42 protein-coding genes are annotated in these 50,644 nt (G+C 69.3%); 24 read left to right on the top strand and 18 right to left on the bottom strand.

What is annotated here, in order from left to right; translation table 11 throughout:
- Nucleotides 1-96: 96 nt before the first annotated feature.
- The 7 genes from mmsA to H9Y04_RS43180 all read right to left on the bottom strand — a co-directional run bounded on the left by mmsA (nt 97) and on the right by H9Y04_RS43180 (nt 9,543).
- Nucleotides 97-1,641, bottom strand: coding sequence for a multiple monosaccharide ABC transporter ATP-binding protein (gene mmsA / locus H9Y04_RS43150; RefSeq protein ID WP_187819773.1), 1,545 nt, complete (start codon nt 1,639-1,641; stop codon nt 97-99).
- Between the two features lie 47 nt (nt 1,642-1,688).
- Nucleotides 1,689-2,810: a multiple monosaccharide ABC transporter substrate-binding protein gene (chvE, locus tag H9Y04_RS43155; RefSeq protein WP_187819736.1), complete on the bottom strand. Its 1,122-nt coding sequence runs from the start codon at nt 2,808-2,810 to the stop codon at nt 1,689-1,691.
- A gap of 61 nt (nt 2,811-2,871) precedes the next feature.
- A complete protein-coding gene (locus H9Y04_RS43160; protein WP_187819737.1) occupies nt 2,872-3,837 on the bottom strand; it encodes a hypothetical protein in 966 nt (321 codons plus the stop codon).
- Nucleotides 3,838-3,969: 132 nt separating this feature from the next.
- Complete coding sequence (locus tag H9Y04_RS43165; protein WP_308802033.1) at nt 3,970-4,983, bottom strand: zinc-dependent alcohol dehydrogenase; 1,014 nt, start codon at nt 4,981-4,983, stop codon at nt 3,970-3,972.
- Nucleotides 4,980-6,143: a mandelate racemase/muconate lactonizing enzyme family protein gene (locus tag H9Y04_RS43170; protein ID WP_187819739.1), complete on the bottom strand. Its 1,164-nt coding sequence runs from the start codon at nt 6,141-6,143 to the stop codon at nt 4,980-4,982. Before H9Y04_RS43170 ends, H9Y04_RS43165 begins: the two co-directional genes overlap by 4 nt.
- A gap of 194 nt (nt 6,144-6,337) precedes the next feature.
- Nucleotides 6,338-8,278, bottom strand: coding sequence for a rhamnogalacturonan lyase (locus tag H9Y04_RS43175; RefSeq protein WP_187819740.1), 1,941 nt, complete (start codon nt 8,276-8,278; stop codon nt 6,338-6,340).
- 209 nt (nt 8,279-8,487) lie between these two features.
- On the bottom strand, nt 8,488-9,543 hold the full coding sequence (locus H9Y04_RS43180; protein ID WP_187819741.1) for a LacI family DNA-binding transcriptional regulator: 1,056 nt from the start codon (nt 9,541-9,543) through the stop codon (nt 8,488-8,490).
- Between the two features lie 271 nt (nt 9,544-9,814).
- Here H9Y04_RS43180 and H9Y04_RS43185 point away from each other — a divergent pair, with 271 nt between their 5' ends.
- The 5 genes from H9Y04_RS43185 to H9Y04_RS43205 all read left to right on the top strand — a co-directional run bounded on the left by H9Y04_RS43185 (nt 9,815) and on the right by H9Y04_RS43205 (nt 16,910).
- Nucleotides 9,815-11,158 carry an ABC transporter substrate-binding protein gene (locus tag H9Y04_RS43185; protein WP_187819742.1) on the top strand — a complete coding sequence of 448 codons (1,344 nt, stop codon included), beginning with the start codon at nt 9,815-9,817 and terminating at the stop codon, nt 11,156-11,158.
- A gap of 176 nt (nt 11,159-11,334) precedes the next feature.
- Entirely contained in the window at nt 11,335-12,342 is a 1,008-nt protein-coding gene (locus H9Y04_RS43190) for a carbohydrate ABC transporter permease (protein ID WP_187819743.1), read from the top strand.
- Between the two features lie 3 nt (nt 12,343-12,345).
- The gene (locus H9Y04_RS43195; protein ID WP_187819744.1) at nt 12,346-13,263 is read left to right on the top strand and encodes a carbohydrate ABC transporter permease; all 918 of its coding nucleotides are present in this window, start codon (nt 12,346-12,348) and stop codon (nt 13,261-13,263) included.
- Nucleotides 13,264-13,373: 110 nt separating this feature from the next.
- Complete coding sequence (locus H9Y04_RS43200; protein WP_187819745.1) at nt 13,374-14,774, top strand: GH1 family beta-glucosidase; 1,401 nt, start codon at nt 13,374-13,376, stop codon at nt 14,772-14,774.
- A gap of 252 nt (nt 14,775-15,026) precedes the next feature.
- Complete coding sequence (locus H9Y04_RS43205; RefSeq protein ID WP_187819746.1) at nt 15,027-16,910, top strand: rhamnogalacturonan lyase; 1,884 nt, start codon at nt 15,027-15,029, stop codon at nt 16,908-16,910.
- Nucleotides 16,911-16,928: 18 nt separating this feature from the next.
- On the opposite strand, the gene H9Y04_RS43210 is transcribed toward H9Y04_RS43205, so the two are convergent.
- Together H9Y04_RS43210 and H9Y04_RS43215 are read right to left on the bottom strand one after the other, a co-directional pair.
- Nucleotides 16,929-19,577 (bottom strand): cellulose binding domain-containing protein, encoded by a 2,649-nt coding sequence (locus tag H9Y04_RS43210; protein WP_187819747.1) that lies wholly within the window; start codon nt 19,575-19,577, stop codon nt 16,929-16,931.
- 111 nt (nt 19,578-19,688) lie between these two features.
- On the bottom strand, nt 19,689-22,592 hold the full coding sequence (locus H9Y04_RS43215) for a glycoside hydrolase family 48 protein (protein WP_187819748.1): 2,904 nt from the start codon (nt 22,590-22,592) through the stop codon (nt 19,689-19,691).
- A 310-nt stretch (nt 22,593-22,902) separates the two neighbouring features.
- On the opposite strand from H9Y04_RS43215, the gene H9Y04_RS43220 reads away from it, so the two are divergent.
- The 6 genes from H9Y04_RS43220 to H9Y04_RS43245 all read left to right on the top strand — a co-directional run bounded on the left by H9Y04_RS43220 (nt 22,903) and on the right by H9Y04_RS43245 (nt 30,735).
- Entirely contained in the window at nt 22,903-24,369 is a 1,467-nt protein-coding gene (locus tag H9Y04_RS43220; RefSeq protein ID WP_187819749.1) for a cellulose binding domain-containing protein, read from the top strand.
- Nucleotides 24,370-24,459: 90 nt separating this feature from the next.
- Nucleotides 24,460-26,190 (top strand): glycoside hydrolase family 6 protein, encoded by a 1,731-nt coding sequence (locus H9Y04_RS43225; protein WP_187819750.1) that lies wholly within the window; start codon nt 24,460-24,462, stop codon nt 26,188-26,190.
- Between the two features lie 138 nt (nt 26,191-26,328).
- Nucleotides 26,329-27,687: a hypothetical protein gene (locus H9Y04_RS43230; protein ID WP_308802034.1), complete on the top strand. Its 1,359-nt coding sequence runs from the start codon at nt 26,329-26,331 to the stop codon at nt 27,685-27,687.
- Nucleotides 27,684-28,091 carry an SHOCT domain-containing protein gene (locus H9Y04_RS43235; RefSeq protein WP_187819751.1) on the top strand — a complete coding sequence of 136 codons (408 nt, stop codon included), beginning with the start codon at nt 27,684-27,686 and terminating at the stop codon, nt 28,089-28,091. Before H9Y04_RS43230 ends, H9Y04_RS43235 begins: the two co-directional genes overlap by 4 nt.
- 100 nt (nt 28,092-28,191) lie before the next feature.
- A complete protein-coding gene (locus tag H9Y04_RS43240) occupies nt 28,192-29,550 on the top strand; it encodes a chloride channel protein (protein WP_308802035.1) in 1,359 nt (452 codons plus the stop codon).
- Nucleotides 29,551-29,715: 165 nt separating this feature from the next.
- Nucleotides 29,716-30,735 (top strand): TIGR00341 family protein, encoded by a 1,020-nt coding sequence (locus tag H9Y04_RS43245; RefSeq protein WP_187819753.1) that lies wholly within the window; start codon nt 29,716-29,718, stop codon nt 30,733-30,735.
- Between the two features lie 61 nt (nt 30,736-30,796).
- Here H9Y04_RS43245 and H9Y04_RS43250 read toward each other — a convergent pair whose 3' ends face one another.
- Nucleotides 30,797-31,300, bottom strand: coding sequence for a putative immunity protein (locus H9Y04_RS43250; protein WP_187819754.1), 504 nt, complete (start codon nt 31,298-31,300; stop codon nt 30,797-30,799).
- Between the two features lie 99 nt (nt 31,301-31,399).
- Here H9Y04_RS43250 and H9Y04_RS43255 point away from each other — a divergent pair, with 99 nt between their 5' ends.
- Both H9Y04_RS43255 and H9Y04_RS43260 read left to right on the top strand, forming a co-directional pair.
- Nucleotides 31,400-31,747 carry a VOC family protein gene (locus H9Y04_RS43255; protein ID WP_187819755.1) on the top strand — a complete coding sequence of 116 codons (348 nt, stop codon included), beginning with the start codon at nt 31,400-31,402 and terminating at the stop codon, nt 31,745-31,747.
- Nucleotides 31,748-31,793: 46 nt separating this feature from the next.
- The gene (locus tag H9Y04_RS43260; RefSeq protein WP_187819756.1) at nt 31,794-32,624 is read left to right on the top strand and encodes a phosphotransferase; all 831 of its coding nucleotides are present in this window, start codon (nt 31,794-31,796) and stop codon (nt 32,622-32,624) included.
- Between the two features lie 38 nt (nt 32,625-32,662).
- On the opposite strand, the gene H9Y04_RS43265 is transcribed toward H9Y04_RS43260, so the two are convergent.
- Nucleotides 32,663-33,745, bottom strand: a complete 1,083-nt coding sequence (locus H9Y04_RS43265; RefSeq protein WP_187819757.1) for a pyridoxal-phosphate dependent enzyme — start codon at nt 33,743-33,745, stop codon at nt 32,663-32,665.
- 295 nt (nt 33,746-34,040) lie between these two features.
- On the opposite strand from H9Y04_RS43265, the gene H9Y04_RS43270 reads away from it, so the two are divergent.
- Nucleotides 34,041-35,606: a S8 family peptidase gene (locus tag H9Y04_RS43270; RefSeq protein WP_187819758.1), complete on the top strand. Its 1,566-nt coding sequence runs from the start codon at nt 34,041-34,043 to the stop codon at nt 35,604-35,606.
- Nucleotides 35,607-35,684: 78 nt separating this feature from the next.
- Here the strand turns inward: H9Y04_RS43270 and H9Y04_RS43275 are convergent, their stop codons facing one another.
- Together H9Y04_RS43275 and H9Y04_RS43280 are read right to left on the bottom strand one after the other, a co-directional pair.
- Nucleotides 35,685-36,263 carry a CGNR zinc finger domain-containing protein gene (locus H9Y04_RS43275; RefSeq protein ID WP_187819759.1) on the bottom strand — a complete coding sequence of 193 codons (579 nt, stop codon included), beginning with the start codon at nt 36,261-36,263 and terminating at the stop codon, nt 35,685-35,687.
- Nucleotides 36,260-36,919: a pyridoxamine 5'-phosphate oxidase family protein gene (locus H9Y04_RS43280; protein WP_187819760.1), complete on the bottom strand. Its 660-nt coding sequence runs from the start codon at nt 36,917-36,919 to the stop codon at nt 36,260-36,262. The genes H9Y04_RS43275 and H9Y04_RS43280 overlap by 4 nt, the downstream gene beginning before the upstream one ends.
- A 608-nt stretch (nt 36,920-37,527) precedes the next feature.
- Between H9Y04_RS43280 and H9Y04_RS43285 the strand changes: the two genes are divergently transcribed.
- Complete coding sequence (locus tag H9Y04_RS43285; RefSeq protein WP_187819761.1) at nt 37,528-38,286, top strand: DUF6928 family protein; 759 nt, start codon at nt 37,528-37,530, stop codon at nt 38,284-38,286.
- Nucleotides 38,287-38,392: 106 nt separating this feature from the next.
- Here the strand turns inward: H9Y04_RS43285 and H9Y04_RS43290 are convergent, their stop codons facing one another.
- The 3 genes from H9Y04_RS43290 to H9Y04_RS43300 all read right to left on the bottom strand — a co-directional run bounded on the left by H9Y04_RS43290 (nt 38,393) and on the right by H9Y04_RS43300 (nt 40,812).
- Nucleotides 38,393-38,683, bottom strand: a complete 291-nt coding sequence (locus H9Y04_RS43290; protein ID WP_187819762.1) for a CPCC family cysteine-rich protein — start codon at nt 38,681-38,683, stop codon at nt 38,393-38,395.
- Nucleotides 38,684-39,637: 954 nt separating this feature from the next.
- Nucleotides 39,638-40,048, bottom strand: coding sequence for a hypothetical protein (locus H9Y04_RS43295; protein ID WP_187819763.1), 411 nt, complete (start codon nt 40,046-40,048; stop codon nt 39,638-39,640).
- A 485-nt stretch (nt 40,049-40,533) separates the two neighbouring features.
- Nucleotides 40,534-40,812 carry an immunity 49 family protein gene (locus H9Y04_RS43300; RefSeq protein ID WP_187819775.1) on the bottom strand — a complete coding sequence of 93 codons (279 nt, stop codon included), beginning with the start codon at nt 40,810-40,812 and terminating at the stop codon, nt 40,534-40,536.
- Between the two features lie 31 nt (nt 40,813-40,843).
- Between H9Y04_RS43300 and H9Y04_RS43305 the strand changes: the two genes are divergently transcribed.
- The 9 genes from H9Y04_RS43305 (at nt 40,844) to H9Y04_RS43345 (ending at nt 49,086) form a co-directional block, all read left to right on the top strand.
- Nucleotides 40,844-41,812: an FAD-dependent oxidoreductase gene (locus tag H9Y04_RS43305; protein ID WP_187819764.1), complete on the top strand. Its 969-nt coding sequence runs from the start codon at nt 40,844-40,846 to the stop codon at nt 41,810-41,812.
- A gap of 191 nt (nt 41,813-42,003) precedes the next feature.
- Nucleotides 42,004-42,336 carry a hypothetical protein gene (locus tag H9Y04_RS43310; RefSeq protein ID WP_187819765.1) on the top strand — a complete coding sequence of 111 codons (333 nt, stop codon included), beginning with the start codon at nt 42,004-42,006 and terminating at the stop codon, nt 42,334-42,336.
- A gap of 20 nt (nt 42,337-42,356) precedes the next feature.
- On the top strand, nt 42,357-42,668 hold the full coding sequence (locus H9Y04_RS43315; protein WP_187819766.1) for a pore-forming ESAT-6 family protein: 312 nt from the start codon (nt 42,357-42,359) through the stop codon (nt 42,666-42,668).
- A 71-nt stretch (nt 42,669-42,739) separates the two neighbouring features.
- Nucleotides 42,740-43,150, top strand: coding sequence for a DUF6507 family protein (locus H9Y04_RS43320; protein ID WP_187819767.1), 411 nt, complete (start codon nt 42,740-42,742; stop codon nt 43,148-43,150).
- Nucleotides 43,147-45,888, top strand: coding sequence for a hypothetical protein (locus H9Y04_RS43325; RefSeq protein WP_187819768.1), 2,742 nt, complete (start codon nt 43,147-43,149; stop codon nt 45,886-45,888). The genes H9Y04_RS43320 and H9Y04_RS43325 overlap by 4 nt, the downstream gene beginning before the upstream one ends.
- Before the next feature lie 12 nt (nt 45,889-45,900).
- A complete protein-coding gene (locus H9Y04_RS43330) occupies nt 45,901-46,767 on the top strand; it encodes an immunity 49 family protein (RefSeq protein ID WP_187819769.1) in 867 nt (288 codons plus the stop codon).
- A gap of 407 nt (nt 46,768-47,174) precedes the next feature.
- On the top strand, nt 47,175-47,432 hold the full coding sequence (locus tag H9Y04_RS43335; protein ID WP_187819770.1) for a hypothetical protein: 258 nt from the start codon (nt 47,175-47,177) through the stop codon (nt 47,430-47,432).
- Nucleotides 47,429-47,608 (top strand): hypothetical protein, encoded by a 180-nt coding sequence (locus H9Y04_RS43340; RefSeq protein WP_187819771.1) that lies wholly within the window; start codon nt 47,429-47,431, stop codon nt 47,606-47,608. The genes H9Y04_RS43335 and H9Y04_RS43340 overlap by 4 nt, the downstream gene beginning before the upstream one ends.
- Nucleotides 47,609-48,426: 818 nt before the next feature.
- On the top strand, nt 48,427-49,086 hold the full coding sequence (locus tag H9Y04_RS43345) for a DUF2637 domain-containing protein (protein WP_187819776.1): 660 nt from the start codon (nt 48,427-48,429) through the stop codon (nt 49,084-49,086).
- A 45-nt stretch (nt 49,087-49,131) separates the two neighbouring features.
- Here H9Y04_RS43345 and H9Y04_RS43350 read toward each other — a convergent pair whose 3' ends face one another.
- Nucleotides 49,132-49,800, bottom strand: a complete 669-nt coding sequence (locus H9Y04_RS43350) for a nucleotidyl transferase AbiEii/AbiGii toxin family protein (RefSeq protein ID WP_187819777.1) — start codon at nt 49,798-49,800, stop codon at nt 49,132-49,134.
- A 5-nt stretch (nt 49,801-49,805) separates the two neighbouring features.
- Nucleotides 49,806-50,198, bottom strand: a complete 393-nt coding sequence (locus H9Y04_RS43355; protein WP_187819772.1) for a hypothetical protein — start codon at nt 50,196-50,198, stop codon at nt 49,806-49,808.
- Between the last annotated feature and the right edge of the window lie 446 nt (nt 50,199-50,644).

Below are 50,644 nucleotides of genomic sequence, written 5' to 3' on the forward strand. Positions count from 1 at the left end.
AAGACCCCAACGGCGTAGGCCGGGCGGGCAGTCGGCTATGAAGCAGGAAGCTTCCCGGCGCGAGCCGAGAAGCCCCCGCCTTTAGGCGGGGGAGTGTCACGAGTCGTCCCTTACGTTCCTGTTTCCTGCGTTGCCGGCATGCTGGGTCATCTGGCGCATGAGGACTTCCTGGGTGGCATCCGCCCGGGCCACCTCACCGGTGACACGGCCGGCGGCCATGGTGTAGACGCGGTCGCACATGCCGAGCAGTTCGGGCAGCTCGGAGGAGATGAACAGGACCGCCTTGCCGCGCGCCGCGAGCTGGTCGATGACCGTGTAGATCTCGTACTTCGCGCCGACGTCGATGCCTCGGGTCGGCTCGTCGAGGATCAGCACCTCGGGATCCGCGTGGATCCACTTGCCGAGCACGACCTTCTGCTGGTTGCCGCCGCTGAGCCGGCCGACCGTCTCGTACACCGTGGGTGCCTTGATCTTGAGCGAGGTGCGGAAGGATTCGGCGACCCGCCGCTCCGCGTGCTCGTCGACCACTCCGCGCCGGGCCAGTTTCGGCAGCGAGGCGAGCGAGATGTTGCGGTTGATGTCGTCGATCAGGTTCAGGCCGTACGTCTTGCGGTCCTCGGTGACGTACGCGAGCCCGTGCTTGATCGCGTCCGGGACCGTACGGGTGGAGACCTCCTGGCCGTCGACCAGGACGCGGCCCCCGTCGTACACCCCGTAGGAGCGGCCGAACACGCTCATCGCGAGCTCCGTGCGGCCCGCGCCCATCAGGCCCGCGATGCCGACGATCTCGCCGCGCCGCACCTCGATCGAGGCGCCGTCGACCACCTTGCGCTCGTGGTCGATCGGGTGGCGCACCGTCCAGTCCTCGACGGCGAGGGCCACCGAGTGCGGACCCTCGTACGCGGTCCGCTCCGGGAAGCGGTGGTCGAGATCGCGGCCGACCATCCCGCGGATGATCCGGTCCTCGCTCGCCTCGGCCGCGTCGAGCGTCTCGATGGTGCGGCCGTCGCGCAGGATCGTGACGCGGTCGGCGACCCGCTTCACCTCGTTCAGCTTGTGCGAGATGAGGATGCAGGCGATGCCCTGGGCCTTGAACTCCAGGATCAGGTCGAGGAGTTTACGGCTGTCCTCGTCGTTCAGAGCGGCCGTCGGCTCGTCCAGGATCAGGAGCTTGACCTGCTTGGACAGGGCCTTGGCGATCTCCACCAGCTGCTGCTTGCCGACGCCGAGATCGGCGATCCGGGTCTGCGGCTTCTCGGCCCCGAGACCCACCCGCTTGAGCAGGGCCGCCGCGTGCCGCAGCGTCTCGCTCCAGGAGATGATGCCGCGGCTGGCGTGCTCGTTGCCGAGGAAGATGTTCTCCGCGATCGAGAGATACGGGACGAGCGCGAGCTCCTGGTGGATGATCACGATCCCGCGCTGCTCGCTGGCGCCGATGTCCTTGAACGCGCAGCCCTGCCCTTCGAAGAGGATCTCCCCTTCGTAACTCCCGTGCGGATGAACGCCGCTGAGCACCTTCATCAGGGTCGACTTGCCGGCGCCGTTCTCGCCGCAGATCGCGTGGATCTCGCCGGGGGCGACGCTCAGGTCGACCCCCGACAGTGCCTTCACCCCGGGGAAGGTCTTGGTGATGGCCCGCATCTGAAGGACGGGGGCCACCGCGTCGTGCTGTTCGGTGACGGACGTGCTCACTTCAGCTGGCCCTCGGTGTAGTAGCCCTCGTCGACCAGCGTCTGGTAGTTGGTCTTGTCGATGCTGACCGGGTCCAGGAGGTACGCCGGGACGACCTTGTTGCCGTTGTCGTACGACTTGGTGTCATTGGTCTGCGGCGTGCCGCCGGTCAGCATCGCGTCCGCCATCTGCGCGGCCTGCTGGGCGAGCTTGCGGGTGTCCTTGTAGACGGTCTGGGTCTGCTCACCTGCGATGATCGACTTGATCGAGGCCAGCTCGGCGTCCTGACCGGTGACCACCGGCAGCTCCTTGCCGCCACTGCCGTATCCGGCGCCCTTCAGGGCGGACAGGATGCCGATCGAGATGCCGTCGTACGGGGAGAGGACGGCGTCCACGTCGTCGCTGCCGTAGTTCTTGGAGAGCAGGTCGTCCATGCGCTTCTGCGCGGTGCCGCCGTCCCAGCGCAGCGTGGTGACCTGGTTGAGCTCCTTCTGCCCGGACTTGACCACCAACTGGCCCTTGTCCATATAGGGCTTGAGGGTCTCCATCGCGCCGTCGAAGAAGAACTTGGTGTTGTTGTCGTCCGGCGAGCCCGCGAACAGCTCGATGTTGAACTTCTCGCCCGTGTTCTCGTCCAGCTTCAGGGAGTCGACGATGTACTTGGCCTGCAGCTCGCCGACCTTGTGGTTGTCGAAGGTGGCGTAGTAGTCGACGGCCTCCGTGCCGCGGATGAGGCGGTCGTAGGAGATCACCGGGATCCCGGCCTCCTTCGCGCGGCCGAGGACGTCGGTGAGCGAGGAGCCGTCGATGGCCGCGATCACCAGGGCCTTGTGGCCCTTGGCGATCATGTTCTCGATCTGCGCGACCTGGTTCTCGACCTTGTCGTCGCCGTACTGCAGATCGGTCTTGTAGCCCTTGGCCTCGAGCTCCTTCTCCATGTTCTTGCCGTCGGCTATCCACCGCTCGGAGGACTTGGTGGGCATGGCGATGCCGACGGTGCCGCCCTTGGCGTCACCGGACTTCTGCTCCTTGGAGCCGCCCTCGCTGTCCTGGCCGCAGGCGGACAGGGTGGTGAGGGCGGTGAGGGCGGTGAGGGCCACAAGGGAGGTGATGATGCGGGTGCTGCGGTGGTTGCGCATGGTCGGTAGGTCCTCTCGGGGCGTACGGGGGCGGGTGGGGGGTGCGGGTGCCGGTGGCGGATCAGTCCTGGGCCGGGGGGTCCTGCGGCAGCGGGAAGCGCTCCAGGTCACCGGGCAGGCGCGAACCGAGCGGGGACATCCCGGAGTCGGCGCCGAGCCGGGCGAGCAGATCGAGCACGAGCCGGCCGCGGCGGACCCGCTCGCGCGCGGTGGCCAGGGCGGTGTCGCGCATATGGGCGCCGTACGGATAGATCCCGGGCGCCTTGCTCAGGCCGAACTTGAGATAGACCGGCGCGGCCCTGCGGATCAGCTCGGCCACGTCGTACATCCGCACATAGCCGCCGAGGTCGTCGGGTGCCTCGACATAGAGGTCGACGGGGGCGCCGCTGACCCTGCGGATCTCCGTGAACTGCTGGAGCGTGAGGTCCGAGGGCACATTGAGCGAGTCACCGCCGAGGCGCTCCCAGACGCTGTACGAGGCCGGGTTGACCGGACCGACCAGCGCGGAGACCTTGAAGGTGGTGTCGGCGGGCAGCACACCCTGGGCGCGCATCCGGTGCAGGAGCCACAGCACGCCCTCGTCGGCGACGAGCAGGCACTTCACACCCAACTCGGCGGCGCGCAGGGCGTCTTCGACGCAGCCGGCCAGCTGGTCGTGGCCGCGGGCGCGCAGGCCCGCGCCGCCGGACGGGGTGCGGGTAGCGGCGCCCGCGTCCCAGGTGCCGCGCGGGCCGGTGAACAGGCAGAGCTCGATGTTGCGCTCGGCGCAGGCCGCGACCATCTCGGCTATCTCGGCGTCGGTGAGCATCCAGATGCCGCTGCCCTGGCTGATGCGGTGCACCGGCACATCGAGCTGCGCGCTCTCCTTGAGCACGGCGGCGAGCACCTCGGGTCCTTCGACACTCGGTACCTCGGTGCGCCAGCGCCCGCCGTCGGGAAAGGCATACGAGGAGCTGTCGGCCTCGCGCAGCTCTGCGGCGCCGAAGCCGAGACGGCTCAGGGCCGGTTCTCCGGGGGAGTGGGGCACGGCGGTCCTTTCGGTTGTTCGAAATCTCGGACGACGTTTGGAAGTCGGGGTATGGGTGACGACAGGGGCCTTCAGGAAGGAAGCCCGTCCCGTGGTGCGGGAGCGCCCGGCCCGGACGCTCCCGCAGCGGCACTAAGGCCGCAGCAGAACCTTCCCGACCTCCGGATCCCCGCTGCCCACCAGGGATACGGCCTTGTCGTAGGCGTTCAGCGGCAGTTCATGGGTGATCAGCGGCGCGGGGTCGAGGACACCCGAGCCGAAGGCGCGCACGGCATACGACCAGGCCTCGGACGGGGCGCCGAACACCCCGTACACCGTGGTCTGCTGCATGGCCAGCGCGATCGGGTCGATGCCGGCCGCACCGGGGGCCGGGATGCCGGTGAGCGCCACGCGCCCGCCGCGGCGGGCCAGGCTCACGGCGAGCGCGGCCGAGTGCGCGGCCCCCGCGGTCTCGACGACCAGGTCGAATCGGCCGGCCTCGGCCCCCGCATCCGAGGGATGCAGCTGCCGGGTGGCCCCGAACCGCCCGCCCTGCTCGGCCCGTTGCTGCCGCGGCTCGACCAGGACGAGCTCGGCCGGTGAGTATGCGGCGAGCAGCTGTACGGCCAGCAGCCCGAGGGTGCCGCCGCCGACCACCGCGATCCGCTCGGCCGGCCGGGGCGCGCCCTTCAGGACCGCGGAGGCCACGACCGCCGAGGGTTCGAGCAGGGCGGCCGCGCTCAAGTCGGCTTCTTCGTCCAGGAGATGGAGCAGCCGGGCCGGCACCGTCACATACGAGGCGAAGGCGCCGGGCCGCGTGAAGCCCGTCTCGTCGTACGCGGCCGTGCACAGGCTGGTCTCCCCGGCCCGGCACCGCTCGCACCGCTGGCAGTTGCGGAAACCCTCCGCCACCACCTTGCGCCCGGCCAGTGCGGGGTCGACTCCCTCGCCCACCGCCTCGACCGTGCCCGCCCACTCGTGGCCGGGCGTGAGCGGGTAACGGACATAGCCAGCGGGCCGGTTGCCGTCGAACAGCTCGCGGTCGCTGCCGCAGATCCCGGCCGCGTGCACCCGGCAGCGCACCTCGCCGGGCGGTGGCGGCTCGGCGCCCAGCGGCTCGAGCCGCCAGGCGCCGGGCCCGTCGAGGACGACCGCTTCGTACGTCACCGGTCCGTCTTCCCGGTCGGGTCGCGCTTCTCCCAGCCCTCGGCCCACAGGTCGAACCGGGCCTGCTGCTGCGGGAATTCGGCGGCCGCGTCGACATCGAGCTCGACGCCGAGACCGGGGGCGTCGCTGAGGTGGAAGTAGCCGTCGACCACCTCGGGTGCGCCCTTCACGACCTTCTTGATGTCCGCGTCCGCGAAGTCGTTGAAGTGCTCCAGGATCTTGAAGTTCGGCGTGGAGAAACCGACCTGGAGCGAGGCGGAGGTCAGCACCGGACCGCCGACATTGTGCGGCGCGACCAGCATGTAGTGGGTCTCGGCGGTCGCGGCCAGCTTGCGGGTCTCCCAGATGCCGCCGATGTGGCCGACGTCCGGCTGGATGATGTCCACGGCCTGGCTCTCGAACAGCTCGCGGAACTCGATGCGGTCGTGGATCCGCTCGCCCGTGGCCATCGGGATGTCCACCTTCGCGGCCACCTTCTCCAGGGCCTTGAGGTTCTCCGGCGGCACCGGCTCCTCCAGCCACGCCGGCTTGAACGGCGCCAGGTCCTTGGCGAGCCGTACGGCCGTGGCAGGCGAGAACCGGCCGTGCATCTCCAGCATCAGCTCGGCGTCCGGGCCGATCGCGTCCCGTACGGCCTCGATCAGCGAGACCGCGTACAGGCTCTGCTCGTGGTCGAGCTCGAAGTGCCCGGTGCCGAACGGGTCGATCTTGAGCGCCTTGTACCCGCGCGCGATCACCTGCTGCGCGGCCTTGTGGTACGCCTCCGGGGTCCGCTCGGTGGTGTACCAGCCGTTGGCGTAGGCCTTGACCTTGTCGGTGACCTTGCCGCCGAGCAACTGCCACACGGGGACGCCGAGCGCCTTGCCCTTGATGTCCCAGCAGGCCATCTCGATCACGGCGATACCGGACATGACGATCTCGCCGGCCCGCCCGTAGTCGCCGTACTTCATGCGCTTGACGAGGTCCTCGACCGCGAACGGGTCCGAGCCGAGGATGTGGTTGGCCTCCGCCTCGCGCAGATAGCCGACGAGGGCGTCGGTGTGCCCCAGCATCCGGGTCTCACCGATACCGGTGAGACCCTCGTCGGTGTGCACCTGTACATAGGTGAGATTGCGCCAAGGGGTGCCGACCACATGGGTGCTGATGCCGGTGATGCGCACGGCAGTTGACCTTCCCGGTTGTTCGAGATTTCGTCACACGTTCGAAATGCTGGCGTGACAGTAGCCGATGCGCTCGGGGAGGTGTCAATGGTCGCAACGTGGTCCGTTTCCCGGGGACTTGAGGGCAGGGCGAAAGGGGGCGGGTGGAGTGGTCCACCCGCCCCCTTTGTCGCGCTCTCCCGCCGGCCCCGCCGCTACTTCGTGCCGAGGTAGTAGCTCACCTGCGGTGGCTGGTTGTAGCCGGTGTTCTGCCAGGCCACGCCGAGCCGGTACACCGGGTCGTGCATCAGCGTCGGCAGCCGGTACTCGGTCGGGTGCGGGGTCGTGTAGAGCCGCAGCGCGGTGGAGTCGGCGTTGCGCCAGAGCATCTCCTCGCGCCAGTCCCCGAGCAGATCCGCGGTCAGCGCCGGATTGCCCTTCGTCCAGTTGTTGGAGCGGGCCTCGGTGTCGGCCCAGATCCGGGTCAGCTCGGCCGTCCCGTTGTACTTGAGGATCTGCCCGTAGCCGGAACCGGCCGTCCCCGACCAGCGGTGGTCGAGCAGTTCGCGGTGGGGATCACCGTCCCACCAGATCGCGGAGTTGTACGAGGCCGCCCCGCCGAACGCCGGCACCGCGTCACTGATCTTCGTCCCGTTCGCCGCGTACAGACCGCCACCGCTCGACCAGCACTCGGCCCCGGCGTGCTCCCGCGTCAGATCGGCACAGATACCGCGCCCCACGTCCGTCCCCGTCCTGCTGCCCCACAGGACCTGCCCCGTCCGCGCGTCATGCATCTCGAAGCCGTACGCGGAGTCGGTGTGCTCATGCACGTTGAAGGATTCGAGGCCGGGGCGCGCCGGATTCAGATCGCCGACGTGCAGTGCGTCCCCGTGCCCCAGCTTGGTGGTCCACAGCCCGCCGCCGTTGTCGTCCACGGCCATCGCGCCGTACAGGATCTCGTCCTTGCCGTCGCCGTCCACGTCGGCGACGGCGAGATTGTGGTTGCCCTGCTGGTCGTAGCCCTTGCCGTAATTGGTGGAACTGTTCGAGTCGAAGGTCCAGCGGCGGGAGATCTGCGTGCCGTCCCAGTCGTACGCGGCGATCGCGATGCGCTCGTAGATGCCGCGGCTGAAGATCATGCTGGGCTTCGAGCCGCTCACATACGCGGTGGCCGAAAGCAGCCGCCCCTCCCGGTTGCCCCAGGTGTCGCCCCAGTCGGCGACGCTGCCGCGCGCGGGCTGGAAGGGCTCGGAGTCCATGACCCGGCCGGTCCGTCCGTCGAAGACGGACAGATACTCGGGCCCGCTCAACACGGCGCAGTTGTCGGCGAGATGGGAGGCGGTGGCGCTCCCGATGACGGTCCCCGCGCTGTCCCTGGACCCGTCCGAGGTGCGCACGGCCATTTCGGCCCTGCCGTCCCCGTCGTAGTCGTACACCTGGAACGAGTCGTAGTGCGATCCGCTGCGGACATTGGTCCCGAGGTTGATCCGCCACAACCGCTCGCCGCTCAGCTCGTACGCGTCGTAGATCGTCGGACCCGTGCAGGTGCCGGAGTTGGCCACGTCCGTCGCATTCGACGGCACCCACTTCAGGACCAGCTCGTACTGACCGTCGCCGTCGAGGTCGGCGGCCGAGGCGTCATTGGCCGAGTAGGTGTAGGCGACCCCGTCCCGGGTGGTCCCGCCCGCCGGCTTCTGCAGCGGGATGTCCTGCCGCCCCGAGGCCCAGGCCCTGGCCTTCCCGCCGGGCTTCTCGGTCCCGCCGACGACGGCCCGTATCTCATACATGTCGCTCGAACTCCCCGCCGTATCAAGGAAGTTGGTCTTGCTCGTCTCCTCGATCAGTGTGCTTCCGCGATACAGCCGGAACGACACGTCACTGGGGTCGTCGCCGAGCATCCGCCAGCTGACGAGGATCCCGCCGGAGGCCGGCACGGCGACCAGGCCCCGGTCGAGCTTCTCCGCGACGCGGGAGGCGGCGAGGGCCGCGGCCGCGCTGTTGACCGGCGCGGACGGCGCCTCGTCGTCGGCCGCGCCCGCGAACCGGTCGACGGTGAACGTGCCGAGCCCGCCAAGGAGGGCCGTGGCCAGCACGGCGGCGAGCACATGTCTGGGGCGGCGGTGGCGGCTGCGGGCACGTGGAGCTGACTGCACCATGAAGACCTCATCAAGGGGGCGGTGGGTGTGGGGGGCGGGTGCGTCCTGACACCGACCGGTTGCCGCCGAGGGGTCCCTGGGTTGCCGTGGGGGCGGGATTCGCTTCCTGTACCGCGGCGCTGGGAGCCCTGTACCGCGGCGCTTGGAGCCCTGTACCCAATGCGCGCCGGGCCCCGGCCGATTGCGGCTCCGAGCCCTGGCCGACCGCGTCAGGACGAGGCCCGCACCATTAGCTCCGAAGGCAGCACCAGCTGCGGCCGGTCCAGGCGGCGGGCCGCCGCGGGGCGCGGGTCCGCGATGTCGGCGAGAAGGATCTCGGTCATCGCGCGGCCCATCTCCGCGATCGGCTGGCGCACGCTGGTGAGCTGCGGGTCGAGGTGGCGGGCGATGGGGGAGTCGTCGTAGCCGATCAGGGCCACGTCCTCGGGGATGCGGCGGCCGGACTCGCGCAGGACCTGCCGCGCGCCCGCGGCCATCACATCGGAGGCGGCGAAGACCGCGTCCAGATCGGGCCTGCGGGCAAGGAGTGCCTCCATCGCCAGGCGCCCGCTCTCCTCCGAGAAGTCACCCGGTTCGATCAAGGTCTCGTCCACACCGACACCCGCGTCGGCGAGCGTCTCGCGGTAGCCGGCCAGGCGCCGCTGAGCGCCGTACACATCGAGCTTTCCGGTGATCGCCGCGATCTTCGTACGGCCTCGCGCCAGCAAATGCGAGACGGCCAGACGCGCACCGCCCGCATTGTCGGAGTCCACCGATGCGAGGGGTTCGTCCGCGGACCGCGGGCCCGAGACGACGGTGGGAATGGCCAGCTGGTCGAGGAGATCGGGGAGCGGGTCGTCGGCGTGCAGCGAGACGAAGAGGACGCCGTCCACGCGGTGCGCGCCGAAGTAGTCGGCGAGGCCCCGGCGTTCGCGGTCGGAACCGGCCATGGTGAGAAGCAGCTGCAGCGAGGTGTCGGCGAGGGCGGCGCTGACGCCGCGGACGATCTCCGCGAAGTAGGGCTCCGTGAAGACCCGGGGGCCCGGCTCGGGGATCACGAGCGCGATCGCCTCGGTGCGGTTGGCGGCGAGGGCGCGGGCCGCGTTGTTCGGCACGTAGCCGAGCTCGGCGATCGCGCGCTCCACGGCCTCGCGGGTCGCGTCGCTGACGCGCGGCGAGCCGTTGATCACGCGCGAGACGGTGCCGCGCCCGACGCCGGCGCGGGCGGCCACCTCTTCGAGGGTGGGCCGTCCGCCGCTGCGGGCGAAGCCCTGCCGGGTCGCCATGTCTGCCTCCAAGGTCGGGGGTCTGATCACCGTAACGCCGAACGAGTGAGCGGAATCTAACAGGCTGGTAACCGAGGAAAGTCCCACCGTCCGTGCCCTTGACACTTCGCTGCGCTAGCGGCGAACCTTCAACACATCGCCGATGGGAGCGCTCCCACGGTACCTGACAAAACACATCCCGCACGTTCCCCGCCCGGGCCGCACGCCCCAACTCGCCAATCAGGAAGGTGAGTTGGCCGGGGGGTAGACACGTCAGGGCGAGGAGGACGCAATGCGAGCACGTACCCGTACGGCACGTCGGTGGATGGCCTTCGCGGCCGCCGCCACCGTGGTCGCGACCGCCGCCGGCTGCAGCGCGAGCGACAACGACGGCGACAGCGGGGGTGGCAGCGGCTCCGACGGCAAGAAGATCACTTTGACGGTCGGCACCTTCGGCTCCTTCGGCTTCGACAACGAGAACGGCGCGAAGCTCTACGCCGAGTACGAGAAGCTCAACCCCAACATCAAGATCAAAGAGACGAACGTCGCCGACGGGCAGAAGTACTGGGACGCCCTCAAGCTGCGGATGTCCCAGGGCAGCGGTGTGGCCGACGTCCAGGCCATCGAGGTGGGCTACATAGCCGAGGCCACCGGCCCGACCATGGCCGACAAGTGGGTCGACCTGTCCAAGGACCAGGGTGCGAACGTGGCCGGCTTCCCGGAGTGGAAGACGGGCCAGGCCACCACCAAGGACGGGGCCACCATCGCGCTCGGCACCGACATCGGCCCGATGGCCGTCTGCTACAACAAGGACCTCTTCAAGGCGGCCGGGCTGCCCACCGACCGTGAAGAGGTCGGCAAGCTCTGGGCCGGCGACTGGGCGAAGTTCGTCGAGGCCGGCAAGACGTACCAGAAGAAGGCGCCCAAGGACACCTTCTTCCACGACTCCGGCAGCGGCCTGTTCAACGCCGTGCTCTCCAGCCAGCCCCAGCAGTACTCCGACGACAGCGGCAAGCTGGTCTACGACACCAGCCCCGGTGTGAAGAAGGCCTGGGACCTCGCGGTCTCCGCCGTCGACGCCAAGATCACCGCCGGTCTCCGGCAGTTCGACGAGGCGGGCACCTGGAACGCCGCGTACAAGAACTCGAAGTTCGCCACCGTCGCCTGCCCGTCCTGGATGACCGGCATCATCGCCGAGCAGGCCGGACCGGCGAACAAGGGCAAGTGGGACATCGCGGCCCCGCCGCAGAACGGCAACTGGGGCGGCTCCTTCCTGGGCGTCCCCAAGGCCGGCAAGAACGTCGCCGAGGCCACCAAGCTCGCCGCGTGGCTGACCGCGCCCGAGCAGCAGATCAAGGTCTTCGGCGTCAACGGCAACATCCCGTCCCGCACCGACGCCCTGTCCTCGACCGAGGTGCAGAACACCAAGGTCGACTACTTCGGCGACACCCCGGTCGGGCAGATCTACACGACGATCGCCAAGGACGTCACCTCCGCGCCGATCGGCGCCCATGACGGCCAGGTGAAGACCTTCCTCACCGACAACGGCATCCTCGACATCGAGAAGCAGGGCACCGACCCGGCCAAGGCCTGGGACAACGTGAAGAAGCTGGTCGAGGACAAGATCGACCAGTAGTACGGCACCGGCCGCGGCTGCCCGGCAGGCCTCCCCGCCGGGCAGCCGTCCGTACGGCCTGCGGGGCAGTCGCCCGTACGACCCGCTCCCGCCTTGCCCCGGATCCCGCACCCCGCGCTCCGCGCACCCGGGGCGCCATGAACCACCGCCCCCACCCGACCGGAAGGACGCCCCGAGTGGCCACCTCCGCCCGGGCCGCGAACGACTCGCCGCCCATCCCGCCCGCCCCCGCAGGCCGGCCGGTCCGCTCGTCCGCAGGCCCGCCGGAGAAGCAGAGCTGGCGCAGCCGCCTCTACCGCTGGGACCTCAAGGCCACCCCGTACGCCTTCGTCGCCCCGTTCTTCCTCTGCTTCGCCGCCTTCGGCCTCTTCCCGCTGCTCTACACGGGCTGGCTCTCGCTGCACCAGATCTCGCTCGGCGGCGAGGGCGAATGGCGCGGCCTGGACAACTACATACGCCTGTGGGACAGCCAGTTCTTCTGGAACGCGCTGCGCAACACCTTCACCCTCGGCGTGATCTCCACCGTCCCGCAGCTGCTCATGGCCCTGGGCCTGGCCCATCTGCTCAACTACAAGCTCCGCGGCCGCGCCTTCTTCCGCGTCGCCGTGCTCGCCCCGTACGCGACCTCGATCGCCGCCGCCACGCTGGTCTTCACGCAGCTCTTCAACGCCGACTACGGCCTGATCAACTCCGCGCTCGGCTGGGTCGGTTTCGATCCCGTGGACTGGCAGTCCTCCAAGTGGCCCGCGCAGATCGCCATTTCGACGATCGTCATCTGGCGCTGGACCGGCTACAACGCCCTGATCTACCTGGCCGCGATGCAGGCGGTCCCCGGCGAGCTCTACGAGGCCGCGGCCATCGACGGCGCCTCGCGCTGGCGCCAGTTCATCTCGGTGACCATCCCCTCCATCCGCCCCACGATCCTGTTCACCATCGTGGTCTCCACGATCGGCTCCACCCAGCTGTTCGGTGAACCGATGCTGTACGGCGGCTCGATCGGCATCAGCGGAGGCAGCGGCGGCCAGTACCAGACGCTCAGCCTCCTCATGTACGAGAAGGGCTGGGTGACCGGCGCACTCGGCCAGGCCTCCGCCATCGCCTGGGTGATGCTGGCGCTGCTGCTGCTCATCGGCCTCGTACAGGTTCTGTTCAAGCGTCTCAACCGCCGCAAGCTGGAGGGCTGATCCATGGCCGCAGTCACCGAGACCGCCGAGCGCACCGCGCCCGCTTCAGAACCGCCGCAGGGCCGCTTCCGTTTCCGCTTCCGGCAGGGCGCGGGACGCCAGCAGCACGCAGGACCGCTGACGTACGTCTTCCTCGTCCTGGCCGCGCTGGTCTCCCTGTTCCCGCTGTACTGGAACCTGGTGGCCGCCTCGAACGACACCGCCCGCGTGGTGTCGGCGCCCGCCCCGCTGTGGTTCGGCGACGAGCTGATGTCGAACCTCACGCGCGCCTGGAACGACGCCGACATGGGCATCGCCCTGGTCAACACCACTGTGGTGGCAGGCCTGGTGAGCCTGTCCACCGTCCTGTTCGCCACCCTGGCCGGCTTCGCCTTCGCCAAACTGCGCTTCACCGGGCGGGGCGTCCTGCTCGCCCTCGTGGTCGCGACGATGACGATCCCGCCGCAGCTCAGCGTGATCCCGCTGTACCAGATCATCACCGAGCTCGGCTGGTTCGACCAGCTGCAGTCGGTCATCCTGCCCTCCATGGTGGCGGCCTTCGGGGTGTTCTTCATGCGGCAGTTCCTCATCGAGGCGCTGCCCATCGAACTCGTCGAGGCGGCCCGCGTGGACGGGGCCAACAGCCTGAGGGTGATCTGGCACGTGGTCTTCCCGGTGGCCAGGCCCGCGATGGCGGTGCTCGGGATGCTGGTCTTCGTGCAGTCCTGGAACGACTTCTTCTGGCCCTTCATCGCCCTGACCACACAAGGCAGTCCGACCCTCCAGGTCGCCCTGGCCGGACTCGGCGCGGGCAACCACACCATCGACCAGTCCGTCGTGCTGACCGGCGCGCTGATCTCCACGGTTCCGCTCCTGCTCGTCTTCGCCTTCCTCGGCAAGCACGTGGTGGGCGGCATCACCGCCGGAGCGGTCAAGAGCTGACGGTCCCGCGGGCCCGGCACCGACCGGGCCCGCGCATCCCGCTCTCGCTGCTCTCCGCTCTCCCCGCTCGCCCTCCTCCACCCGTACCGACATCATTTGGGAGCGCTCCCATGCCGTTGAGCTTTCCGCCGGAGTTCCTCTGGGGCACCGCCACCGCCGCCTACCAGATCGAGGGAGCCGCCCAGAAGGACGGCCGCACCCCCTCCATCTGGGACACGTTCAGCCACACCCCGGGCAAGGTGCTCGCCGGCGACACCGGCGACATAGCGGTCGACCACTACCACCGCTTCCGCGACGACGTGGCGATGATGGCCGAACTCGGCGTCAAGGCCTACCGGTTCTCGGTCAGCTGGTCCCGTATCCAGCCCACCGGACGCGGGCCCGCCGTCCAGCGCGGACTCGACTTCTACCGCGCGCTCACCGACGAGCTGCTCTCGCACGGCATCACCCCGCTGCTCACGCTCTACCACTGGGACCTCCCGCAGGAGCTCGAGGACGCGGGCGGCTGGCCGGAGCGCGACACCGCGTTCCGCTTCGCCGAGTACGCGGGCCATGTGGCCGAAGCGCTCGGCGACCGCGTGGAGCTGTGGACCACCCTCAACGAGCCCTGGTGCAGCGCCTTCCTCGGCTACGGCTCCGGTGTGCACGCCCCCGGCCGCACCGACGATCTCGCCGCCCTGCGCGCCGCCCACCACCTCAACCTCGGCCACGGGCTCGCCGCGAGCGCGCTGCGCTCCGCCCTGCCGGCCCGCGCCCGCCTGGCGATCTCCCTCAACCCCGCGGTCGTACGGGCGAAGAGCGACGACCCCGCCGACGTGGACGCGGCCCGCCGGATCGACGCGCTGGCCAACCGTGTCTTCAGCGATCCGATCCTGCACGGGCGTTACCCCGAGGACCTGTTCGCCGACACCGCGCGGATCACCGACTGGTCCTTCGTACAGGACGGCGACCTCCAGCGGATCCGCCAGCCGCTCGACGTACTCGGCATCAACTACTACACACCCACCGTCGTCTCGGCGGCCACGGACACCGACGGTCCCCGTCAGGACGGGCACGGCGTCAGCGACTACTCCCCGTGGCCCGGCGCCGACGGTGTGGCCTTCCACCGTGCGCCCGGTGAACTCACCGCCATGGACTGGCCGATCGACGCCTCCGGTCTCTACGACCTCCTGATGCGCTACTCGGCGGAGGCCCCCGGCCTCCCGCTGATGGTCACCGAGAACGGCGCCGCCTACGAGGACAAGCCCGACGACGCCGGTCAGGTCCACGACCCCGAGCGCATCGCCTACGTCCGTGACCACCTCGCCGCCGTGCACCGCGCGATCCGCGCGGGAGCGGACGTGCGCGGCTACTTCCTGTGGTCCCTCCTGGACAACTTCGAGTGGTCCTACGGCTACAGCAAGCGCTTCGGCGCCGTGTACGTGGACTACGAGACCCAGACCCGTACGCCCAAGTCCAGCGCCCGCTGGTACGGAGAGGTGGCCCGCACCGGCCGGCTCGACGTGGAGTAGGGGAGACGGAACGGTCCCGGGGACACCTGGCCTCCCCGGGGGCGCTCAGGGGCTGTATCGGGGGAGGGGGTCGATACAGCCCCTGAGGTGTTCCTTATATATAGGGGGCGCGGCATCTCCTGCCTTGGGCTCGGCAACTGATGCCTTTTGGCTCGGCAACTCCTGCCCTCGGGGCGGCAACTCCACGTCGAACAGCGGCAACTGACGGAACGACAGTGCAGGTCCGTTCCCATCCCCCCCCCAGGAGCCCGCATGCCCCGCACTCACCCCCGCCCCCGTTCTCACCGCAGACGCCACCGCCCCCTCGCGACCGCTGCGGCCGCCGTCCTCGCCGTCACCGGGATCGCCTTCCTGCCCGGCGAGGACGCCGAGGCCGCCACTGCACGCCAGGCCGAGAAGCTCGACCGCGGCCTGGTCAGCGTGCACACCGGCACCGGCAACCTGGTCAGCTGGCGGTGGCTCGGCACCGACCCGGACAGCGTGTCCTTCAACGTCTACCGCGCCGGTACGAAGGTCAACTCCGCACCCGTCACCGGCTCCACGAACTACTTCCACGCCGGCGCGCCCGCCCACGCCGACTACACGGTCCGCGCCGTCGTGAACGGCGCCGAGCAGGCGGACTCACCGCACGCCCTGCAGTTCCGCACCGGCTACAAGGACGTCCCCCTGACCCCGCCCGCCGGCGGCTCCACGCCCGACGGCGTCGCCTACACCTACGAGGCCAACGACGCGTCCGTGGGAGACCTCGACGGCGACGGCGTCCTCGAGTTCGTGCTCAAGTGGCAGCCCACGAACGCCAAGGACAACTCGCAGTCCGGCTACACCGGCAACACGATCGTGGACGCGGTGAGGCTCGACGGCACCCGCATGTGGCGGATCGACCTCGGCCGCAACATCCGCTCGGGGGCGCACTACACCCAGTTCCAGGTGTACGACTACGACGGTGACGGCAAGGCCGAGGTCGCCCTGAAGACGGCGGACGGCACGAAGGACGGCCGGGGCACGGTCATCGGCAACTCGGCCGCGGATCACCGCAATTCATCCGGCTACATCCTCTCCGGTCCCGAGTACCTGACCATGTTCAACGGACAGACCGGCGCCGCGATGGGCACCGTCGACTATGTGCCCGCGCGCGGCACGGTCTCGTCCTGGGGCGACTCGTACGGCAACCGTGTGGACCGCTTCCTGGCCGGCACGGCCTATCTCGACGGCGCCCGCCCGTCCCTGATCATGGCGCGCGGCTACTACACACGCAGCGTCATCGCCGCCTGGGACTGGCGCGACGGCAGGTTCACCCGGCGCTGGACCTTCGACACCAACTCCTCGACGAACACGGGCAAGGGATACGACGGCCAGGGCAACCACCAGCTGTCCGTTGCGGACGTCGACGGCGACGGCAGGGACGAGATCGTCTACGGGGCGATGACCGTGGACGACAACGGGGCGGGCCTGTGGACCACGAAGAACGGGCACGGCGACGCGATGCACGTGGGCGATCTGGACCCGTCGCGCGCGGGTCTGGAGGAGTTCAAGGTCTCCGAGGACAGCTCCAAGCCCTCCTCGTGGATGGCCGACGCGAGGACGGGCACGATCCTGTGGTCGACGCCCGCCAACGGCGACAACGGCCGCGGGGTCTCCGGCGACATCTGGGCCGGCAGCGCGGGCGCCGAGTCCTGGTCATCGGCCGAGTCCGGCATCCGCAACCCCAAGGGCACGGTCGTCGGCTCCCGCAAGCCGTCCTCCACCAACTTCCTGTCCTGGTGGGACGGCGACACCACCCGTGAACTCCTCGACGGCACCCGTATCGACAAGTACGGCACCTCCGGCGACACCCGTCTCCTGACGGGCGCGGGCGTCCACTCCAACAACTCTACGAAGGCCACCCCTTCCCTGTCGGGCGACCTCCTCGGCGACTGGCGCGAGGAGGTCGTCTGGCCGACGAGCGACAACAGGGCGCTGCGCATCTACGCGACCCCGTACGAGACGGGCACCCGCATCACGACGCTCCTGCACGACACGATGTACCGCACGGGCCTCGCCTGGCAGAACACGGCCTACAACCAGCCCCCGCACCCGAGCTTCTTCCTCGGCGACAGGATGGCCACGGCGCCGCGACCGGTGATCACGACGCCGTGAGAACAAGGGAGTTGACGGTCAGCCGGTGGTGCACTTCTTTCCGGCGACCGTGAACTCCGCCGGCTTCCCGTTCGCCGACGTCCAGCTCCCCGTGAAGCCGAACGCGGCACTCGCACCCGGGGCGATCCGCCCGTTCCAGCCGGCGTCCTTCGCGGTGACCGCGGCGCCCGACTGCGTGACCTGCGCGTTCCACGCCTGGGCGACCTTCTGCCCGTCGGGGAACGACCAGCCGAGCGTCCAGCCGTCCCAGGCCGCCGTGCCCGTGTTCCGCACGGTCACGTCGGCCTGGAAGCCGCCGGACCACTGGTTGGTCACCTTGTACGTCACCGCGCACGTGCCCGGTTCCTCCCCGCCCGGGGGAGGGGAGTCCGCCGTGTCGCCGACGATGATGCCGCGCCCGTTCGTCGACACGTACACGCGGCCGTACACCCGCGGATCACCGGTGATCGCCGCGCCCGTCCAACCCCACTGGTGCGCATCGTCGTTGATACGGGTCCAGGACGCCCCGGCGTCGGTCGAGCGGAAGATGCCGCGGACCCCGCCGATCTTCGCGCTGGTGTAGAGCGCCGGATACGTGGTGCCGGGCGCCGCCTTGCCGAACCCGATCGTGTCCGCCTGCTCGACGCCCGCGAGCCGGGTGAAGCTCGCGCCGCCGTCCGTCGAGTGCCACAGCCCGTACGGGCCCTTCGTCGAGCCGCCCGCCAGCCAGATGTCGCCCTTGGCGCCGGGCACGGCCTTGAAGCGGACGTTGCCGTCGGTGGGCAGACCGGAGGAGGCCTTCGCGGTGAAGGTCGCGCCGCCGTCCGAACTCGTATGGAAGACACCGGACTTGAAGGCGTAGAAGGTGGAGGCGTCCACACGGTCGGACTCGACCACCGCACCCGCCGGCACCCCGGCCGAGGCGGTCCACGCCCCGCCCGTGCCCGTCTGCACACCGGCACCGTCCGGGCTCCACACGAAGCGGGCGCCGTCCGCGGACACCGCGACCGTGCCGCCGCCCGTCACGCCCGAGGGCTCGGCGCCCGCCGCCCGCCAGGTCGCGCCGTTGTCGCCGGAGAGCGCGACATGTGCGCCCGACTCGACGTTGCCCGCGCGTGCCACCACATCCGGTTTCGTCTCCGCGAAGTCCAGGGTGGTGAAGGTGGGTGAGGTGAACAGCATCGGGGGCACCGTCGACAGATCCGTATGACGGAAGCCGCCGAGGTCGCCGAGCGCGCTCAGGAGCGGGGCGCCCGACGGGGGAGAGGCCAGGTCGTTGACTGCAGTCTCCTCAAGTCCCTTGACCATGGGGCGGATCGAGAAGGTGCCGCCCGTGTCCCACTTGCCGAGGTCCTCGGTGCCGTAGATCGTCGCGCCCGTCCCGTACATCATCCGGTCCGAGTCGAACGGGTCGATCTCCAGGGCCTCCGTCATCCAGCCGAGCTTCGGCGTCTGCTCGGGCGGCGCGGGGCTGCCGCCCCAGGTCAGCCAGGGCGAGGAGGAGACGTCGATGGTGTAGCGGTTCACGCGGTTCGCGTCCGGGCCGTAGTCCCAGGCCTTCGTCCAGGTGGTGCCGCTGTCCGTGGAGCGGAAGATCATGGTGTCGGGCCACCAGGAGCTGTATCCGGTGACCATGACGGTGCCGGGCTTCTGCCGGTCGAGGGTGAGACCGCTGAACCCGTAGTACGCGTCCGCCTCGGCGACCGGGCTGATGTCCTTCCACTCGCCGGTCTTGGTGGAGTACCGCCACACCTGTCCCTTGCCGCCGTCGTACGGGCCGCCCTTGTCGCTGTACGCCAGGTACAGATGGCCGTTCGCGGCGTCGAGGACGCTCTTGTGCGGCAGGTAGCCGGTGGGCTGGCCGGGCAGCCGCTGCCAGGTGGCACCGGCGTCGGTGGAGCGGTAGACCGCGTTCTCCTTGTCGGCGACGCCCGCGTAGAGGGTCTGCGTACGGCCGGAGCCGGAGCCCGTCGACTCGTCGAAGGTCACCCAGGTGACGCCCAGGAGATCCGAGTTGTAGCCGGAGGTGTCGGAAGGGTCGGGCGCGTACGTACCCGGGTTGGGGAATGCCGTGACCTCGGACCACGTCACGCCCGCGTCTGTGGAGCGCCACAGGCCCTTGCCGCTCGGGGCGCCGAAGTAGAGCACGTCGTTGTCGTGCGGGTCGATCGCGAGCCGCTCGCCCATGCCGCGGCCCGGCATGTTGCCGCCGACCTTGAACGGCAGGTCCGTCTTCTTCCAGGTGGCCCCGCGGTCGGCCGAGCGCAGGATCGCGCCCATGCCGGGATCCCAGTCATTGGTGTACGTGCCGACCGCCGCGTACACCCGGTCCGGATCCACGGCGTCGGTCGCGATCGAGGCGACACCGGTGTGGCCCCAGTCGTCCCAGCCGACCGCGTCGAGCAACGGGATCCAGGACTTGGTGCTCTGCTCCCAGCGGTAGGCGCCGCCGATGTCCGTACGGGCGTAGGCCAGGTTCTTCTCGCTGCGGTTGAACACGATGCCGGGCACGAAGCCGCCGCCGTCGATACGGGCGTTGGTCCAGGTGGAGGAGTCTGCGGCGATACGCGGGGCGGGGGCGGGGGTGGGGGCGCTTGAGGCTTCCGTACTCGTCAACAGCCCTGCCGCCAGGGCGAGTACGGCCGCGACGAGCAGGCGGGGACGCCGGGATCTTCCCAGTCTGGGCATGGGGGTTCCTAGGGTCGGGGAAAGGGGTGGCGCACAGGGGAGCGGGCCGGGCGGACCTCGGGGAGGAGGCCCGCCCGGCCCGTCATGCACGGAGCCGCTTGCCGCGGGGCGTTATTCGAGCAGCTCCGCATAGGACCCCATGGCGAGTGCGATGTCCGCCTGGGCCCAGAACCGGTGGTACGTGAACGTCGGTGCCGCGCCGCCCGCCAAGTAGGTCTCGATCTTCGACCAGTTGGGGTCGTCCTTGTAGAAGGAGCGCAGCGACAGGAAGGTCGACGAGGAGTCGATCGTGTCGCCGTTCGGCATGGTGCCGGTGAAGGTGCTCGGCACGTACACGGCGTCGTCGAACCGGCTGTAGTCGGTGCGCGTCTCGGGCACCGCGACTCCGAGCGAGTCCTGGTGGTGCTCCCACATGCCGTCGAGGAGCGCCTTCGCCGTGGTCTTCGCCTCCGCGTCACCGGACCGGTCGGCGTAGTACGTCAGGGTCTTGGCGTACGCGGCCGCCACACCGACGTCGTTGGTGTAGTCGGCCACCGAGACATGAAGTCCGGCGTTGGCACCGGGACTTGCGGCGTTCCACGTGTCCGGCTTGCCCGACCACTGGAGTGTGGCGGGGATCCGGAACGTGCCGTCGGGGTTCACGGTCGTCTCCGACAGGGCCCAGTCGACCCACTTGTCGAGCACGGCCTTCGCCTCGGCGTCGCCCGTCTGCTGGTAGTACTCGGCGACCCGCTCCATCGACCACGCCTGGAACCCGAACCACTGGTTCGACGGCGGGTCGTGGTAGACCGGCTTCTCGTCGTAGTACATGCCGTAGAAGGTCGGTGTACCGGCCGGCGCCGCACCGTAGGCGCCGCCCCAGCTGTTGGTCGCGCCGCCGGCGATGGCGCCTTCGTCCGACTGCAGCCAGCGGTAGAACTCCATCTGCCGGTCGAGCGACTTGGCCCAGTCCGCCTGCCCTGTCGCCGACTTGGGCTTGAGGTCGGCGTACGAGGAGAGCGCGTACGCGGCGAGCGGGTTCTGGTAGCCGCCGTGTGCGTGGCTGGAGCCGATACGCCAGGACCAGCCCGCCGAGGTGTCGACGGCGCCGCCCCACGCGTAGTACCAGGACATCAGGTAGTGCGAGGAGTCCTTGCCGGTGCCGGCCGGGCAGCTGGGCGAGGTGCAGTTGCCCACCTTCTTGAAGTACTTGTCGTACATCGAGTACCGCAGGTAGTCGCCCATCTTGGCGGCCTTGCCGACGGTCGCCGAGACCGCGGAGCCCTTGCCCTGCTGCTCGGCCCAGATGTCGGCCCAGTACGCGGCCTGCACGGCCCGCGCGTCGGCATCCGGCGCGTTGGTGAACTTCCACTGCTTGGCGTACGAGGAGTCGCCGGTGAACAGGTCCAAGTACCCGTTCTTCCCGCCGTACTTGAAGGCGTCGCAGGTCGGCTGCGGGATGGTCTCCCACACCGACTCCTGCGCACCGCGCTGGAAGGTGTTGATGTACGAGGGCCCGGTGGCGGTCGGTCCCGCCTCGCACTTGCCGGGCTCGTTGCCGTACCCGTAGACGTTGTCCACGTCCTGCAGCCAGTGCATGCCGTAGATGTCGTCGGTGCCGTACGCGCTCTTCAGCTCACCCGCGATCGGATCGCTGCCCACGGACACCGACGGGTCGAGCTTCGCCGGGTACTGGGACGGCAGATCGTGCTCGGGGGCGTACGTGGCCGGCTTGGACGCGTTGTAGGAGGCGTTCGTCGGCTGGTCCGCGTGCGTGGGGATCATGTACTTCTCCATGATCTCCCAGGCCCCGTTGAACTTGGTCCAGTCGCCGGTGACCTTGCCGTACATGGCCTGCAGCCACAGCAGATACGAGTACGCCTCGGAGGTCGTCTCGTGGCCGTGGTCCGGGGCTTCGACGATCAGGGTCTCGACCGAGTGGTACGGGATGCCCTCGGGCGAGAAGTAGCCGTTCGCCGGGTTGGTGATCTTCCCGTAGAGATCCAGGAAGCGGGCGTCGTACGTCGAGGAGCCGGCCAGCTGGGTGACCGTGACCTCGGCCTTCGCATGCCCGGGCGCGGTGGCCGTGAAGGTCGCGGCGCCGGTGCCCGAGGAGTCGGCGGCCACCGTCACCTTCTGGGCCGTGCTCCAGTTCGACGGGGTGAAGGTCAGGCTCGCCCCGGAGGACACGGACAGGCCCGTGTTGCCGGCGGTGCGGGCGGTGGAGACCGTCACGTTCGCCGTGGGCTGCGTGGACAGCTTGACGTCGAAGGTGCCCGACTTGCCCTGCTGGACGGCGAGTTGGGACGGCGTGGCGACCAGGGCGGGACCCGCCGCGACCGTGATGCCGACGGGCGCAGACTCGCCGGACGCGCCCATGCTGTCGTACGCCTTCGCGTACAGGGAGTGCGTACCGGCCGCGAGGTTGCCCGCGGCGAGCTCGAACGGCGCGGTGGTGTCCGTGCCGAGCAGCGTGGTGTCGTCGTAGAACTCGACCTTGCTCACGGTGGCCCCGTCGGCGGCCGCCGCGGTGGCGGCCATCGGCACGGGGTCACCGGCCGAGTAGACCGCGCCGGCCTTCGGGCTGGTGAGCACCGTGACCGGGGGCTGATGGGCGCCCGTACAGGGAGTGCCGTTGATCGCGAAGCTCGTGGGCGCCGCGTTCGCGCCGCTGTAGGCGAACTGCGCGCCGGTGGACGTGGCGGCGCCGGCCGCGATCTTCGCGTTGTACCCGGCGTCCTTCACGGTGATGTTCTTGCCGGACTGCGACCAGGTGCCGTTCCAGCCGCCCGCGAGCTTCTGGTCACCGGTGTACGCGTAGGTGAGGGTCCAGCCGTCGATCGCCTCCGTACCGCGGTTGGTGATCGTCAGATCGGCCGTGAAGCCGGAGCCCCAGTCATTGGTCTTGTAGTCGACGCTGCACGCAACCGCCGCTGCTTCAGCGGTGGTCGGCAGCGTGACGAGGGTGGCGAGCGGGAGCGCGAGTGCGGCCGTGGCGGCGGTCCATAACCGTCTGGCCGGTTTTCTTCTGCGCATGCCCTGGTTCCTCCTTGCGGCTCAGGAAGCGGGGGGTGTCGGCGACGCCGGCGGGGACTTGGGCGGCGCCAACCTGTGAACCAGTGGGAGCGCTCCCATAGTGGGGAAGGGGGAATTGAGGGTCAAGGGGCGTGAAGAGTCGAATAATTTCGACAGTGAGAAATGGCAATGCCTCTGTTGCTTGATGGCAATTCCTTCTCTACAGTCCACCAGCAACCAGTGGGAGCGATTCCATCAGTCGACGCACCGGCACCGTGCACGCACCGTTCGCGCACCGTGCCGACCGCGTCCGAGCTGCAAGGAGTCGCTCATGCGACACCCCCCGCACGGCTCGAAACTCCTGCTCGCGGCCGCCGTCACGGCGGCCACGCTCGTCCCGCTGACACCCTCCGTGTCGGCGGCCGCCGCTCCTGTCTGCACGGTCGAGTACTCCGTCACCTCGCAGTGGGGCGACGGCTTCCAGGGCGCGGTGAAGATCACCAACAACGGTCCTGCGACCAGCAGTTGGGACCTGAAGTTCGACTTCGCTGCCGGTCAGAAGGTGACCCAGGGCTGGTCCGCGAAGTGGACGCAGACCGGTACGTCCGTCACGGCCGCCAACGAGGCGTGGAACGGCTCGCTGGCGACGGGCGCGAGCGTCTCGGCCGGTTTCATCGGCTCGTGGTCCGGCACCAACCCCGTACCCTCCGCGTTCCAGCTGAACGGCGCGACCTGCAACGAGGACTCCGGCGGCCCGACCGATCCACCGGATCCGCCGGCCGGCCACCCGCCGGCGCTCGAAGTGTCCGGAAACAAGCTCGTCGACGCAGCCGGCGCGACCCGCCGCATTCTCGGCGTGAACCGTTCGGGCGCCGAGTTCATGTGCGTCCAGGGATATGGGATCTTCGACGGTCCGGTCGACGACGCCTCCGTGAAGGCGATCGCCGACTGGAAGGCCAATGCTGTCCGGATTCCGCTCAATGAGGAGTGCTGGCTGGGTCTGGACAACATCAAACCCGAGTACGGCGGCGCGCATTACCGCGATGCGATCAAGGAATTGGTCACGCGCGTCAAAACCCACGGAATGACACCGATCCTGGAAATGCACTGGTCGTACGGCCAGTACACGGGCAACAGCGCCGGCTGCTCCGATGTGCACGCCAGCTGCCAGAAACCCATGCCCGACGCGCAGTACGCGCCGGCGTTCTGGACCTCGGTGGCGACCGCGTACAAGGACGACCGGACGGTCGTCTTCGACCTCTTCAACGAGCCGTATCCGGACCGCGCCACCCCCACCCTCCAGCAGGCCTGGGCCTGCTGGAAGGACGGCGGCACGTGCCCCGGCATCGGCTACGAAGTGGCCGGAATGCAGGACCTGGTGGACGCCGTACGGGCCACCGGGGCGCGCAACGTGATCCTCGCGGGCGGCCTTGCCTACTCCAACGACCTCGGCCAGTGGCTCGCCCACAAACCCGTGGACCCGGCCGGAAATCTGGCCGCGGCCTGGCATGTCTACAACTTCAACACCTGTGCGAACGAGGCGTGCTGGGACTCCACGCTCGCACCCGTGGCCGCCGAAGTGCCGCTCGTCGCGGGCGAGATCGGCGAGAACACCTGCGCCCACGGCTTCACCGACAGGGTCATGAACTGGTTCGACGACCGCGCCCTGTCCTACCTCGGCTGGACCTGGAACACGTGGAACTGCTCCTCGGGACCGGCCCTCATCAGCTCGTACGACGGTACGCCGACGGCGTACGGGACCGGGCTGCGCGACCGTCTGCGCGCCCTGAACGGCTGAGCGGTCCCTCGGCCGTTGAGCACCACGCACACCGATCACCCCGCACGAACCCGCACCCATCGCCTTACGAAGAAGGGACACCCCCACACCATGAGCCGTACCGGAAACAGATCCGGTGTCGCGTTACTCGCGGCCCTCACCCTGACCGGCGCCGCCTGCGCCGGCACCGCACTCGCCCTGCCCTCCGGCGCACCCGCCGCCGCGGCCGCCCCCGCCTGCACCGTGGACTACAAGGTGCAGAACCAGTGGGACTCCGGCTTCACCTCGGCCGTGACCGTCACCAACAACGGCGCCGCGGTGAGCAGTTGGAACCTCACCTGGTCCTACGCCGGCAACCAGAAGATCAGCAGCGGCTGGAACGCCGAGCTCACCCAGTCCGGCGCCGCCGTCACCGCCAAGAACATGAGCTACAACGGCTCGCTGCCCACCGGCGGCTCCACCTCCTTCGGATTCAACGCCACCTACAGCGGGACGAACGCCGTGCCCGCGACGTTCAAGCTGAACGGCGTCACCTGCAACGAGGACACCGGCGGTCCCACCGATCCGCCCACCGATCCGCCGGGACCCGGTGAGCGCGTCGACAATCCGTACGCAGGCGCCAAGATGTACGTGAATCCGGAGTGGTCGGCGAAGGCCGCCGCCGAACCGGGCGGCACCGCGATAGCGAACCAGCCCACCGCCGTCTGGCTCGACCGCATCGCCGCGATCAACGGCGTGAACGGCGGGATGAGTCTGCGCGACCACCTGGACAAGGCACTTGAGCAGAAGGGCTCGGGCGAGCTGACCGTCCAGTTCGTCGTCTACAACCTGCCCGGCCGCGACTGCGCGGCCCTCGCCTCCAACGGTGAGCTCGGCCCGACCGAGATCGACAAGTACAAGACCCAGTACATCGACCCGATCGCCGCGACCCTCGGCGACGCGAAGTACGCGGGCCTGCGCATCGTCACCACCATCGAGATCGACTCACTGCCCAACCTCGTCACCAACGTCACGCCGCGCCCGACCGCGACCCCCAACTGCGACGTGATGAAGGAGAACGGCAACTACCAGAAGGGCGTCGGCTACGCCCTCGACAAGCTCGGCGCCATCCCCAACGTCTACAACTACATCGACGCCGGCCACCACGGCTGGCTCGGCTGGGACAGCAACTTCGGCCCCTCCGCCGAGCTGTTCAAGACCACCGCGACCAGCAACGGCGCCCAGCTGTCCGACGTCCACGGCTTCATCGTGAACACGGCCAACTACAGCGCACTCAAGGAGGACCACTTCAAGATCGGGGACTCGGTCAACGGCGTCTCGGTGCGCCAGTCCAAGTGGGTCGACTGGAACCAGTACACCGACGAACTGTCGTACGCGCAGGGCATGCGCGCCAAGCTGGTCTCGCTCGGCTTCGACCCGAACCTCGGCATGCTGATCGACACCTCGCGCAACGGCTGGGGCGGTCCGAACCGGCCCACCGGTCCGGGTGCGCAGACCTCGGTCGACACCTACGTGGACGGCGGGCGCTACGACCGCCGTATCCACCTCGGCAACTGGTGCAACCAGTCCGGCGCCGGCCTCGGCGAGCGTCCGCAGGCCAACCCGGAGCCCGGCATCGACGCCTACGTGTGGATCAAGCCGCCGGGTGAGTCCGACGGTGCGAGCCGCCCGATCGACAACGACGAGGGCAAGGGCTTCGACCGCATGTGCGACCCGACGTACGAGGGCAACCCGCGCAACAACAACCACATGTCCGGTGCACTGCCCGACTCACCGCTTGCCGGGCACTGGTTCCCGGCCCAGTTCCAGGAGCTCCTGAAGAACGCGTACCCGGCGCTGTAACCCGGCGCTGCGGGCGGCCCTGCCCCGTCATCGGGGGCCGGGCCGCCCGTTCCGCGTTCACCCGTTCGGCCGCGCGCCGATCGCCGCCGCCCCACCCCCGGGTTTCGCTGAGCGTCACGGAACCTGGAGGTGGCCGGCGTGCCGGACGACGTGGGAAGGCAGGCTTCGGGCGAGACGCAGGAGCTCGAACGACTGCGTGCCCGCGTGGCCGAGCTGGAGTCCGGCCGGCCCGCGGGGCGGCCGCGCCGCCGGGGCCGCTCGGCGCTCGGAGCCGTGCTCATCGTCCTGGGCTGTGTGCTCGCGCCGCTGGGCGTGGTGGCCGCCTGGGCCTCCGGTGTCGTCGGCGACACCGACCGCTATGTCGCCACCGTGCAGCCGCTCGCCTCCGACCCCGCCGTGCAGGACGCCGTCGCGGCCCGGGTCACCGATGCGGTGATGGACCACATCGACCTGAAGGACCTGCTCTCCTCGGCGGCGAGCGACGAGCGGCCGCTCCTGGAGAAGGCCCTCGGCAGGCTCGGCGACTCCCTCGACGGCGCCGTCCGCAGCTTCGTGGACGACAAGGCGCAGGACGTGGTCGCCTCCGACGCCTTCGAGACGCTGTGGACCGCCGTCAACCGCAAGGCGCACGCCGCCGTGAACAAGGCCCTCACGGGCGACGGCGGCGGCGCGGTGAAACTCGACGGCGACCAGGTCACCCTCGACCTCGCGCCCGTGGTCGAGCTGGTGAAGACGGAGCTCGTGGACTCCGGGCTCACCCTCGCCGAGAAGATCCCCGAGGTGCACACCTCCTTCCCCGTCGCCGAGTCCGAGCAGCTCACCAAGGCCCGTACCGGCTTCCGGCTCCTTCAGCTCGTCGGCAACTGGCTGCCCGTCCTGGCCCTGCTTCTCGTCGCCGCCGGGGTGCTGCTCGCCCGCAACCGCCGCCGCGCCGTGATCACCGCCGCGCTGTGCGTGGCCGTCGCGGTCGCCCTGCTCGGCGCCGCGCTCACCGTCTTCCGGCCCGTCTATCTGGACGCCCTGCCGGCGGGCGTCTCGCAGCCGGCGGCCGGTGCGGTGTACGACGCCTTGGTCCATTTCCTGCGCACGACCGTACGGATGGTCATCGCGCTCGGTGTCGTCGTCGCGCTCGCGGCCTGGCTCACCGGACGGGGCCGCCGGGCCCTGCTCGTACGGAATCTGTGGTCCTCGGGCATCGGCGCCGTACGCGGTGTCGCCGACCGCGCGGGGATGAACCTCGGACCCGTCGGGCCCTGGGTCGCCGGGCACCGCAAGTGGATCGCCTGGGTCCTGATCGCGGCCGCGCTCGTCACCTACGTCCTGTGGAGCTACCCCACGTTCTGGGTCGTCACCGGCCTCGCGCTGGTGCTCCTTCTCGCGCTGGCCGTCGTGGAGTTCCTGGCCGGCCCGCCCTCCAACGAACCGTCCATCGACAGTCCGTCCATCGACAGTCCGTCCACCGACGGTCCGTCCCCCCACAAGGAGAAGACACCATGACCATCGCCGCCGACTACCCGCTCCTGAACCTGTTCTGGACCATGCTCCTGCTGTTCTTCTGGGTCCTCTGGTTCTTCCTGCTCTTCAAGATCATCGGAGACGTCCTGCGGGACGACGGCCTCAGCGGCTGGGGCAAGGCAGGCTGGCTGATCTTCACGATCCTGCTGCCGTTCCTCGGTGTCTTCGTCTACGTGATCGTCCGCGGCCGCTCGATGGGGGAGCGGGACATCGCCCAGGCCAAGAAGGCGGAAGCGGCCTTCAAAGACTACGTACGCGAGGCGGCGGGCACGCCCGGGTCCGGCCCCTCCAAGACCGACGAACTCGCCAAGCTGGCGCAGCTCAAGGAGAGCGGTGCGCTGACCGAGGAGGAGTTCGCCAAGGCCAAGGAGAAGTTCCTGGCCTGACAGCCCGTTTCCGGCAGCCGGGTCCTGATGACCGGCTGCCTCCTGCCGACGGCCGATGTCCGATCACCGGCGGCCGTTGTCCGATCAGGGGAGTGACGACGTGGACAGCAGCACCTCGGAGCAGAGCCCTTCGACCGAGAAGGGCGCGGCCTTGCTGCGCAGCACCCTGCTCAGCCCGGGTTACCTCCGGCTGCTGCTGCTCTGCGCCCTGATCGGCATCCCGGTCGCTCTCGCCTGCTTTCTCTTCCTGACCGCCGAGCACGAACTGCAGCACCTGGTCTGGGAGAAGCTCCCCGAGGAGCTCGGCTACGACCGTGCCCCCTGGTGGTGGGCGCTGCCGACGCTGCTGCTCGCCGGTCTGATCCTCGCGCCGATCATCACGCGCATGCGCGGCCACGGCGGCCACGTTCCCGTCCACGGTCTGGGCGGTGCGCCGATCGGCCCGCTCGACCTGCCCAGCGTCGTCCTCGCCGCGCTCGCCGCCCTGCCGCTCGGTGTCGTCCTCGGCCCCGAGGCGCCCCTGATGGCGATCGGCGGCGGCCTCGCGCTGCTCGCCGTACGGGGAATGAAGCAGCAGGCCGGGCAGGGCCCCGTGGCCGCCAAGGCTCCCATGCTGCTCGCCACGGCGGGCTCGACCGCCGCCATCTCCAGCATCTTCGGCGGCCCCATCATCGCCGCCATCCTCGTGGTCGAGAGCGCGGGCATGGGCGGCGCGGCGCTCGTCATGCTGCTCGTTCCCTGCCTGATCGCCAGTGCCACCGGGGCGCTGGTCTTCACCGGGTTCGGCGACTGGACCGGTCTCTCGATCGGCGCACTGCACCTGCCGAAGGTGCCGCCGGACATGACGCCCGACGCGGGCGACTTCCTGTGGGGCGTACCGATCGCCGCCCTGATCGGCGTGGCCGTCGCCTATCTGCGCGGCCTCGGATACGTGGTCGAGCGCTGGCTCGGCGAGCAGACCGCCTTGCGTATCGTGCTGTGCGCCTTCGGTGCCGGAGTCCTGCTCACGCTGTACGCGCTGCTCACGGACCGCTCACCGGAAGAGGCCGCGCTCTCCGGGCAGTCGGCGCTCGGGGCGCTCGCCGCCGATCCGCACAACTGGTCCGTGGCGGCGCTGCTCGTCCTGTTCCTGTGCAAGGGCCTCGCCTGGAGCCTCTGCCTCGGCAGCCTCCGCGGCGGCCCGATCTTCCCTGCGATCCTGCTCGGCGGCGCCATCGGCATCGCCTGCTCGGGGCTGCCGGGCCTCGGCACCACACCGGGGCTCGCGCTCGGCATGGCGGCCGCGAGCGCGGTCGTCACCGGGCTGCCCCTGAGCGCTTCCGTCCTCACGGTGCTGCTGCTCGGCAGCGACGCCCACAACCAGATGCCGCTCATCGTGATCGCGGTGGTCGTGGCCCTGGTCGCCGCGCAGCTCGTCCCGTCGCGCGACCAGCAGGCCGTACTGCCGAACGCGCCCTGATCGACGGCCCGTCACCGTTCGGCCCGTCACCCCGCCCGGCCCGTCACCCCGCCCGGCCCGTCCCCGCCCGGACCGTCCCCGCCCGGACCACCACCGCCCGGCCCGTCTCGCTTCGTACGGACGGGACCCGCATCACCCCGTACAGCAGAAAGGAGATACCTGGACATGGCGCGAGTCGACGCGGACGCGGCCCGGCGGATGACCGAGGCGCTGTTCATCGAGCCCTCCCTGCGCAGCCCGTCCTCCACCCGCTTCTGGGCGCTGCTCGTGCTCGCCTCTGTGATCGCCGGCGCGGGCGTCATCGGCGACTCCACCGCCACCGTGATCGGCGCGATGATCGTCGCCCCGCTGATGACCCCGATCCTGGGCAGCGCCCTCGCGCTGGTCCTCGCCGACCGCGACCACGTGCTGCGCAGCGTGCTGCTCGTCCTGCTGGGCGCGAGCGCCGTCGTCGTGATCGGCATGCTGCTCGGCTGGATCGTCTCGCCGCCCGACGCCTTCGCCTCCAACAGCCAGGTCTCCTCCCGGATCAGCCCCCGCCTCATCGATCTGCTCGCGGCCCTGGCCACCGGTACGGTCGGGGCGTTCGCCCTGGTCCGCACCGACATCTCGGACACCCTGCCGGGCGTCGCCATCGCGATCTCCCTCGTACCGCCGCTTGTGGTCACCGGCCTGCTGATCACCGCGCACCGCTACCACGACGCGAGTGAGTCGGCGCTGCTCTTCGCCACCAACGTGGCCGCGATCGTCGCCACCGGCACCATCGTCTTCCTCGTGTACGGGGTACGGGACGCCGCCGCCGAAGCGGGGCTGCACGTCGGCGAGTTCAGCGGCCGCACCCTGGCCGTCATCCTCGGCGTGGTGGTCCTGATCGCCGTGCCGCTCACCACGGGTACGGTGAGCGTGGCCCGCGACCGCTCGCTCGTCGCCGAAGCCCGTCCGGTCGCCGAGGCGTGGGCCGCCACTGGCAAGTGGCAGATCGCCTCGGTCGAGGCCCGTAACGGAATCATCGTCATCGGCGTCCTCGGCCTGCCGCCCCAGCCCGCTCCCGCCGCCCTGCGCACCGCACTCGACCGCAAGGGCCTCGGCGACGCCGACCTCGAACTGCATCTCGTGGGCGGCCGCACCCACTGGTGCCCGGCGAACACCGACACCTGCACCGTCAAGGACTCGGCGCGCAGCTGAGGCGGGGCGCCCGGTCGAGGCGGGTCGGCCACTTCGGATCGCCGGCCGGGCCCGCCGTGTCTCAGTCCTCGAACACCGACCAGCAGATGTCGTTGCGCAACCGCTGGTCGTCCAGGACCAGTTCACGGATCGCCGCGGGCAGTCGCTCCCGCTGCCGGCGGCATTCCTCCCGACCGGCCTCCTCTCCGCCGGCGGCCCGTACCGCCTTGATCGCATACGCGGCCGCGCCGAGCTCGTGCGCGGCGACATGCGCGACACACGCGGCCTGCCCCGCGGCATACGCGGCGTGGCGTGCGGCGCCGCGCAACTCCCGTGCCGCGCCCATCGCATGCCCGCCCGCGGCGCGCGCCTCCATCATTTTGACCTCGCCCCGCACCCAGGCCCGCGCGGCCGCGATCGCCGCACGGGGACGCGGGTCCCCGGGCACCTCGGCTTCGAACAGCCCGAGCACATGCTCCGCACACTCGGCCGCCCACAGCGCGAGCAGCCGGTGGTCCTCGTCGGTGAGGCTCCCGCCGCGCCGGACGGTGGTGAACCGGGGGTCCCTGACTTTGGGAAGAATCACGCCGACCTGCTCCTCGTACGTCGAAACCCGCTCCTGTCGGTCCCGCGTGAGGGAGGGTGGGTCGACTGCAGGGGGCGGACTGTTCACGAGGGAGAAGTCATGAACGAGATCCCGACGAACCGGGTGACCTGGTTCCAGCTGCCCGCCGATGACGTCGAGCGGGCCTGGCGATTCTACGGCGAGGTCTTCGGGTGGAGCCAGGAGGAGGTGTACGCCAACGAGGTGCGCCCAGGGGCGATCAACGGGGAGATCGCGGCCCGCGGCGACGCCCTGCGCGAACCCCGCCTCGTCCTGCGGGTGGACGACATCGACGCGGCGCTCCTGAGGATCACCGCGGCCGGAGGTCACGTAGCGGTCGGGCGTACGGAGATCCCGGAGATCGGCATGGTCTACGCCTCGTTCGTCGACACCGAGCGGAACACCGTGAACATCGTCGGTGACCTGTAGCCGCCGATCCGTCACCGGTGACCATCCGATCAAGGGAGGGAGCGGTATGGAGGAGCGCGAGCTCGGGCAGGCGGTCGAGGCGGCGCGGGTGACGGCCACCGGGCTCGGGCTGGGCGTGGACGACGCGGTCGTCCTCCACGACTCCGACCGGATCGCCGTGCGGCTGCTGCCCTGCGATGTGCTCGCTCGGGTCGGGCCGGTGGGGCAGCGGGAGGACTTCGCGTACGAGGTGGAGGTCGCGCGGCAGCTCGCCCAAGTGGGCGCCCCTGTGGGCGAACTCGAGCCGCGGGCCGGTGCGCGGGTGTACGTGCGGGGTGCCTTCGCCGTCTCGCTGTGGCGTCACTACGAGTCCGTGGGGCCGCAGATCCCGCCGGCTGCCTACGCGGACGCGCTCCTGCGCCACCATGCCGCCCTGCGCCACATCGCCCTGGACGCACCGCACTTCACGGAGCGCGTCGACGCCGGGCTGCGGGTGGTGACCGATCCCGAGAGGTCGCCCGAACTGCTGTACACCGAGCGGGAGTTCCTCGCCGGCACGCTCGCCGGGCTCGCCGCCTCGATCGGCAGCGACAAGGACCGCGACCAGCTGCTGCACGGCGAGCCCCATCCGGGCAACCTCCTCCATACGCGCTCGGGCCCGCTCTTCGTGGACCTGGCCACCTGCTGTCGCGGCCCCGTGGAGTTCGACCTCGCGCACGCGCCCGAGGCCGTGGACGCGTATTACCCGGGCGCCGACCCCGACCTGGTACGCAGGTGCCGTGCCCTCAACTGGGCCTTGTTCTCCGCTTGGCGCTGGCGCCGCGAGGACCAGATGCCCGACCGTGCGCACTGGCGGGCGGAGGGCCTGACCCGCGTCCGCACCGCACTCGCGGGCTGAGCGGGCTCACCATGGGTCCGGGTGCTCCTGCCTACCCCTCACCCCGCCCCGCACAGCGGCACCACCACCGACCGCACACCGAGCACCCCCGTCCGTACCGCCGCCCAGCACGCCACTGCCGTCGGCTCCACCGCGAGGCCGCGGTGGGCCAGGTCGCGGCGGGCCGCGTCCAGCTCGGCCTCGTCCACCGTGAGGAATCCGCCGCCGAACTCCCGTACGGCGGACAGGATCTGGCGTGCACGAGGCGGGCGCGGGATCGCGATGCCGGCCGCCGCCGTGTCCCGCAGCGGCGCCGGATCGCCGAGGTCGGCCGCGCCCGAAGCCCACGCACGGGCCAGCGGCGCCACCGCCTCCGCCTGCACCGCGTACAGCGCGGGCAGCCGGTCGATCAGTCCGGCCGCGTGCAGTTCCCGCAGGGCGAGGGCCGCGCCGAGCAGCAGCGTTCCGTTGCCGACGGGGACGACGAGTGCGTCGGGGAGCCGTCCGCCGAGGTCCTCCCAGATCTCGAAGACATACGTCTTGGTGCCGTGCAGGAAGTACGGGTTGTGCACATGCGAGGCGTAGAAGGTGCCGGGTGCCTGCGCCGCCGCACGGGCCGCGACCGCCGTCGCCTCCCGGTCGCCGGGCACCTCCTGCACCTGCGCGCCGAACTGCCGGATCGCGGTGAGCTTCCTGGCCGCGGTACCGGCCGGAACGTACACGGTGCAGGGCAGTTGACCGCGTGCGCAGTAGGCCGCCACCGCACGCCCCGCATTGCCGCTGCTGTCCGCGATGACCTGCTCGGGGCCGAGCCGCGTGGCGAGTTCGGCGAGCATCACCGCGCCGCGGTCCTTGAAGGACAGCGTCGGCATCAGGAAGTCGAGTTTGGCCGAAACCCGTTCGTTCAGCGCGACCAACGGCGTACGGCCCTCGCCCAGGCTCACCGAGGGGTTTGCGAGCGGGAGCGAAGCCCCGTACCGCCAAAGGGAGTTGACCCGTCCGCCCAGGGTCTTCAGATCTCCGGGCGTCGGATGGAAGTCCAGGTCGAGGGGTCCTTCGCAGACGGGGCAGCACCAGGCGAGGGTGCCGCCGGGCACTCGCGTGCCGTCCTTCGGGCAGACGTAATCCGGCAGGGAAGTCATGAGCACAAGCTAATCGCGCCGCGCGGTGCTCCGTGCCGGCGATGTGTCATGTCGGCCGTATGACACTTCTGTTGCGGCAGTGCAGGACTCTTGTGGGATTCCTATGGATCAGCCAACCTTTCGCTCAGCGATCCGGCGGCTACCCACCGACAGCGGATCACCGCGGTTTGGCATGCGCATGGCTGTTACGCACGACGAGGTCCGGTCTGCGCATGACCGGCTCCGGAACGCCCGCTCCACGCACCCCCCGCACCACCCCCCCACCAGTGCACCATCCACGAGGAGGATCCCTCAGATGGCACCGAAGCGTCCCGCACGGCGAAGACTGGCAGGCATAGGCGCGATGGCCGTGGCGGCCCTCGCCCTGGGCGTCGTCTCCGCTCCCCACGCAGGCGCGGCTCCCGTCGGCAAGATCGAGAACGCCGGCGCACCGGGAGCGATAGCGAACAGCTACATCGTCACGCTCGACAAGGACGCCGCGAAGTCGGACTCCGCGCAGGGCAAGGCGCTCGCCAAGGAGTACGGCGCGCAGATCGAGCGCACGTACAAGTCGGCGCTCAACGGCTACGAGATCGAGGCCACGGCGGCCGAGGCGGAACGATTCGCCGCTGACCCGGCGGTCGTCTCGGTCACCCAGAACCGTACGTTCACGATCTCCGCGACCCAGCCCAACCCGCCCTCCTGGGGCCTGGACCGGATCGATCAGAAGACCCTGCCGCTGAACCAGAGCTACACCTACCCGGACAAGGCCGGCGAGGGCGTCAACGTCTACGTCATCGACACCGGCGTCCGCATCACCCACAGCGACTTCGGCGGCCGTGCCTCGTACGGCTACGACGCCATCGACAACGACAACACCGCCCAGGACGGCCACGGCCACGGCACCCACGTCGCCGGCACGGTCGCGGGCGGCTCCTACGGTGTGGCCAAGAAGGCCAAGGTCGTCGGCGTCCGCGTGCTCAACAACTCCGGCTCCGGCACGACCGCGCAGGTCGTCGCGGGCATCGACTGGGTGACGCGCAACGCCGTGAAGCCGGCCGTGGCGAACATGAGCCTGGGCGGCGGCGCCGACTCGGCCATCGACACCGCCGTACGCAACTCGATCGCCGCGGGCATCACCTACGCCGTGGCCGCGGGCAACGAGTCCACGGACGCCTCCACCCGCTCGCCCGCCCGTGTCGCCGAGGCCATCACGGTCGGCGCGACCACGAGCAGCGACGCCAAGGCGAGCTACTCCAACTACGGTTCGGTCCTGGACATCTTCGCCCCCGGCTCCTCGATCACCTCGGCGTGGAACACCTCGGACTCCGCGACCAACTCCATCTCCGGTACGTCGATGGCATCCCCGCACGTGGCGGGCGCGGCCGCGATCTATCAGTCGCTGAACCCGTCGGCCACCCCGTCGCAGGTGCGTGACGCGCTGGTCGCCGCGTCCAGCACGGGAGTGGTCACCAGCCCGGGCACCGGTTCGCCCAACCGCCTCCTCCAGGTCGGCGGCGGCACCACCACCCCGCCCGGCAAGGCCTTCGACAACGCCACGGACTACGCGATCAACGACAATGCCACCGTCGAATCGCCCATCACCGTCAGCGGCGTCACGGGCAACGCCCCGGCCGGCCTCCAGGTCCCGGTGAGCATCGTGCACACCTACATCGGTGACCTCCAGGTCCAGCTGATCGCCCCCGACGGCACCGCCTACACCCTCAAGGGCTACGGCACGGGCGGCAGCAGCGACAACATCAACACCACGTACACCGTGAACGCCTCCTCCGAGGTCGCCAACGGCACATGGAAGCTCCGGGTCAGCGACAACGCGAACTACGACACCGGAAAGATCGACTCGTGGGGCCTGCGCTTCTGACGCACCCCTGAGCGCGAACTGCGCGTGGCCGCCCCGGACTTGGTCCGGGGCGGCCGCCTCTCATACTTCTGCGCGTACTCACCGATCCCGTACGCGGGCGTAGTGACGGGCCGCGCGGGCGCGGTTGCCGCAGCCCGGCGAGCACCATTCGCGGCGCGGATGGTCCTTGACGAAGAAGAGCACGCACCCAGGACCGTGGCAGGCGCGCAGGTCGGCGAGCCGCGGCCCGGCGAACAGGTCCACGGCATCCTGCGCGATCGCACCGAGCACCACGGTCACAGCGGGACCGTCCCCGCGCACCACCGCCCTCGGCGACTCCGCCCAGCGGAGCTCGCGCCGGCAAGGGGCCGCGGCGGCATGCCGGTTGAGCGTCCGCAGCGGGCCGGGGGCCGGCCGCTCCTCCCGTACGGCATGCACCGCGATGTCCCGTACCGCATCCCGGATCTCGCGGGCACGCGCCAGATCGGCCTCGCCGACCGACCGCAGATCGGCCTCGGTGAGCGGGACCGCGAGCCGGTCGTGCACCCCGGCCAGCCACTGCGCCAGCTGCTCCACCGTCCGCAGCCCATCCTGGAGCCGGCCGCGGACGGCGTACGTGGCATTGGCCAGCTCGACGGGCAGGGGATCGCCGAGCTGGGGGCCTGTGGTGACGGTCATCCAGCTGCCTTCTCTTCCGCGTTCTTGTGAGCCTCGTCCGCCAACTCGTCCGGGCCCGCCCGGAGTCCGGCGTTCTCGCGCTCCAGCTCGGCGATGCGGTCGTGCAGCGTGACCAGCGCCTCCTCTACGTCGCGCCGGGGGAGCAGCTGGGGAATGTGCTGGTTGCAGTTCCAGTCGAAGCCCTCGACGTCGATGAGCAGAGCACGCTCGGGCCGCCCGCGATACCCCTCGACGGCCAGCGCGGCCAGCGTGGCGGGGTCGTCCTCCACGACACGGGCACGCCCGAGGATCTTGAGCCTGGCCTGATGGGCGTAGTCCATGAGGAACAGTGCCACGCGGCCGTCGTGATCGAGGTTGCCACGGGTGATGTACTGCCGGTTGCCGCGCAGGTCGGCGAAGCCGAGAGTGTGCTCGTCGAGCACCCGCAGGAAGCCACGCGGCCCCCCTCGGTGCTGGATGTACGGCCAGCCCGTCTCGCTGACGGTCGAGAGATAGAAACTGTCGCGCTGCGCGATGAACGCCGCCTCGTCGACCCCGATCCGATCCCGCTCCTCGGGCCCCGCGGCCATCCGCAGATACGCACGGTCGCTGCCGTGCACCTTCTGGTGGTGCCTGACCGCAGGGGTGAAGGCCAGTTGAGCGAAACGGTTGCTCATGGGGTGCCCTCTCGTCGGGAGCCGGTGCCGGTGAGTTCTAGCGGTTGAGAATCGGTGTAACCGTTAGAAGGCGGGATGTATTCCGGGGCGGAGCACCTCACCGTCCATGCCGGCACGGCACGCATACCGGCTGGATCGGTCTGACCACCCAACAGTGCGCGGAATCAGCGCCGTTGCCGGGGCCGGAGTGGCAGATCGTCGTGGACGTGAGCATCTGCAGCACGAGCGGCGCACTGCACCTGTTCAGGTGGGGCGGCGACCAGGTCGAGGAGGCCGGTTGTTCACCGCGCGGACAATGTGCTCGCTGCCGCGCACCACGACTCTGCCAAGCCGCCGGAGGAGCCGACCATGGGTTCGTACGTTCCCTCGCGGAAGGTGAAGACGCTCACCATCTCTGATGAGGCTGATCCCGTAACCACCGCTTCCCGTCGTCAACGCCTCAACCAGGCGGCTGTCGAGGTCCGGTGGGGACCGTCCGGGACGCCGACCGCGATCGCGCAGAGCGCCAGATCGCAGTGGGGCGGCCAAGCCGGGCAGGCAAGCCGGTCTGTCAGTGCTCGTGGTTAGAGTGCGCCCGTCATCAGACGTGAAGCTCTGGGGGAGGGGCTATGGGAGCCAAAACGGGACTGCTGGTGTACGCGGACGGCAATGCGCCAGGTCTGCTTCGGCAGGTGAATGCCGCGGACCTCGACCGGACGGTCGCCATGATGCGGAGGCTGTACCCCGGTTGGGAGATCGAGCAGTCCGAGGGCTCGAACCTTTGCGACGGCGTCTACCCACCGAACGGGACGGTGTACGCGGCGAGCTGGCCGGGCGTCGAGGTCATCGGCGATCAGGGCGTAATGATCGACGCCCCCTCTCAGCTCCCGGAACACCTCGTAGCGGCAAGCGCCGGCCGACGGCTCGTGCTGCATGCCATGCACAGCGTCGTCGACTGGCTGGCGTTCGCGGTGTGGGAGGACGGCCGCCTCGTCCGCTCGCTGAGCCTGTCGCCGGACAGCGGAATCATCGAGAACATCGGCGAACCGCTCCCCTTCGAACTGCCCTACTGGGCCGGAGACCGCCCCGCGGACATCGTCCCCTGGCCCGGCGAGGAGGAAGAGCCGTATGCCCTCCCCTTTCACCCCTTGGACATGGGAGAGGACGCGCTGCGCGCGCTCTGCGGGTTCATCCAGGAAGGCCGCCCCGAGCCCGACGACCTCGACGCGGACGCCATCGAGCTGTACGGATTCCACGTGCGGGACCCACACGGGCCCGATCCCGCCGCGCGGGAAGCGGAGTTGAGAGGAGTCATGGCGGACATGGATCCGCCCCGCATCTACACACTGGGCGCCGACGGCTCTCTGATCGAGCGTGACGGCCTTTAGGCTGTCGCAACCGCACGTGCAGACGAACTGGTGCTTGCAGGCAGTCGCATACCTCCATATCCCGGAAGCGTCGCGAGAGCATTCTGTCCCGGGCTGTCGAGTGGGCTCAGGTCAGAGGGTGTTCGTGCGGGAGCGGTTCGCGTATGAACTGGGTGCATCGCTCGTTGCAAGCTCCCATGGCGCTGAAATTCCTTCGCGCTTCAGCGAGGCTCAGCCGGCCATTGGGGCCGCCTCTTACGCGGTCGGCATCGTGGTCGTCCTGCCCGTCGTCCTCCCAGAAGCACACCGGACAGATCTCGAAGTTGCTGCGCTCGACGAGCGTCAGGAATCCACAGCAGGGGCAGCGATGCGGGCCGTCCTCGGCCCTGCCCTGGATGTTGACGAACGGAGTGGCCATCACGGCATCCTGCCCGGCATCGCCACCGCTCGCGAGCGGATTGCCAGGGGCTGCCCGGCTCGCGGAGCCATGAGCTTGGGAAGCTGCGACGTTCTACGGCGTATGTGGCGCATACGGCTGCTTTCCTGGCGAAACGGCGGAATCGCGACCTGCATTGATGTACGTCGCAGAACCGCGATTTGCGCGCCGCCAAGCGCGGGCTCTCGATGAGGCAGGAGGATTCCGTCCGCGTTACCGATCTTGTCGATGTGCCGGGAAGCCGGACCGCTCCAGGCGTCGTCGCACCTCACCGCCAGGCGGGATTGTGGCTCGGCATCCAAGGTCCGAACAAGGACCATCGGCCAACGCGTGATCCACAACTCACAGGCGGGCCAATCCATATACGTGTCGCAGCATGAGTACGAGTACTCATGCTGCGTGGGCACTGGGGGTGCAGGCTGCGCCCTATGGACAGTTCGAGATCAATCGACGTCCTCATCGCCCTGGGAGCCATGGCATTGGTGCTCGGGCGCTGATGGCTATGCCTGGCGTCCTCGGTTCCTGCGCCGTCACTGAGTGGGGCAGTGGACTCCCCGCCCCGTCGGGCACGCAACGGGCGGGCGCTCCTGTCGAAGCGGTACGCCTCCGTTCGCGGACCCCGACGACGCGGACTGCCAACGTCGGGCCATTACGATCCCGGCCGATCGCATCACCTTCGAAGACGGGCAACTACTCTGGAACGCGAACCAGTTCATCGATCCGCGGGAGAGTCGGTGTGCCTGGGCAGTACTGATCATGCTGCTCAGGTCGGTCCGAACCTCTGCGGTGACCGCTGCAGGCAGGCTCTCGATTTCCTCGATGGCTGCCGGGGCGTTGGTGCCGGAGGCCGCGGCGTCGTCGGGAGGCCCCCCGCCGTCGCGGGTTGCGTCACTGCGCCCCGGCGTACGACGGGCCGCATGCGCCGGGCGGCTTCCGCTACTTGCGGCTGAGGGTTTGGTACTTCCCGTACGAAGGATCTCCCACCAGGCTCCGCATTTCCGGATGCGCCTTCGAGCCGCCCAACTCCCACGGGTTGCCTTCGCAGACGGTGATCGACAACCGCTTCGCTTCCTTGTCGTCGGGATACAGGCCCCACTCGCCGGTGCCGCTGCACTCCGACACCTTGTCGACGTCGTTGTTGAACACGGCAAGGTTGGTTACGACGACGGTGCCATCGTCCTTGAAGAGCAGGGTCCCGGTATCGCCCTCGGTCCAGGTGCCTACGATCTCGTCCCGAGCCAGAGTCTGCGGCTGCCATATGCACCCCGTGGCCAGCGTCAACACCGCGACCGCCAAGACCACTCCACGCAACCCCGCCGCAGCGACCCGCCCTCGTGCATCACGCATGACTCCCCCTTGCATACGTCAGACCCTGGTTGATTCGCGCACCAGATCGTCAGCACTCACGGTGCCATGAAATTTGAACATGTTCAACTCTGCGCGGGCGGCGGCTCCTTGACGGTGTGGCGCCGGCGAATCTCCGACGCCACACCGTCAAGGAGCCGCCACCCATGGGCAAGCGTGCCTACGACCCCCGGCACACGCGGCTGACGAAGCGGCTCAACGACGGGATCCCGCCGGTTCAGGTTTCGGAGGAGCGGCGGAGCTTGCCCGACCTGCCGGAGCGACACGGATCAGTCCCCCTCGCACAGATCCAGCGAGGCGGTGCCCAACCGCACCCGGTGGGCATTGCCGTGGTGGGTGACCGATTCGGGTGGCGGGGCTGAGTCGCTCATGACGTCCCGTCACTCGCCCTTCTCGCCCGGCCACCTGCCCGTGCCACTCCTGCGCCCTGCCGCAGGAGCGGGTGTTCACCAAGCGACCAACTCGGCTCATGTGGGGAATTCGCCGAGCCATGCGCGGTTGAGCAGTTCGCGCGGAATGTAGGGCGATTCGACGTCGATCGGGAACTGGGCGTCGTAGGCCAGGCATGCCATGGCCAGCGGTCCGAGCGCGAGGTATCCCTCCACGGAACTCGCGCGCTCCTCCGATGCACTCCAGTACGCCCTGTGCTGTTCCAGCGCCTCGATGAGCGTCTGCTGGAATGCTTCCTGGTCCTTGCGGATGAAGCGGTGGAACAGGCTGACCGGTTGGAAGAGGAGTCTGTCCAGCGATTCGCGGTCGGTTAACTACGGTCGGAGCATGACCATCGTCATCGTCGGGGCGGGCGTCTCCGGCCTCACCACCGCCGTCACGTTGCAGGAGGCGGGGTGGACCGTACGCGTGATCGCCGAGGACATCCCCGGCCGAACCTCCCTCGCGGCCGGCGCCATGTGGGGTCCTTATCTGGTCGAACCCTGGCACAAGGTCCGGGAGTGGAGCCTGACTTCGCTGGACGCCTTCCGGACCATTGCCGCCGACCCGAACAGCGGCGTCCGTATGACCAGTGGGATCGAGGCGTCGCGGCATGCGATGCCGGAACCCGAGTGGGGCGAGCTCGTCCCCGGCTTCCGCGCATGCGCTCCGGACGAGCTGCCAGCCGGTTTCGCCACCGGCTACCAATTCGCTGTGCCGCTGATCGACATGCCGGCATATCTGCAACACCTCCGCCGCCGCCTCATCGCCGCGGGAGGAACGCTGGAGGTGCGCAAGGTCGAGTCGCTGGACGCCATCTCGGTGGCGACGGCCATCGTCAACTGTGCCGGGCTCAAGGCCGGGAAGCTCGCCGGACACGACGAGGTCCGGGCGATTCGCGGTCAGCTCGTCGTGGTCGAGAACCCGGGGCTGACTGACTTCTTCTCCGAAGACACCGGCATGTCACCCGACCTCGTGTGCATCTACCCGCACGGTGACACTGTCGTGCTCGGTGGCACCGCCATCGATGGGCGAGATGACCTGGCGGAGGACGCCCAGGCGGCTTCCGCAATCGTGGACCGTTGCGCGAGCATCGAGCCGCGCCTCAAGGGCGCTCGGGTCATCGGACATCGCGTGGGGATCCGCCCGACACGCGACCAAGTGCGAGTCGAGGCGAACACCCGGGAAGACGGAACGCCGGTGGTCCACAACTACGGCCACGGCGGTGCGGGCGTCACGTTGTCGTGGGGCTGTGCGCGGGACGTACAGCGACTTATCGAGATGGCGGCTTGGGCTGGTGGGCCGCGCGGGGTGTGACCAGGCGTTGGGGCCAGTGTTTTCCACCAGCCGCGGTACGCCGGAACTGGCGGGAATCACATTGCGTTCGCAAGGGCTTTCGGGTGAAAATGGCCGGTACTCGTTACCTGTGTGACGCATGCGCAGGGCGGGGTTACGGGGCCGGTTCCGGCTCTGTCCGGGTAGACCGACATCCACGGGGGTGGGTTCGCGTGAAGTTCGACATGGGTGCGTCCGTGTTGTCGAATCTGCGGTCGCAGTCGCAGGGTTCGAGCGATGATCTCGGGTCGCTGATCCGGCAGTTGATCGCCGCGGCGCAGCCGTTGGAGGGCCGGTTCAACGGCAGCGGCAAGGCGGCCTTCGACGCGTTCAAGAACAACTCCGATGAGATCACGGCGGCGTTGAACGGGTCGCTTTCGGCGATCCTCGGCGGACAGGCCGGGATGGACACGGCGTTCGGCACGGGTGATCAGGAGTCGGCGGACAACGCCCGCTCGTCGATGGCCGCCGCGAACTTCGACGCCGCCCGCTTCGGCGGACGCTGAGACACGGGGGATTTGGGGATATGGCAGGCAACGCTGACCGTCGTTCGTACGACATGGCCGCGTCCTCGGACGCGCAGGGCAACATCCAGGGCGTGATCGCACGTCTGGAGCAGGTGATCACGGACCGGGACCGTGCGGTGAAGGCGGCCATGGCCGACTTCCAGGCCGACGGCGTCTCGGACTCGTATCACGACAAGGAACTGCGCTGGAACCGCGCCTCCAACGAGGTCCGCACGATCATCCAGCTCCTGAAGACCACGCTGGAGAAGAACGACGGCACCGCGCAGCAGACCCTGTCGCGCGCGAAGGCCGCCGTCGACGGCATCGGCTGAGCCGGGCTTTCAAAGGCTGCGCGGAATCGTTTATGCAGCCGCCGGGGGCGGCTGACTCACGGGGTGTGTCTATGTCGAAGTGGGATATCAAGCCGCAGGGCGTGCAAGGCCAGCTGACCATGACCGGCGAGGCCGCGAAGGATCTGGCCGACGCGGCGAAGGCGATGGTCAACGATCTGATGAGCGCGGCCGGTTCGGCGGGGACGGCGGTGCCGGGCAGTCAGTACAGCGGGCCCATGATCGGCCCCGTCGTGCCGGGCACGCCTCGCAACCCGGTGGGGCCGGTGGCCGCTGCGCTCTCCAAGTACATGGAGGAGCGGCAGAACCAGCTCCAGTCCATGGCCGAGCGGACCGGAAACTCGATGACGGGTGCCGCGGAGGCCACCAACGCGTATGTGCAAGGCGACTTGGACATGGCCGCCGAGGCGCAGAGTAAGGCGCTCAAGACGCCGAGGGTCGATCTGCCGGGGGCGGGCAAGTGAGCGAGACGGCGCTGAATCCGGAGGAGATCCCGGAGTTCACCGGCAATCTGGAACAGCTGGAACTGGACGCCTCGGCCGTTGCCCTGGACGGGACCGCGATCGCGGAGGCCGCGTCGAAGGTCGACTCGACCTTCCGCGGGCTGTCGTCGTACTACGCGGCGCCCGAAGCGGACCAGCTGTTCGCCTCCACCGCCCCAGTGGCCACCGGCGGCGGCGTGTTCGAGGACGACCTGACCACGATCGGCGGTGCGCTCGCGGCGTACGCCACCGAGATCCGCCCGATCGTCAACCGGTTCAAGCAACTGCGAGCCGAGGCGGAGGCGTTCCGTACGTCCATCGCCGACGACGACAAGTGGCGTGAGGACGGCGACCTGGTCGAGGAGAACAACAACCGGCGCAGCGCGGTCAACCAGGCGTTCGCCGACTTCCAGGCCGCCGAACGCACCTGCCACAACAAGATCGTGGCACTGGTCGGCGGCACGGCGCTGAAGGTCACCGACGGCTCCAAGGACAAGAACCAGTACGGCTTTCGCGCCGAGGACCTGGACGGCGCCAAGGACCTGCCGTGGGGCGATCCGGTCGAGGAGTCCACGCCCTGGTACCACATCCACGAGCATGCCTGGGAGTTCGGCAAGGGCCTCGTCGTCGACGGCGTCTGGGGCACCCTCAAGGGCCTGTGGACACTGGTCAACGTCACCGACTGGGAAGCCTTCTCGCAGGCCTGGACGGGCCTGGCCAAGCTCGCCACCGGCATCGCCATCACAGCCTCCCCGTTCGGCGCGGCGTTCTGGCTCGCCCCCGAGGACAAACTCCCTTCCTGGGTCCGCGATTCGCGCACCGCGATGAAGGAGACCGGCAAGGCACTCGTCGCCTGGGACCAGTGGGGCTCCAACCCCGCACGCGCCGCCGGCGCCACCACCTTCAACGTCCTCACCACCGTCTTCACCGCCGGAGCGGGCGCAGGCGTGGCCGGGGCGGGCAAGGCCGGAGCGATCAGCAAGGCCATCGCCGCGGCGGGCAAGGCGGGCCGGATCATCGACCCGATGACCTACGTCTTCAAAGCCGGCGCCACCACCGGCATCAAGATCGGCGAGGTGGTCGCGGGTCTGCGGATGCTCACCGACGGCACCTACGTACGTCTCGCCGACACCAACTTCCAGATCATCGACCAGCCCGCCAGAGCCGGCGACCTCCCGCCCGGCGTCACCCGCGAGAACTCCGTACCGCTCAAGGACCCGGAGACCGGCGAGATCGTCTACTTCAAGCCCGAGGGTGCGACGATCCACCACCTCGACGGCACGGTCACCCCCGCTGCCAAGGAAGCCTCCGCCGCGGAACGGCTCGCACAAGCCGCAGACCGTCAGGGCGCGCCTCAGATGGTGTCCGTCGGAGTGCGACCGGCGGACGGTATCGCCCAGGTCGGCGACGGGCTGGGCGGCACGGTCCGGACTGGTGACACGCCGGTCGGAGCTGGTGTCCGAGCGGAGTCCGGCACCTCCATCAGCGGGTATGCCGACAACGGCGCCACGGGCGCCCGGATGGACCTTGAGGCCGGTAGCGGCGGCCGCGGCACGAGCGCTGGCGGCCTCGCGGACAACACGACCGGAGGCGGGTCCCGCGACGTCGGCACGGGCGGTACGGAAGACCTGGGCCGCGGTGCCTCAGGAGGGCACGAGCCTCCCGTTGGTGGCCGGGGTTCCGGCTCCGAAGGCGGCCCGCTCGACGACATCGGCCGCGCGGGCGACGAGGGCCTTGATGGCGCAGACGGACCAATCGGGTCGGGCGATGACGCTGCCGGCACAGCACAGCGCGGCGACGGTGGAGATGGCAACGGATTCGGAGCCGCCGAGCGTGAGTTGACCACGGCCGAGCGCCGAGCTCTGCAAGAGGAGCATGTTCGGCTGGCGAACGAAGACCCTGCCTGGTTCAAGAAGCACTACGACATCCTTGGGCGCCGGCGGCCCCATATCGGGCAGGTAGACGGCGTCGATCTGCCTCAGCTGACCAAGGGCCCGGACGGGCGGTGGATCTCTCATCACGACCTCCCGAGCGGCCCTTCCGAAACCAAACTTGCGACCAAGCCTCTGGGTAGGGATACCGCTCCTGGCGAGCATCTGCAGACGCTTGACCGCAGAATGTCTGATCGCGAACTACTGCGGGATCTCCTCAACGCGCAGAGAGAGTTCAAGGAGAGCCCCTCCGCAGGTAACGCGGAGAAACTCGCCAAGGCACAGGAAGAATTTAGTCGACAACTCGGAGACACTCCACCTAACAGCAAGATTTCTGAACGGCTCGGCGACGATGCTGCCGCGCTCCACGGAATTCCGGCAGGCTTCAATGTCGTCGAGGAAATCACCCTCCCCAAGACGCCCAACGGCGCCGACATGTTTGATGGCGCATACCGTCTCGACGAAGACGAAATCCTCCTCACCGAGCACAAATCACCTGGCAATGACCTGGATTGGCGGCAGGGACGCTCCGACCCAGGCGACCCGGACAACCCAGTGCTGGGCGACGACGGCGGCGCCAGTGGCATGCGGGTCAAGCAGGCGACGCTCCCGTACGTGCGCACGATCCTCGCCGAGATGACAAGCCGAGGCGGCAGAGATGCCGAACTGGCCCAGGAGTTCCGACGAGCACTCAGGGCAGGCAAACTACGCTTCGCTGTAGTCAAGGTGAGGGATCCTGACGCATCCAAGTATGCTGGGGTAGACGTGACAGAGATGAAATTGCACTGAGAGAGGGGGCGCATGACAATCCACATCCCTCGCCACGACTTCCCCGTGGAAGACATGGATGAGGCTCTCGCACCGATCCTGCAGAGCGCCGAGGAAGCAATCGCGGAGATTGAGACATCCGAATTCGACCGCTACGACGCGTTGGATTTCTCGCTCACTCTCGCCAAGTGGGCTTGTCTGTCAGACCCGATGGTCGGCGAGCTCGGTACGTGGGAGACATGGGTCACTGCGATGCAGGTCGGTTCCGGCTTGTTCATCTCAGGTGCGGCCGAAGCGGGCACCACGGCCTGCCGCATCGGAACCAAGGGTGAGATCAAGAATCTTCCCGCTACCGGGCCGCAGGAGTATCTGCATGCCGGTAACTGGCTCACCTCGTACTACCTGGCGGTGATCTGCCGGGAGAATGAGCGCCTCGATCAACTGGTGCGCATTCCGGTGTCGTTCCTGCGTGCTTCCGGCATGGAATTCGACGAGTACGTGTACGCCTGGGTGGAGACGCTGCAGAACGCCTGGTTCGGTCGCCGGGAAGCCTGGGACACGCTCGTGACGGCGATCGACGGTACCGATCCGGCTCGCCACAGCATTGCCTCCGCCGACCTCATGCTGAAAGTGCTCTACCCCCCGCTTGAGGTTTTCCATCGGTACCAGCTCCAAGAGCCGGAGCAGTTCAACGCAGCGCTGGAGAAGGCTGTCACGTGGCATCGCGAGTACTGGACCAGTGACGAAGCACGGGCCAAGAGTGGCACAGGCCTCGTCGCGCTGGGCCCGCTGGCCATCGCATGCATGGCGTTCGATGCCGGCATCCCGGTGGACGTCGACTCCGAGTACTTGCCGAAGTACCTCTTGGAGCGAAGGTGGGTCGGCGCCTTCCCCACGTGATGAGCAGACGCAATGCGTCGTCCAGGGCGGCGTCGGCTTCGGCGTTGACGCGGTCGTAGTGCCGGAACACCTGTCGAGCCTGGGACTTGGTGAGGACCGGTACCGGTGCGGGCGCCTTGGCGGTGGAGGTGTCCTCGCCGCTACACGCGGTGGTTGCGGGGATCAGTAGCGCGAGGACGAGGTCGGCGGTTGCCGGCAGGGGGACCGAGATGCCATCGCGTTTCCTCCCCGTCGACCCGCGGGAGGGGTCTCTCACTCAGCGTACGGGTCGGTGATCAACTGGCCAGGGGAGACGGCTCGATGTCATCCGCAGGGGTGATGGGTGCCCGGTTGGTTGCTTCGCCCGGATCCACAGAGTCGGCCGTCTCCACGCACCGCTCCGGGCTGGGATGGTGGCGACAAGAGCAATGCCGACCACCTCTGATCAGGGGCTTCCGCTCTTCGCCGAGCCAGCGGTGTGGTGGACGCGGGAACGAATCCGCGATCACCGGCGGTCCGTCATGGTCTACTCCCTGCCGTTCACCAGCGCGCTGTTGCTGAGCGCGCTGTGCACCATCGCCGTCTCGCTCGTCCCGGGCAAGGTGGTGTGCCTGCGCGCGGGGCGCGGGCGCCACCGCCGTGTCGCTCCGCGTTGGTACGCACTGCGTAGGGGTGTGCTGCGGTGAGCCCCGCGCCTGTGTGGGCCGGAAACGCCGTCGTGTACCGCTGGACGTCCTGCACGCCGAACCCGGCCGCCGCCGCGCGGGCCGTGTTGCGCCGCTCGCTGACGCGGTTGCGTCTTCCCGCTGACGCCGTGAGCGATGCCGTGCTCGTCGTCTCCGAGCAACCACCGATGTCGTGATCACCCCATGAGGGGACTGCCCCGTCAGGTCCATCGCCCGCCACTCCTCGTCATTGCCGTTCTTGATCTTTGATGCTGATCTAACCGCCTGGTGAGCCCGATGCACAGGCTGGCGGAACGGCTTTGGCCGGTGTCCTGCCCGGTTTGGGGTCGGGCATGATCAGGGGGCTTTACGCTCGCCAGCGAAATCGGGCAGGCGAGCCTGCCCCTGTAGTGCCCGATTGACCCCCTGGTCTTGCTCGAGGCGGGACCCGAACCGGGGAGGTGGGTAAAGCCGTGGAGCCGGCCGCCCCCGCCGATGGGCAACGACCATGGAAGCGGGTCCGTCGACATTGCACCGCCGCCGCGATCCGGCCTTAGCCGAAGCACAACGCGTCTTCGACCTGCGCGTATGGCGCCCTCTTGCCCCTGTGGCCATGTGTTTTCGCCCCTCGCGGCAGCCCGGAGCCGCCGCGCTCTGCACGGCCCTCAATCCTTGTGATTGATCCTTCTGGACGTGGATCTACTTCGTTGTCCTGGTGGTTCCTGGGGTTCCGCCTGCACTCTGCTCGGCGAGATCAACTGGCGCTCTTCTTCCCTCACAGTGACAGCCGGACAGCCCCGGACCCACCCCGTGATCATCACGGCAGCGCCCGAGGCTTCTCCACGCCCCGCGAAACGGCCCCTGACCAGCAAAAGGCCCCACCGAAGCGGGGCCGAAAGGTGGCGCCCCCGGCGGGGCGCGGGGCAGAAGGTGGACGGTCTGAGCTGGGAATTTCGGGCGGGAAGCTGGTTGTGGAGGGGAGCTTCTGTCCTACGGCCCGTGGGAGGGCCGGGTGATGGGGCCGCTGGGCTTTCCGCATGGCGACTCTTCTCGGGCGCCCAGGTTCCCGGCGTCGGACGAGTGGCTGCGGCGGCTGTGTGCGCTGTTGGTGGCGGGTGTCGCGGCGTATGCCTCGTACGTGCATCAACGAGAGTTCGCGCTGCAAGGTGGCGCGGACCGGGTGAGCGCCGCGCTGTGGCCGCTGTCGGTCGACGGACTGCTGTTGCTGTCGACGGTCGGTCTGCTCCGGCCGCCGCGCGAGGGCGGGCGGGGCCGGCGCCTGCTCGTCTGGGCCGCCTTCTGCCTGGGCATCGCGGTGTCCCTGGCCGCCAATATTGCCGCGGCCCCCACTTTGGCCTGGCAACCGGTGCTGGTGGCCGGCTGGCCGCCGGTTGCGCTGCTACTCTCCGTCGAGCTGCTGGTGCTTGGCCGTGGGCGTGCTTCCTTGGAGGCTCTGGATGCAGTGGAGGAAGAGCACGGAGAGCCCGGACCGGAAGGCGAGTTGCTGACCTCAGCGCTGGCTGCCGATGCCCGGCATCGTTCCCTTCACCAGCGGCCCATCTCTGCGGAGACGCTGCGCAAGGAGCTGCGGGTCGGTGCCAAACGCGCCCGGCAGCTGGTGATGCAGGTCCGCGCCCGAAGCGACGGCGAGGGGCGAGTGCCACCATCTGCCTGAGCGCGGTGCGCGTTCCGCAGGAGCGACGGCCCTGTCCGGATGCGATCAGTCGCTGTCCGGATCGTCGGGCTCTTCGAGGAGTCGGGCCGCGAGGTCGTCGGCCCATTCCACAGCCCACATGCGCAGCGCGCCGATCGTGGCGTCGTCCAGGCCGTAGGCGGCGAAGGCTTCGTCGTCGGTCCACTCGGCGCCTGTGAGGTTTGCCTGTAGGTCCTCGCGCTCGAAGCGGCCACGGGCGTGTCGGCGGCCGAACTCCTCGAGCTCGGTATTGGTCCAGCGTCGGGAGGCGGCGAATACGTCGATCAGGTCACGCGGTGCTCCGCGGTCGGCGAGGGCGCGAACCTTGGTCCCGATCACGTCCTCCTCCGCGAGGACGGGCCCGTACGGGCTCTGGGCGACGGGCCGCCAGAAGTTCTCCTTGAGGATGTCGACCTCGCAGTCCTCGCCGGTGGTCGAGTCGGTCACGGTGAAGCGGGCGGACAGCGGGGCGGTCTCCAACGCCCGCACCGCCCAGCCGCGGGCTTCCAGGCCGGCGCGGAGCGTGGCCGCGATCTCGGCCATGGGTGCCGGATTCTCGGTGGCGACGTCGAGGTCCTGGCTAGGGCGGTTGACGAGCCGGTGTGCGCGTACGGCGTATCCGCCGGTGAGGACCAGCGGGTACGGGGAGCCGATCGCGATCACATCGGCCAGGAGCCGCGTGTGCAGCTCCGGCATGTCCGTCACGCGGCTACCCGGGCCCGGGTAGCGAGCTGGGGGAAAGCGTCTTCCCACACGGTGCGTACAGTGCGGCCGACGAGAGTGCGCAACACCGGCCACAGCTCGACAAGCAGCTCATGGTCGAGATAGCGCGGCAGATCCTCGCGTAGACCCTCGTGCAGGAGGGTGCGGTACAGGCCCATGCGCTGGCGCGGGTTGTCCAGGTCATACGAGGTCATCCCGGACCAGGCGATATGCAGGGGGAGCTCCACGACACCGTGGGCCGGTCCGTGCAGCTCGTCCAGCGACTCCGGCAGGCGCCGCCGGAATTTCTCCCGGTACAGCGCCAGGTCCTCGGCGACCAGGCCAGAGTGGTTGTTCGGCGTGGGGCCGGGGGGCTGTGGGGGGGACGGCATGGATCCATTATGGCGGTCGGAGGTATGCGGAGGTCACTATCTGGGCGGGAGCCTGAGCGAGTGGGGCACGGACCTGGTTGGGCGGCCGGGCCCATGGTGGCCGTCGGCGCGGCACGGTCGCCTCGCTCACTACGGTCTGGCGGTGGGCAGCGCTGACGCAGAGCCGTCGATTTCTGGCCTGTCTGGCGCGCTGGGCATGGTAGTCGGCGACCTCTCTCGTGGGGCACGATCGTTCGTTGTGCTGACGGACGGGGGCGTATGGATTCGGATGCCTTGAGATCCCAGAACGCCTGGGCGGATGGGGCGGGAGCGCGGAAGTTTCCTGCAGTGCCGCGACAGCCGGTGAACGGCAGCGGCCGGCTCGGATACGGTCATGTCCCCTGTAGTGGTGTAACGGCGTCGGGTTGATCTTCTGGCTGGGGGTAGATCGAGTCCATGCCGCCTTT

The sequence above is a fragment of the Streptomyces polyasparticus genome (assembly GCF_014493765.1).
Taxonomy (GTDB): Bacteria; Actinomycetota; Actinomycetes; order Streptomycetales; family Streptomycetaceae; genus Streptomyces; species Streptomyces polyasparticus.

Bases quoted from the DNA above. Each gene is read 5' to 3' on its own strand.
- mmsA (WP_187819773.1), bottom strand. From the start codon at position 1,641: ATGCGGGCCATCACCAAGACCTTCCCCGGGGTGAAGGCACTGTCGGGG.
- chvE (WP_187819736.1), bottom strand. From the start codon at position 2,810: ATGCGCAACCACCGCAGCACCCGCATCATCACCTCCCTTGTGGCCCTC.
- H9Y04_RS43175 (WP_187819740.1), bottom strand. From the start codon at position 8,278: ATGGTGCAGTCAGCTCCACGTGCCCGCAGCCGCCACCGCCGCCCCAGA.
- H9Y04_RS43180 (WP_187819741.1), bottom strand. From the start codon at position 9,543: ATGGCGACCCGGCAGGGCTTCGCCCGCAGCGGCGGACGGCCCACCCTC.
- H9Y04_RS43185 (WP_187819742.1), top strand. From the start codon at position 9,815: ATGCGAGCACGTACCCGTACGGCACGTCGGTGGATGGCCTTCGCGGCC.
- H9Y04_RS43195 (WP_187819744.1), top strand. From the start codon at position 12,346: ATGGCCGCAGTCACCGAGACCGCCGAGCGCACCGCGCCCGCTTCAGAA.
- H9Y04_RS43200 (WP_187819745.1), top strand. From the start codon at position 13,374: ATGCCGTTGAGCTTTCCGCCGGAGTTCCTCTGGGGCACCGCCACCGCC.
- H9Y04_RS43205 (WP_187819746.1), top strand. From the start codon at position 15,027: ATGCCCCGCACTCACCCCCGCCCCCGTTCTCACCGCAGACGCCACCGC.
- H9Y04_RS43210 (WP_187819747.1), bottom strand. From the start codon at position 19,577: ATGCCCAGACTGGGAAGATCCCGGCGTCCCCGCCTGCTCGTCGCGGCC.
- H9Y04_RS43215 (WP_187819748.1), bottom strand. From the start codon at position 22,592: ATGCGCAGAAGAAAACCGGCCAGACGGTTATGGACCGCCGCCACGGCC.
- H9Y04_RS43220 (WP_187819749.1), top strand. From the start codon at position 22,903: ATGCGACACCCCCCGCACGGCTCGAAACTCCTGCTCGCGGCCGCCGTC.
- H9Y04_RS43225 (WP_187819750.1), top strand. From the start codon at position 24,460: ATGAGCCGTACCGGAAACAGATCCGGTGTCGCGTTACTCGCGGCCCTC.
- H9Y04_RS43235 (WP_187819751.1), top strand. From the start codon at position 27,684: ATGACCATCGCCGCCGACTACCCGCTCCTGAACCTGTTCTGGACCATG.
- H9Y04_RS43245 (WP_187819753.1), top strand. From the start codon at position 29,716: ATGGCGCGAGTCGACGCGGACGCGGCCCGGCGGATGACCGAGGCGCTG.
- H9Y04_RS43255 (WP_187819755.1), top strand. From the start codon at position 31,400: ATGAACGAGATCCCGACGAACCGGGTGACCTGGTTCCAGCTGCCCGCC.
- H9Y04_RS43260 (WP_187819756.1), top strand. From the start codon at position 31,794: ATGGAGGAGCGCGAGCTCGGGCAGGCGGTCGAGGCGGCGCGGGTGACG.
- H9Y04_RS43265 (WP_187819757.1), bottom strand. From the start codon at position 33,745: ATGACTTCCCTGCCGGATTACGTCTGCCCGAAGGACGGCACGCGAGTG.
- H9Y04_RS43270 (WP_187819758.1), top strand. From the start codon at position 34,041: ATGGCACCGAAGCGTCCCGCACGGCGAAGACTGGCAGGCATAGGCGCG.
- H9Y04_RS43275 (WP_187819759.1), bottom strand. From the start codon at position 36,263: ATGACCGTCACCACAGGCCCCCAGCTCGGCGATCCCCTGCCCGTCGAG.
- H9Y04_RS43280 (WP_187819760.1), bottom strand. From the start codon at position 36,919: ATGAGCAACCGTTTCGCTCAACTGGCCTTCACCCCTGCGGTCAGGCAC.
- H9Y04_RS43285 (WP_187819761.1), top strand. From the start codon at position 37,528: ATGGGAGCCAAAACGGGACTGCTGGTGTACGCGGACGGCAATGCGCCA.
- H9Y04_RS43290 (WP_187819762.1), bottom strand. From the start codon at position 38,683: ATGGCCACTCCGTTCGTCAACATCCAGGGCAGGGCCGAGGACGGCCCG.
- H9Y04_RS43295 (WP_187819763.1), bottom strand. From the start codon at position 40,048: ATGCGTGATGCACGAGGGCGGGTCGCTGCGGCGGGGTTGCGTGGAGTG.
- H9Y04_RS43305 (WP_187819764.1), top strand. From the start codon at position 40,844: ATGACCATCGTCATCGTCGGGGCGGGCGTCTCCGGCCTCACCACCGCC.
- H9Y04_RS43315 (WP_187819766.1), top strand. From the start codon at position 42,357: ATGGCAGGCAACGCTGACCGTCGTTCGTACGACATGGCCGCGTCCTCG.
- H9Y04_RS43320 (WP_187819767.1), top strand. From the start codon at position 42,740: ATGTCGAAGTGGGATATCAAGCCGCAGGGCGTGCAAGGCCAGCTGACC.
- H9Y04_RS43330 (WP_187819769.1), top strand. From the start codon at position 45,901: ATGACAATCCACATCCCTCGCCACGACTTCCCCGTGGAAGACATGGAT.
- H9Y04_RS43335 (WP_187819770.1), top strand. From the start codon at position 47,175: ATGCCGACCACCTCTGATCAGGGGCTTCCGCTCTTCGCCGAGCCAGCG.
- H9Y04_RS43345 (WP_187819776.1), top strand. From the start codon at position 48,427: ATGGGGCCGCTGGGCTTTCCGCATGGCGACTCTTCTCGGGCGCCCAGG.
- H9Y04_RS43350 (WP_187819777.1), bottom strand. From the start codon at position 49,800: ATGCCGGAGCTGCACACGCGGCTCCTGGCCGATGTGATCGCGATCGGC.
- H9Y04_RS43355 (WP_187819772.1), bottom strand. From the start codon at position 50,198: ATGCCGTCCCCCCCACAGCCCCCCGGCCCCACGCCGAACAACCACTCT.